The following is a 57330-nucleotide window of genomic DNA, read 5'->3' on the forward strand; positions in this document are numbered from 1 at the left end:
GATAAAAACCGAGACCACGGACGTCCCCGATCAACCCCCCACAAAACCGCACCACCCACAGCAGGGCCCCGCCGGATCCGGCGGGGCCCTGCTGTGCGTGGTGCGGAGGTCAGGACGAGGCCCGCTGCTTGGCCAGCAGGTCCTCGATCACCGTCGCCACGGTCTCCGGCGCGGGCAGCGCCGGATGCCGGCTGGCCGTTCCCGTCGTCGGGTCGAACCCGTCGTGCCACTCCGGCTCGTTGACGAGCCCGCCGTCCTCCCGGATCCGCGCGATGTTCCGCTGCACGGCCGCCTTGTGCCACATCCTGGCGCCCATCACCGGGAAGTGGACCACCGGGTAGTCCACCGACAGCGCGACCGTGAGCAGCCGGTTCGGCGCGGCGCCCGCGGCGGCGGAGGCGAGCGTGTGGGCGGTGGCCGGCAGCACCGCGAGGATGTCGTGGTCGGCGGCGAGCCGGGAGGGCTTGTCGGTCGGCCAGTCCGCCGGGGATTCCCCGCTCACCACTCTTTCGGCGAAGAGCGCGACGCTCTCCGGGGAAATGAACGAGGTCGCCGTGTGGGTCAGCAGAACGGTGAACGTGCTGCCTTCGATCTGCCGCCGCATCGCCTCGACATACGCCGGAAGTCCGGTCACCGCGATGGATCCGGTGGCACCGATGAGTATGCGTTTCCCGGTCGATTCCGGGGAGCTTCGAATTCCCATGAGCCGATGATGTCGCCGCCGTCCCGCCGCAGGTCAAGGGGCACGACAGGGCACACCAGAGCGGGTCCAGTGCCGGTCCAGCGGCGGTCCAGCGGCACCGAAATCCTTCGGTCGTCCCTACGGTCCCACCGTATTGAGACCGTTTACCCCCACTGCCTAACGTCGCTTCTCGCAAGGGAATTCGAAAGCCCGGCAGGGCGACCGACGACCCGGGCACGGCATCCGAAAGCCCGGCAGGGCATCCGAGGAAAAGGGACGGACGACGATGGAGGATCTCTTCGCAAGGCTGCGCGGCGGTGCCGGACACCCCCGCCTGGACGAGGACCGGCTCCTCGAACTCAAGCCGCGGCCGGAGCACCGGCACGACCCCTTCCCGCTGACCGACATCCAGCAGGCGTATCTGATCGGCCGCCACAAGGGTCTCGAACTGGGCGGCATCTCCAGCCAGTACTACCTGGAGTTCGACTGTCCCGCCCTCGACACCGACCGGCTCAGCGAGGCCCTGCGCACCGTGATCGCCCGCCACGAGGCCCTGCGCACGGTGGCGGGGACCGACCAGACCCAGCGCGTCGTCCCCGTGGCCGAGGTGGGCCCGTACGACATCCTGGTCACGGACCTCCGCGGCCGGCCCGAGTCGGAGCGGACGGCGGAGCTGGAGCGCGTACGCGCCGAACTGACCGGCCAGGTACTGCCCCTGGACCGGACGCCGCTCCTCGATGTCCGGGCCACCCGGCTCGACGACGACCGGCTGCGCCTCCATGTCGCCGTGGACCTGCTGTTCCTCGACATGCGCGGGCTGTACCGGCTCATGGACGAGTGGCGCCGATGTCACGACGACCCGGCATGGCGGCCCGAGCCGCCGGAGCTGTCGTTCCGCGACTACGTCCTCGCGCGGGAGGAGCTGCGCGGGGACGCCCTGGGCCGGGAGTCGGCCGCCTACTGGGCGGACCGCCTCGACACCCTGCCGGGCGCGCCCGAACTGCCCCTGGCCGCCGCGCCGGAGCAGCTCGGCACCCCCCGCTTCGTACGGCACCGGGCACAGCTCTCCCCCGAACGCTGGGCGGCGCTGCGGGCGGCGGCCGAGCGGCACGGCCTCACCGCGTCCGGTGTGCTGCTCGCCGCCTATGCGGAGGTCCTTCGCACCTGGTCGCGGCGGCAGGAGTTCACCCTCACCGTCACCCAGTTCCACCGGCTCGGCCTGCACCCGCGGATCGAGGACGTCATCGGGAACTTCCTCGACCCGAGCCTGCTCGCCGTCGGCGGCCGCCCCGAGGAGAGCTTCGCCCAGCGGGCCCGCGGCCTGGAGCAGCGTCTCCTGGAGGACCTGGCGCACCCGCACGGCGGCATCCGGGTGCTGCGCGACCTGGCCCGCCGCCGGGACGACGGCCGGGCGGCCCTGCCCGTGGTCTTCTCCAGCACCCTCGGGGCGGCGGGGACCGGCGGGAGCGGGGCGCCCGACGCCGGCCGCCTGGAGTCCTTCGGACCCCTGGTCCACGACCACAGCCGCACGCCGCAGGTGTGGCTGGAGAACCAGATCCTGGAGCTCGACGGCCGCCTCTCGGTCAACTGGAACGCCGTCGAGGGCCTGTTCCCCGCCGGCACCCTCGAGGCCATGTTCGCGGCGTACTCGACGCTGCTCGACCGCCTCGTCGACGAGCCGAAGCTCTGGGACGCCACCCGCGGCATCGTGCCGCTGCCGGCCGCGGAGGCCGAGGAACGCGCCCTGGCCAACGCCACCACCCAGGACATCCCGGCCGCGCTCCTGCACGAACTGGTCGCCGAGGCCGCCCTGCGCACCCCCGAAGCGCCCGCCGTGATCACGCCCGGCACGGAGACCACGTACCGGCAGCTGACGGAGTCCGCCCACCGGATCGCCCACCGGCTGCTCCGCACCCCCGGCGCGGCCCCGAACGAGATCGTGGCCGTGTCGATGCGGCCCGGCGCCGCCCAGTACGCCGCGCTGCTCGGCGTCCTGCACACCGGTGCCGCGTACGTGGCCATCGACCCCGAACTGCCCGAGGAGCGGCGCCTGAAGCTGCTCGCCCGCTGCTCGGTACGGGCCGTGGTGACCGACCCCGAACTGCGCGAGTCGCTTCCCTGGCCGGACGGCGTGACCGTGCTGACCCCCGAGGACGCGGAGACCCTGGCCTGCCCCGAGTGGTCGCCGGGGCGCCGGCAGGGACCCGACGACCTCGCGTACGTCATCTTCACCTCGGGCTCCACCGGTGAGCCCAAGGGCGTGATGATCACCCATCGCAGCGCCGCCAACACCGTCCAGGACATCAACCGCCGCTTCGGCGTCGGCCCGGACGACCGCACCATGGCGCTCGCCCCCGCGGGCTTCGACCTGTCCGTGTACGACCTCTTCGGCGTCCTCGGCGCCGGCGGCACCGTCGTCGTCCCCGACCCCGCCCGCGGCAACGACCTCGCCCACTGGTCCCAGCTCGTCGGCCGCTACGGGGTGACCATCTGGAACAGCGTGCCCGCACCCATGCGGATGTGGATCGACTCCCTGGGCGACGGCGCGGTGCCGCGCGGCTGCCGGCTCCGCCTCGCCCTGCTCAGCGGCGACTGGATCCCCGTCGACCTGCCGGCCCGGATCCGCGAGAAGCTCCCCGCGATGCGGGTGATCAGCCTCGGCGGCGCCACGGAGGGCTCCATCTGGTCGATCCACCACCCCGTCGAGACCGTCCGGCCCGAGTGGTCGAGCATCCCGTACGGCAAGCCGCTCGCCAACCAGACCATGCACGTCCTCAACCAGTGGCAGGAGCCGTCGCCCGTCGGGGTCACCGGCGAGATCCACATCGGCGGCGTCGGTGTGGCCCGGGGCTACCTCGGCGACCCCGAGCGCACCGCCGGACGCTTCCCGGTCCACCCGGTCACCGGGGAGCGGATCTACCGGACCGGCGACCTCGGCCGCTACCTGCCCGGCGGCGACATCGAGATCCTCGGCCGCGAGGACTTCCAGGTGAAGATCAACGGCTACCGCGTCGAGCTCGGCGAGATCGAGGCCGCGCTGTTGCGCCGGCCCGACGTGCGGACCGCCATGGTCACCGCGCCCGCCCACGCCCGTACCGGACAGCGGCAGATCGCGGCGTACGTGGTGCCCGAGGCGGGCGCCACCCCGGACCCGGCCGAACTGCGGGAGGCGCTCGCCGCCGTACTGCCCGGCTACATGGTGCCCAGCCGCTTCCTCACGCTGGAGACCCTGCCGCTGACCACCAACGGGAAGATCGACCACAAGGCGCTGCCCACGCCGTGGAACGACGACGCCGAGACCACCGGCACCCGGGTCGCCCCGCGCAGCCGGGTCGAGGAGCGGCTCTTCGCGCTCTGGTCCCAGCAGCTCGGCCACGGCGACTTCGGCGTCGAGGAGGGCTTCTTCGACATCGGAGGCGACTCGCTGCACGCGGTCGGTCTGCTCACGGTGCTGCGCGCGGAGTTCGGCATCGAGGCGGACATGGAGCAGGAGATGGTCGAGGGCCTCTTCATGAACGCGTCGATCTCGTCCTTCGCCGAACTGATCGCCCCGCTGACGGACTCGGAGCACGCCGGCGAGTCCGACCGGTCCGACCGGCCAGGCCCGTCCGACCGGTCCGACGAGCCCCGGGGCCTCACCGAGTCCGAGGGGTCCGCGGCATGACCACGACGCCTTCCGCGACCCCGGACCCCGGCGTGGCCGCATGGGACCACGTCGTCGTCGGCGGCGGCTCCGCCGGCGCGCTCGTCGCCGCACGGCTGGCCGCCCGCGGCTCCGGCACCGTCCTGCTCCTGGAGGCCGGTCCCGACCAGCCGGTCCCCCGCGACCGTGCCCACCCGCTGGCCGACGCCGGCCGGCTCGTCCTCGCCGGGTTCAACTGGGACTACCGGGCCAACCTCCGCAGCAGCGGCCGTCTGGAGGACCTGCTCAAGGGCGGTGACGGCACCGGGACCCCGGCCCGCGCCCTCTGGGAACGCTTCCCCTACCAGCTCGGCAAGGTCGTCGGCGGCGGCTCCGCCGTCAACGGCGCCATCGCCCTCCGCGGGCTTCCCCGTGACTTCGCCGCCTGGGCGGCGCAGGGCAACCCCGACTGGTCCTGGGAGAAGGTGCTGCCCTTCTACCGGGCCATCGAGAGCGACGCCGACCACCCCGGCCACCCCCAGCACGGCGACGGCGGCCCCCTCCCGATCCGACGGACCCCGCGCGAGCGCGTCCACCCCCTGGACGCCGCCTTCTGGGAGGAGTGCAACCGCCAGGGCGTCACCGACCTCCCCGACCTCAACTCCGGTGAGGAGGCCGGAATCGGCCCGATCCCCGGCAACACGGTCGACGGCGAGCGCATCGACGCCGCCACCGCCTTCCTCGCCGACGCCCGCGACCTGCCCCAGCTCCACGTCCGTCCCGGCGTACGGGTCACCCGGGTGCTGTTCGACCCGAAGGACCGGAGCCGTGCCGTCGGCGTGGAGACCGAACGGGACGGGCGGCTGGACACCGTGCGGGCCCGGCACGTGATCCTCGCCGCCGGGGCCGTCGGCACCCCCGTGATCCTCCAGCGGTCCGGCGTCGGCGACGCGGCCCTGCTCGGGGCCCTCGGCATCGACCCGGTCGCCGACCTGCCCGGCGTGGGCCGCGACCTGGTGGACCACCCGTCCGTCGTCATCTGGTCCCGTCCCGCCGACGGCGTGTGTACGCCGGGCCTGCCCTGGCGCCAGGTGGCGGCCCGCATGAGCAGCGGCTTCGACGACGACGTCGACGTCCAGATGGGGCTCCTCAACAACGTGGAGAGCCACACCATCCCCGGCTTCGTCGACCGGCTCGGCTGGCCCCTGGTCGTCGGCATGTCCGTGATGCTGCTGCGCCCCCGTTCCCGCGGCCGGGTCTTCCTCGACAGCGCCGACCCGCTCGCCTCCCCCGTCATCGAACTCGGCCTCGGGACCGACCCCGAGGACGTCGAGCGCCTCTGTCACGGCGTCCGCAGGGCGTGGGGACTCCTCCGTTCCCCGGGCCTGTCCGCACGGCTGACGCGTACCCAGTTCTGGAGCGACCGCATGGTCGCCAACGACGGCGTGCTGCGCAGCGGGGTCCGGCACATCATGAACCCCGGCTGGCACGCGGCCGGTTCGTGCCGGATGGGCCCGGACTCCGACCCGTACGCCGTCGCCGACCAGGAGGGCCGGGTGCACGGCACCGAGAACCTGCGGATCGCCGACGCCTCGCTCTTTCCCGTCATCCCCAGCGCCCCCACCAATCTGACCACCCTGATGCTGGCCGAGAAGCTGGCCCGGAGCATGAAGGAATGACCGTGCACCCTGTCACGAGCCCTCCGGTGCGGCTCTACTGTTTCCCGCACGCCGGGGCGACCTCGCAGGTCTACCGCGGCTGGCAGACGCTCGGCGAGCCGCAGCTGCGGATCCGGGGCGTCGACGCGCCCGGGCGCGGCCCGCGGCGCCAGGAGCGCAAGGCGGTCAACTACCACGGACTGGTACGGGCCATGGCCGAGCAGGTGGTGACCGATCTGCTCGCCGAGCGCGAACGGGCCCCCGGGCTGCGCTGGGCGACGTTCGGACACAGCTTCGGCGCCACGATGAGCCTCGCGGTGGCCGAGCACGTCGCCCGGCAGACCGGTCTGGCGCCGGTGCGATCGGTGCTCTCGGGGGCCGTGCCGCCGGCGCTCCAACGGCCGGGGGCGCTGCTCGCCGCCGTCCCCGACGACGAGCTCCTCGCCCGTACGGCGGCCGACGGCGGGACTCCGCCCGCGGTGCTCGCCGAACCGACGATGAGCCGGATCCTCCTGCGGATGCTCCGCGAGGACGACTGCGTACGGGCGGAGTTCGCCCGGGAGGCGGCGGGCCTGCGGGTGGACTTCCCGCTCACCCTGATCGCCGCCCGCGAGGACGTGCACGCCCCGCCGGAGCGGGTGTGGCCGTGGTCGGCGCACAGCTCCGCCCAGGTCCACCGGGTGGAGATCGAGGGCGGCCACTTCGCCGCGGTCCGGCGCCCCGAGGAGACGCTGGCGATCATCGGCGACCACACCGACCCCGGGAAGGGCTGAGCCATGGCGCGGAGCACGAGCGGCCCGCGGTCGCGATACGGGCCGGAGCACGAACAGTTCCGGGAGACCTGCCGGGAGTTCCTCAGCCGCGAGGTCGTCCCGCACCACGCCCGCTGGGAGCGGGAGGGCATCGTCGACCGCTCGGTGTGGCGGGCGGCGGGGCGGGCGGGGCTCCTCGGTATCGGCGTCGACCCGGCGTACGGCGGAGGCGGCGAGCCGGACTACCGCTATCCGGCGGTGTTCCAGCGGGAGATCATGTGGGCCCGGGCGACCGCGCCCGGTTTCGTGGCGCACAACGACGTCATCGCCACGTACCTCGCCGAACGGACCACCGAGGACCAGCGCAAACGCTGGCTGCCCGGACTGTGCGCGGGCGAGCTGATCGCGGCCATCGCGATGAGCGAGCCGGACGCCGGCTCCAACGTCGCCGACATCCGAACGACCGCGGTACGGGACGGGGACTCGTACGTCCTCAACGGGCAGAAGACCTTCATCACCAACGGCGAGAACGCCGACGTCGTCGTGGTCGCCGCGAAGACCGCCCCCGACCGCGGCGCCCAGGGCATCAGCCTGCTGGTGGTGGAGCGCGGCACACCCGGCCTCACCCGCGGCCGGCGCATGGAGAAGCTCGGCTGGCACGCCAGCGACACCTGCGAGCTGTTCTTCGACGACTGCCGGGTGCCGGCCGAGAACCTGATCGGCAAGGAGAACGCCGGCCTCGCCTACATGATGGCCGGACTGCCCCGGGAGCGGCTCAGCATCGCGACCGTGGCGGTGGGAGCGGCGGAACGGATGATCGCCGACACGCTGGAGTACGCGAAGACCCGCGAGGCCTTCGGTCGGCCGATCGGCAATTTCCAGCACACCCGCTTCCAACTGGCCACGATGGACACGGAACTGACGATCGCCCAGGTCTTCCTGGACCACTGCGTCACGGAACTCGACGCGGGCCGCCTGTCGGTGACGGACGCCGCGAAGGTGAAGTGGTGGACGACCGAGCTCCAGGTGGACATCGCCAACCGCTGCCTCCAGATCCACGGCGGTTTCGGCTACCTCAAGGAGAGCGCGATCTCCCGCGAGTGGGCCAACAGCCGGGTGCAGACCATCTACGGCGGGACGACGGAGGTGATGAAGGAACTGATCGGCCGCTCGCTGGGCCTCTGACGCGAGCCCTGAGGCGTAGGACGTCCTCCACAGGACCGCCCCGTTCCACCGCGCGCACCACCCCCGACGCGCGAGGGACGGGGCGTCCCCGTGTCGGCCCCGGGGGACGGCGTCCGAGTCGGCCCCGGGGGCGCGCCCGTGTCGCCCCCGGGGGACGGCGTCCGAAAACAGCACCTCTCTTTGCAAATTCCGGAACAAGTGCATGTAATGACGGCGTGGAGCAGCCCTCGTCCATCGCCCAGGCCCTGTCCGCCGTCGGTCCCCGACTGAAGCGCTTGCGCACCGCCCGCGGTGTCACCCTCGCCGCCCTGTCGGAGGTCACCGGAATCTCCAAGAGCACCCTCTCGCGCCTGGAGGCCGGCCAGCGCCGCCCCAGCCTGGAACTGCTCCTGCCCATCGCCCAGGCGCACCAGGTCCCGATCGACGAACTGGTCGGCGCCCCCGACGTGGGCGACCCGAGGGTCCGGCTCAAGCCGCACGCGGTGAACGGCAACACGGTGCTGCCGCTGACCCGGCAGCCGGGCCCGCTGCAGAGCTACAAGATGGTCCTCCCGGCGAGCCGCGACACCCCGGAACTGTGCACCCACGAGGGATACGAGTGGCTGTACGTGCTCTCCGGCCGGCTCCGGCTCGTCCTCGCCGACCACGACATCGTCCTGGACCCGGGCGAGGTGGCCGAGTTCGACACCCGGCTGCCGCACTGGTTCGGCAGCACGGGACAGGGCTCGGTCGAAGTGCTCAGCCTCTTCGGACGCCAGGGCGAGCGCATGCACATCCGCGCCAGGCCGACAGGCCGAACGCCCGCCTCCGGCGACTGAGCCGGAGACGGGCGAGGAGGGGGAGGCGGCGCGGGGACAGACGCCGGATGGCCGGAGGATCAGGCGGCGGGAACGGGCGCCTCGGCCTCGGGAGAACGGCCCCCGGCGGTGTCGACGGAGGCCCGGTGAGCCCGAAGGTCCCGCTGGATCTCCTCGTCCACCAGGTCATGGTTGAGCGCGAAAGCGGCCGCGGCTCCCATGCCGGCCGCGGTGACGGCCTGGGCACGCGAGTCCACCACGTTGCCGACGGCCCACAGACCGGGCCGACTGGTGCGCCCGGCGCGGTCGGTGACCAGCCAGCCCTGCTCGTCACGGTCGCAGCCGAGCCCGTCGAAGGCGGAGTCGTTGGGGCTCATCTTCGGGAAGAGGAAGACACCGGCGCAGTCGACGGTGCGCCCGTCGGTGAGCTCGACGGCGTGCAGCCGCCCGTCCTTGCTGAGCAGGGTGGCCACGGAACCGTCGACCACCTGAACCCCGCGGGCGTCCATGAGCTCGCGCTCGTCCTCGCTCAGAGGCCGGTCGTGGGAGACGTACACGACGTCGTGCGACCACTGCCGCAGCAACAGCGCCTGTCCGGCGGAGGCCGGATGCACCCCGAGCACGACGATCCGCTCGTCACGCACCTCGTAACCGTGGCAGTAGGGGCAGAAGTGCACGTCCCCGCCCCACAGCGCCTGCACACCGGGGATCTCGGGCAGCTGGTCGCGCAGCCCGGTGGCGAGCACGACGTGCCGCGCGTCGAGCGACGCACCCCCGTCGAGCCGCACGACGAAGCCCCCCTCGTCACGCGCCTCGACCTGGTCGACGCGCCCCTCGATCCGCACGGCCCCGTAGCGCGCGATCTCGGCCCGCCCGGTCTCGAGCACGGTCAGCGGCGACACTCCGTCACGCGAGAGGAAGCTGTGCATATGAGCCGAAGGAGCGTTGCGGGGCTCCCCGGCATCGACCACGGCGACACTGCGCCGCGCCCGCGCGAGCACGAGCGCGGCATTGAGCCCACCCGCCCCGCCGCCTATGACGATCACGTCGTACGAGATTCGGACACTGCTTTCCTTGTGGGCGCCGGTCATGGCGATCACCTCCGCCGCCAGGGTGCGGCTCCACCCGAAACCAGAACAATCTTTGTTGCCATTTCCGGGACGCCCGGCGAGCGGCCCACCCGTACGCCCCCGGTGGTCCGCCGACGGCCGCGCGCGGGCCGGGCGGCCCGGTCGAGCGCTGTGATTCCCGAGTAGCGGCGGCTCTCCAGCGTCCGTGCTCCCCGAACCTTCCCGGAGGAGCACTCCGATGCACCTGCCACGATCGCCCCTGCGCAGATCCGCCGCCTGGGCGGCGGCCGCTCTCGCCGCCGCCGCCGTACTGACCGGCCCACCCGCCGTGGCGGCCGACGGCGCGCCGACCGCCACCGTGGACTCCGCCCTGCTGAACGCCGTCGACGAGGGCGGTGAGGCACAGTCCTTCGTCGTACTCAAGGACCGGGCCGACCTGTCCGGCGCCAGGAAGCAGCAGACGCACGCGGCGGGAGCCGAGGCGGCCCGGCACGCCCTCGCAGCCGCGCGCAACGTGCCGGGGACCCGGGGGCAGGGGCTGCAGGCCCGGGCACCGGAGGGCACCCGGGAACTGACCCGCGCCGAGTCGTCGGCCGAGTCCCTCCCCTACCCGGCGGGCACCCGCCGAGCGGCGTGGGGCAGGGGCCTGCTGCCCGAACCCGAACACTGAAGTCCCCGGGCCGCCACGCGTGTCAGGGCGGACGGGAGTGCGCCGACAGGGCCTAGCGGATGCTCTGCAGCAGGCTCCCCGTGGCGGTGACCGTCCAGAAGATCCACCCGTTGCGGTTGGGGTTGACGTGCGGGTTGACGGCCCGCACCACAGCCACCGCCGCCCCGCTGGGCGACTCGTACTCGCCTCGGCCGGGACCGGAGTGAACCGTCACGATGCGGGACGAGGGATCGTAGAAGGCCCGGGCGCTCTGCCCCTCATAGACCGCGTGGACCTCGATGCCCTGCTCGGTCCTGAGCTCCTGAACCTGCGCTCGGAGGAGCGTGGGGGTGGCTCCGTCCTCTGCGATCACCGCCTCGTCGTCCGGCAGTTCGTCGGTGTCCTGGTGAGTTGTTCGCCCGGTGTGAGCGGGGAGCTCCAGCATTCTGTTGAGGACGTCGACGAGCAGAGCCCTGCGCTCGGCAAGGAAGTCGGGGAACCGATCGAGAGACCGCAGCTCCGGATCGTCGGGGATCCACTGTTCGGCCAGCCGTTCGGTGGCGATGTCCTGCATGTACGCGGCGGGGAGCCTGGACGAGATCATCTTGTTGGTCCGACCGGTGACGAAGGCCAGGTTGGCCAGGCTGTTCCACTCCTCCTTCGCATACACCGGCTGCACCCGCGCACGCGGGAACACGTGATGGAACTCGATCTTCGCGCCGGTGTTCATCGGCTGGTCGCTGATCGTGATGTTGGTCGCCCAGTCCCGCGCCCCGCCTCGCAGCGCGGCGATGTAGAGCAACCTGAAGAAGGGATGAGTGGAGTACTTCTGCTCCAGGTCCCTGGGGTGGAGGGAGCTGTCGGCGGAGCGGGGTCCGGAGGCCCGGCGGATGAGTTCGACGAACAGGTCGTCTCCGCCCCGTGCCCGGATGAGCCTGTACTCCGCTTCCAGCTTCCCCTCGACCTGCAGCGAGTAGTGGCTGAACGCCATCGCCGTATAGACCCACCGGCGCAGCGACTCCGCCTCGCCCGGGCGCAGTGTGCCACCCCGTTCGTGCAGCAGGAGCGCCGGCACGATGGTGAGGTTGGGAGAAGAGAGGATCTCGGACCGCGGAATCGAGCAGTCCGCCCGCAGAAAGTCGATGGCCAGACGCAACGCCCCTTCGGTGGCCTGCCAGGCTTCCTTCAGTGCGGCTTCGTCGATCTCCGCCCCGATGAGCTTGATGTGGTGTGCGCCAGTCCCCGCGAGAAGGCTCATGAGGCGAAGTACGGCCTCCCTGTTCAGCGCGAAGTCGCTGTCCTGGAGCTCCTGGTGGAAGGCGTCCATGGTGTCCAGGCCGTCGGACCACCGTGCCGCGATGGCGCTGTACACGAGATCGCCCTTGGACAGCCGGCGACCGCCCTTGTTCAGGCGAGCGAAGAGCTCCGCGACCTCCTCGTAGTCGTCGGACTCATGGGTGATGACAGCGATCTGGTGGTGCCGGATGTTGTTCACCTTCTGCAGCCGCCGCGTCCAGGCGTCGAAATCCGGACTCTCGAACGACACACCGGCGTCGCGCAGAACCTGGTAGAACTGCACGTTCTCCTGGAGCAGCAGCGACACGGGAAACAGCAGGGGGTCCTTGCGCTGAACCGCGCTCGGATTGACGAACTCCTCTGTACGTACGTCGAAGCGCAGGTCGATGAGACGGCCGTCGGCCTTCGACGCAGGTCGGTACACCCATGCCAGGGAAGTCAGCCGCTGCTGGCCGTCCAGCAGATAGAGGGGCTGATGCTGCGATGTGGCGGTCTGGACGACGGCAGCCGTCTTGAAGGGAACGGTCAGGTTCGTCTTCCAGAGCAGCAGGGCGCCGACGGGGTATCCCCGGTAGAGCGAGTCGAAGAGGTCTCGAACGTCCGGCCGCATCCATACGAAGTCACGCTGGATGGAGGGGATCACGACCCTGCCGGTCAGCAGGTCCTCCACCTGAGAGATGATCTTCTCGTTCGCCAGCCCCATGTTCCCCCCAGCTCGTCGTCGGCCATGGGCATGCTACCGACCGTCAGTGACACAGCGTCAGGAACGCGGAAAGCGAAGAGATCCGACCCGCGACCGCGCCTGCTTCCCGCCCGACGGACGCACGTCCGAACGGGCGCGCGCTCGCCGAACTGCGGGCACCGCCATCGCCGGAGGAGAGCGAAGCGCAGGACTCCACGCTGCGGGTGCCCTTCAATGAGGGTCATGAAGAGCACACCGGGCTTCGACGAGGGCGACCTGCGCCGGTTGGCGGGACCACGCTCGTTCGAGCGGAGTCAGGACCACCTGTCCTCCGTCTCCGCGCTGGAGATCTCGGAAAGGACGATCACCGCGACCGTCGACGGCAGCGACGTCTACGAAGTGCTTCCTGGGGCAGCTCGACACCCGGCCCTTCGCCTGCCACATCGCCCTGGGCACGCGGGACACGTTCACCGCCTACACGACCACCCTGCGCGCCGACGAGAGACGCAAGCGCAAGCTGATGACCCTGCTCGACCAGCACGGGCTGTGACGCCCGTGCCTTCCTGCATGGCTCGATCGGAAGGAGGCCGAGCAGACGACAGAACCCGGGAAGCCCCAGCTCACGCGTCCTTCTTCACCGGCTCGAGGATCGCCACGCACGCCACGTGGTGCGTCCTCACAAACATGTAGGGCTACAAACGGCGCCCCGGAGATCAACAGCGCCTGCCCGAGCAGGTCGGTCACGACCTGCGTGTTCACGCCATGGCGGCGGTGCTTGTGCGAAATGCCGGCCCGACCCTCGCCCAGGCGGTCGCGCCCGGTCAGGGTCCCGTCGAGCAGGACGCACTCCGGTTCATGCTCGCGCGCGGTGCCGACCGAGATGCCGAAGTCCGGCTGCCATCTGGGCCCGGGGGTCGCGCTTGCGCAGGTACACCAGAGCGACGGGAGCGCATTGTTGCGGCAGGAGCCTGCAGCGGCGTCACGCTCGCCGACGAGATGAGCATCGTCCCCCGCTCCACCAACGCAGGGGACAGGGCGAGTGCGGCGGGAGAGCGGCCCAACGAGGCACCTGAGCTGAAGAGTTGAGACTGCGAACGTCTCTCTCAACGGCACAGGTGCCTCGTGCATTGCGTCCTTGGCGGCGACCGTATCGGCGGCCACTCCGAAAAGGGTCAATAGACCCATCGCAGCGACGTCATGCAGCCATGTGGACGACTGCAGCCGCGGCCCCGCCGCGCCCCCACCTCCGCGACACGGTGGGTTCCAGAATCGAGTGCCTGCGCCCTGGCTGACGAGGACCCGCTGTCACCTCGTTCGCGGCGATGGGCGCTACCAGATCCTGATCTTCGTGATCTTGTGGATGGGCTCGCCGGGGACGTTGCCGAAATGCCACTTGTCCACGGTCGCGCTGGTCGCCGGCGCGCCCAGCCTCGGCACGTACTCCAGCGTGACCTTGTTGTCTCCGGTCCAGATCCGGTCCACGCCGTAGATCGCCACGCTCTGCACGCCAGCGTTGGCGAAGCAGAGGGAGCCGCCCGCGTTGTGAAGCGACAGGAGACCCAATCCGTTGCAGTCGGTGCGGTTGATGGCGTACGCCGACGAAGCCGGCAGCACGACGGCCATGGCTCCGGCCGCCGCGACTATCGCGAGGCGTGTGATGAAGCGCTTCACTGGTGAGTTGTTCCTTCCATGGTGATGTGGTGCCGCCGAGGGCTACAGCGCACGGCGGCACCGCGGGGACGCACGCGCGTCCCATCAGAGCAACGGGGGAAAAGGCGCTCCCGTTCACCACTTCAGTGCCTTGCTTCGGAGGCGGTCGCGATCTCCCTCCACGTCTGTTGGCCCCTCACCCTCAGGCGCGTCTCCACGCTCCCGGCGGAACGCCGGGGCCGGCGCGCCCCACCGACCGGATGCCGCCGAGCCACTCCGTCGCGAGGGCCAGGAGCGTCACGGAGGTCCAATTCGGCAAGCCGTTCACGCGCCCGGTTCATGCGGGCAAGGCCGGCCACCGCCCTCGGGAAGACATCGGACGGAAGCATCCCGGGCGTCGTCAGGGCGTCCCGCGGCCAGCAGGGCGCCACCGGGGAACTGGGTCGGCTGGTGTCAGCGTGCCGCACATGCCGAGACCTGTGGGGCACGTCTCCGCCCACCGAGCTCTCGGTCCCGGCCTCCAAGGCGGAGCCGCCGGCCGTCAGTCGGTGGAGTCCAGGACTTCGTAGACATGCCTGATGTAGTCATGGGTGCGCTCCGAGCCGAGGATCCCGTCGCCCAGCCGGTTCATCGTGTACGAGAACGTGACGCGCCGGTCCAGGTCCATCATGACGATCGAACCGCCCCGGCCGACCCAGAAGCAGACCCTTCCGGTGGGCATGTGCGGCACCGTCCTCGCATCGGCGAGCGCGAAGCCGATGCCCCAGCGCACGGGAACACCCAGGAACAGGTCGACCCCGTCCGCCTGTACGTCGAGGACCTTCTCCACCGTCTCCTCGGAGAGGAGGCGGTGGCCGTTCACCTGGCCGCGTCGTGAGATCGCCGAGAGGGCGCGGGCCATGCCTCGTGCGTTGCCGTGTCCGTTGACGGCGCCGAGTTCGGCGCGCCGCCACTGCGGGGTGTCGACATGCTCGTCCCTGGCGGGACTTCCGAGCAGGGTCTTGGTGAAGATCCCCTCGGGATCGAGGCCGGCGGGTATCCCGGAGAGCTGCGACGGGGCCACCAGCTCGGCGATGCGCGACCAGTCGGCCTGCCGCGCACCGATCTGGACGTCGGCCCGCGACGGCTTGGCGATCTCCGTGTCGACGAACTCGGTCAGGGTACGGCCGCTGACCCGCCGGACGAGCTCTCCCACAAGCTGCCCCTGAGTCTGCACGTGATAGCCCGAGGCGCTGCCCGGCTCCCACCAGGGCGCCTGCGCGGCCAGCCGGGCGCTCGCGGTCGGCCAGTCGTACAGATCGTCCATGGTGAAGGGCTGCTGCCAGCCGGAGAGCCCCGAGGTGTGCGCCAGGACATGCCGCACCTCGATGTCCTGCTTGCCCTGAGCAGCGAATTCGGGCCAGTAGTGCGCGACCGGGCGGTGGAGGTCCAGTGCCCCCCGGTCCACGAGGACGAGGGCCGCCAGACTGCTCAGGGTCTTGGTGGTCGACCACAGGTTGACCACCGTGTCCCGGCGCCACGGAACGGTCCGCGCCTCATCGGCGTGCCCACCCCACAGATCGACTTCCATGACGCCGTCGACATCGACGGCGATCGACGCCCCCACCTCCTCTCCGGACTCCAGGTGCGCTGCCAGCGCTGCTCGGACCGGTTCGAACCGGGTGGTGCTCGTTCCTTCGACCTTGACCATGTCTCTTCTCCACTTCTGACGACGACCGTCCGATCGGTCAACGGAACGAATGCCCCGCTGGTTCACGCGTCAGCGCAGGTGAGGGGCATGTGCCTGGTGGAGGCCCTTGCGGCAGGAGGTCACGTTCAAGACGCCGAGTGGCGTCCTGCTAGTGTCCTGTCCGGTATGCGGGAAGCGGACGACGGGGTCCTCGCCGCTCCGATCACCTCGCCCCCCTCTCGGCGGTCAGGTCACCGCGACGGGAGTCGCGCGGACTCGGTTGTCGCCACAGCGGCAGCGGGTCGTCCACCCTTCCGAGGGTCATGGTCGTGTGTGCTTCCGATGGTGGCGCCGTCGAGCGGAGTTCTGGGTGGGTACGGTGACAGCTTCAGGGCAGGATCTCGACTTCGGGCTGCTGGGGCCGCTGGTGGTACGGCGGGCGGGCTCGGTCCTCGATCCGGGCCGGCGCAGGCAGCGCCTGCTGCTGGTCCGCCTGCTGCTCGCCGACGGCCGGGCGGTCGCCCCGGAGACGCTGTGCGAGGAACTGTGGCCGTACCAGCCGGGACGGACGCCGGGCGGAGCGATGGCCTCCCTGCACGCCCACGTCAGCAAGGTACGCGCGGTCCTGGAACCCCGGCACCTGCGCCGAAAGGGCGTCTGCGAGGTACTGGTCACCGAACCCCTGGGCTATGCCCTGCGGGTGCCGCCCGAGAGCCGTGACACCGTGCGCTTCGAGCGGGCCCTTGCCCAGGCGCACCGGTTCATGGACCAGGGCCGGCCCGAACGCGTCGTGGAGGAGAGCCGAAAGGCCCTGGGGATGTGGCGCGGCACCGCGTTCGCCGACGCCGCGCACCATCTGTTCGCCGTCAACGAGACAGCACGCCTGGAAGAACTGCGGCGGACCACCCGCGAGATCCGTACCACTGCCCTGCTCCTGCAAGGACGGATCAGCGAGGCCCTGGACGAGGCCCAGGAGATGACCGCAGAGCATCCCCTGCGGGAGACCGGCTGGGCCCTGCTGCTGCGCGCCCTGTATCTGGCCGGCCGGCACCCCGAAGCGCTTCAGCGCTATGCCGACCTGCGCCGGCACCTCGCCGACGAGCTCGGCCTCGAACCCGGCCCATCCCTACGCGCACTGCACCACGGCATCCTCCACCACGATCTGCCAGCCCTTCGCTCAGTCGATGAGCTGAACAGGTTCGGCGCGGCATCCGTCTCCGGCGGGGGTACAGGACACGGACGCGCTCCGCTCGGGCCGGCCACGTCCGGGGCGCCTGAGCAGGTCGAGGCGACCGCCCCCCTCGGCCAGGCAGACGACGAACAGGCCGACGCCGCCGGTCGGTCCGACGCGAGTCGCGGCCTGGGCGCGGCTCTCGAGGAAGTCGCGTCGCCGCCCCGGACGCGTCCAGCACAACTGCCGCGCGGCCTGGCGGTGTTCGCGGGGCGTGAGACGGAGGGCTCGTGGCTGTCGGCCGTGAGCGGTGCACCGGGCCGACCTGGAGCAACCGCTGCCTCCGCCGTCGTCATCAGCGGTGCTCCCGGTGTCGGCAAGACCACCTTCGCCGTCCACCACGCCCACCAGATCACCTCCTCCTTCCCGGACGGACAGCTCTTCGTCAACCTGTGCGGGTTCCACCCCCACGCACCCGCCGTCGAACCCGGTGACGCCCTGCACGGCTTCCTCACCGCCCTCGGCGTCCCCGCCCAGGACATCCCCGAGGACACGCCCGGCCGCAGCACCCTCTTCCGCAGCCTCCTCGTCGACCGGCGGATCCTCCTCGTCCTGGACAACGCCCGCGACGAACAGCAGGTCCGTCCCCTGCTGCCCGCCGGCGACGGTTGCCTCACCCTGATCACCAGCCGCAACCAGCTTCCCGGCCTGATCGCGTCGGAAGGCGCCAAACCCCTCACCCTCGCACTGCCCTCACAGGCGGAGGCCCATCAAGCCCTCGAGCGACGCCTGGGCACCGGACGACTGGCCGCCGAGCCCACCGCCGCGGCCGACATCATCCGCCTGTGCGGACGGCTTCCCCTGGCCATGGCGGTGGTCGCCGCCCGCGCCGAACTCGATCCCTCCTTCCCCCTTCACTCCATCGTCGACGACCTGCGGCACACCCACGGCCTGGACGCGTTCGCCGGCTTCGACTCCACCACCGACGTACGCGCCGTCTTCTCCTGGTCCTACCAGTCCCTTGACGAGCCCGCGGCCCGGCTTCTCCGTCTCCTGGCTCTGCACCCCGGCCCGCAGATCACCGCGCCCGCCGCCGCCAGTCTCGCGGGCCTCCCCCTCCCCCAGACCCGCCGCGCACTCGCCGGTCTGGCCGGCTCCTGTCTCGTGGAACAACCGCTGCCCGGCCGCTACGGCCTGCACGACCTCCTGCGCGGCTACGCCGCCGAACTCACCCACACCCACGACGACACCGGCGAACGCCGCGCCGCCACCCTCCGGGTCCTGGACCACTACATGTTCACCGCCCACGAGGCCAACCAGTTCCTCAAGCAGGACACACCGCCCGACCTCGACCTCGGTGCACCCGCCCCAGGCGTCACTCCGGAGGTCCTCACCACCGTCAAGCAGGCGACCCGATGGCTCGCCGCCGAGCACCGGGTGCTGACCGGCCTGCTCCACACCGCCGTCGGCCAGAAGCTGGACCACCACACCACCGGCCTCGCCTGGTCACTCAAGGAACATCTCAACCGTCAGGAGTTCTGGCCCGAGGCCATCACCGCGCTGACCCCTGCCCTCGAAGTGGCCCGACGCCAGAACAACCTTCTCGAAGAAGGCCGTTGCCTGCGCCACCTCGGCCACATCCACGGCTACCTCGGCCACCAGGAGCAAGCCCTTCACCACCTGCAACGCGCCACCTCGATCTTCGAGGAGCTCGACGCAACCGGTGAGCAGGCACGAGCCCACTACGTCACGGCGTGTGCGCTGTTCCTGTTCGGCCGGACCGAGGAGGCCGTGACGTTCTCCGAACGGGGACTGGAGCTGTCCCGGGCGACGGGTGAGGAGTTGTGGTTGGCGGAGTGTCTCGTCGAGCTGGCCTGGTTCCACTCCAACCTGGGGCAGCTCGACAAGAGCCTTGTGTACAACGAGGAGGGCATCGCCTTGTTCCAGCGCCTCGGCGCGCCGTGGCAGCTGGCCCAGGCGTGGGACATCCTGGGCCACAACCTCCGCATGCTCGGCCGTTACGAGGAATCGATGGCCACCTACCAGCGGGCGACGCGGGCGTTCGAGGAACTGGGCGACCACAGGAACGCCATCGGCACGCTGATGCGGCTCGGCGACACCCGGCTGGCCCGGGGCGACCGGGAAGGCGCGCGGGCTGACTGGGTCCAAGCCCTCCGAAGCGCCGACGAGCGAGCGATGTCCCACAGCGCCCAGCAGGTCCGTGACCGGCTCACCGCCCTGGACATGGACACGGGCCCCACGCCCCCCTTCCCGGAGAGGGCGGAGGGGAGCCATCGGCTGCCGGTCCCGAGGAACGGGGACCCTGTGCGTCAGGACTCCGAGTGGGACGGTTCGGCGGATGGCCACTCGTCCGCCATCCGCTGAGTTCCTGCCGGCCCAGGAGGTTTCTTCTGCGGTCCCGGACGGTCCGGGACCGCATACGGCTCCACACCTGAGTGCCGGCCGGTACGGCGGTCCCCCGCGTCGGGATCACCTGAGCCCCGGCCTTCATCGTTGCCGTGCTGCCGGGACAGCGCCCCGTCACCGTGCGACGGTGACGGGGCGCCTGCGGGTCGCCATCCGGCCGGTGTGAGGCCGCGGACTCCGCTCCTACTTGGCGAGGAAGGCGAGGAGGGCGTCGGTGACCTCCTGGGCGTGGGTCCACAGCAGGCCGTGCGGGGCGCCCTCGACGACGACGTAGTCGGCCTGCGGGAGCGCCTTGCGGAAGAGCTCGCCGGTGGCCTCGATGGGCAGGATGCGGTCGGCGGTGCCGTGCAGGATCAGTGCCGGCACGTCGATCTTCCGGATGTCGGCGCGGAAGTCGGTGGTCCACGTGGAGACGCAGGCCAGCGAGGCGTACCAGGAGGCGCCGGCGGCCACGTTCCAGCTGTTGCGGACGGCCTCCTCGCTGATCCGGGTGCCGAGGTTCTCGTCCAGGTTGTAGAAGTCCTGGTAGAACGCGCTGAAGTAGGCGTACCGGTCGTCGGTGACGGCCTGCTTGATGCCCTCGAAGACGCTCCCGTCGACGCCTTCGGGGTTGTCGTCGGTCTTGAGCAGGAACGGTTCCAGCGAGGCGAGGAAGGCAGCCTTGGCGACCCGGGCGGAGCCGTGGGTGCCGAGGTAGCGGCCGACTTCGCCGGTGCCCATGGAGAACCCGACGAGAACGGCGTCCTGGAGGTCGAGGGTCTCCATGACGGTGTTCAGGTCGGCGGCGAAGGTGTCGTAGTCATAGCCGGTGGTGGGCTGGCTGGAGCGGCCGAATCCGCGCCGGTCGTAGGTGATGACCCGGTAACCGGCCTTCAGCAGGGCCGCGGCCTGCTTCTCCCAGGAGTGGCCGTCGAGCGGGTAGCCGTGGATCAGCACGACCGGCCGTCCGGTGCCGTGGTCCTCGTAGTAGAGGTCGATGGTGGTGGAGTTCTCCTGGCCGACGGTGATGAACGGCATGGTGGTTTCTGCCTCTCGATGTGGGTTGTGGTGCGAGGTGGTGGCTCGGGGCCGGTCGGCGGTCCATACAAGCCCCGACCTGGGGTGTCCGGTGTCGGCGCCTCGTCACCGGGGAAACGGTGACGGGGCGAGCGCGGTTCACCGTCTGGCCGAAAAGGGACTACTGACGCGGCCGGAGGGCAAGGGGGTTCGGTGACCTCAAGGGCGCGGATCCACAGCAGACCGTGCGTGGCGTGCTCGGCCCGGGGAGGCGCCCGTCGGGGCGGCTCCCCTGCCTGGATCGACAGGTCCCGGTCAGCGGACCGTACGGGCCGCCTTCTCCACGATGCGGGCGACGGCGTCGGGACGCGAGACGGTCACCGCGTGCGAGGCGTCGATCTCAGTCGTGCGGGCGTGTGCCCTGGCCGACATGAAGCGCTGGGCCGCCACGGGGATGTTCCGGTCCCCGGTGGTGACCAGCGACCAGGAGGGAATCGTCTTCCAGGCGGCACGGGTGGAGTTCTCCTCCAGCGCGGCGGCGGCGATCGGACGCTGTCCGGTGGCCATGAGCCTCGCCTTGTCCGCAGGGACGTCCGCGGCGAACTGCTGGTGGAACTTGTCCGGCTTGATGAAGACGTCAGCTCCCGAGGCTCCGTCGGGAAGCGTGTAGTTCACCGGGGCGATGACCTGGCCAAGGGTGCTGCCGGGGAACTTGTTCGTCAGCCCCAGCGAGCTCTCGCCCGTGTCGGGCAGGAACGCGGCGATGTAGACGAGAGCCTTGACCTTTTCCTCCAGGCCCGTGGCGGCCTGGCTGATGACGGTGCCTCCGTAGGAATGGCCGACCAGGACCACCGGGCCGTCGATGTGCTCGACGACGCTGCGCAGGTAGGCGGCGTCGACGGCCGGTCCGCGCAGCGGGTTGGCGGCGGCCACCACCGGGTAGCCGGCCCGCTGCAGCCGCTCGACGACTCCGTCCCAGCTGGAGGCGTCGGCGAACGCCCCGTGCTCCAGCACGATCGTCGGCCGGACCGGCTGGCGGGGCGTGGCGCCGGCCGTGCCGGGCAGGGCGAGGGCCGTGACGGAGAGGCCCACGGCCGCGACACCGAGCAGGGTGACCAGTCGGGCGGGTCTGGTCGGTCGGGTGATGCGCATCTTCGATGTCCTTCTGTATAAGGGCTGTCGCCGTGATGGGGCGGGGTCGGCAAGGCGAACCCGGCTCCGACGAGAAACACGGCACAGCGTTAAGCCGTAGTCGATTGAGTTGCGTGCAATTGAAGTTGGCGTGAAGGCCCGTCCTGCCTGATCGGACGGTGGCGGCCCCGGAGCCTGTACGGCCCTGCCGCCCCGCCTGCTGCCGGCACAACGGCCGACAGGGTTGACGTCCTGTCAGGGCTTTCGTGCGCCCGGACGCCACTGCTTCCTACGAGCAGTCCCGCCCTGCGGTTCACCGACGAGCGGGCTCCGTACCCGTCCCGCCGCAGAAGGGCGTCGGCAATCGCGCGGTGCCGGTGCCGACAGGCGGGGAAGACCGGTGTGTCCTCGCACGACTACCTGTTCTCGGCGGACGCGCAGGAAGTCATCGACGCCGAACTCGTCGGCTCGCGACGCGAACGCCCTGATCCGGTCGTTCCCGTCGGGTCCGGGGGTCCTACGCGCCGTCGGCGCCGCGGAGCTCCCCCTGGCGGACACGAGGACGTGCCGGGAGCGGGCGGCATGGGTCGGCAAGCGGCACGACAAGGAGACGACAAGGTTTGGCGAAGGGGTCCCGCCGAGTGTTGAGCCACTCACCCGCGCAAGTGGGGGAGCACGCCACGGAACACTCGAACAGAATCGAGCACCACCCATGAACGGGACCATGGAGGCGGGGGCGGCCACCCTCGCCTCGACTCGGGCACATGCCCGTCACGTCGCCTCGGACACCGACTGCGACGCCTTCATACGGGACATCTACGAGCAGTACGGTCCTCTGCTCGTCCGGTACGCCGCGCGGCTGCTGGACGGCGACTGGCACAGGGCTGAGGACATCCTCCAGGAGACCGCGGCGCGTGCCTGGAAGCACGCCCGGCTCTTGAGCACCCGCGGCGAACACATCCGGCCGTGGCTGTTCACCGTGACCAGGAACCTGGTCATCGACCACCACCGGGCCCGGCAGGTCAGGCCGCTGGATCTGATGGCGGTCGAGGATCTGGACGCCTCTTGGGACAGCACGGAGTCCACGATCACCTCCCACGCGGTGCTGGAGGCGCTGCGGGAGCTGAAGGAACAGCACAGGACCGTCATCCGCCTCATGTACTCCCTGGAATGCAGCGTGGCACAGGCCGCCGAGCACCTCGGCATCCCGCCCGGCACAGTCAAGAGCCGTGCCTTCTACGCCGTGCGGGCGCTGCGCAAGTCCCTCGAGAAGCAGGGCGTACTCGGCGTGTAGTCACGGCACGGACCGGACGATGCCGGCCCGACCATCCACAGTCCGCGTCGCCGCGGGACGGGTCCTGCCGTCACCGTCCCGTCCGGTGCCGCTCCCCGGGCGGTTCCGCTCGACCCAGGGGTGACATTCCGAACGAATCATTACGCCCAGGTCGTTCGAACGGCTCCGGACAGAAGCAGTGCCTGACGAGTTCAGAGAGCCGGCTGCGGCAGGAACGGCACCGGGACAAGCCGTGTCCCGGCCCCGGACCGACCCCTGCCGCCACCTCTCCATGCCGAGTGGATGCCGGCCCCGGCCTTTCACCGCCACCGAGCTCCGCCTCGTCCGGGAAGGACCGCTCGGCCTCTTGGCGACAGCTCCTCGGTCGCCGTTCTCATCCGGAAGCCGACCCGTCCCCTGCGGACACCGCACGCCTCCGGTGGCACAGCAGTCGGCGATCACCCCCTCCGACAGAACGAGTCCCACCTCGTCAGGCTCTGGTCTCCGCCTGGAACATCCAGCTCTGCTTCTCCAGTTCGGCCGTCAGCCCGATGAGGAGATCCTGGCTCACAGCGTCCACCGGACCCGTCTCCTCGATCCGCTCCCGCACCCTCCCGATGACCGCGGAGAAGGCGTGTACCAGGGCGTCGACAGCGTCGCCGTCCCTCGTCCAGCCTGCCGGGAAGGCAGGCAAGCCGCTGGTCCCCGCGATGGTGACCGCCCGTCCGTCCGGACTCGCTCCCAGCGCAGCCGCGCGTTCGGCCACCGTGTCCGCGTGGTCGCGTGCGATCGCGGCGACCTCGTCAAGCTGGACGTGGACTGATCGAAAGCGGGGACCGTACAGGTTCCAGTGGGCCTGCTTGGCCACCAGAGACAGATCGAGCAGGTCGGCCAAGGTCGCCTGGAGGGCCGCGCCGGCGATCTCGCGGTCACCCTCCGACAGCGGGCTGTTGATCATGGTCATAGGTCTACGGTCCTTAGGAAGTGGCGTCGGCATCACGACAAGGAGGCCGACAGATTGCCGTCTGGATGAACCCCGGCCATCACACGCACCCGCTTGGAAGCGCCGACGGCCTCGGCGCTATGTACGACCGCAGATACCCAGGGGTTCAGCTTCTCCGGCATACGGCTGTGCACGCCGCACGACGCCCGGCCATCTCGGATGACTTCGGACCGAGGCCTTGCCTGCAGGTCAGGACCGGAGCAAAGCCGAATCATGGATCGTCTGGGCGGCAGCACGCATGGAGCGCCTCGACCCGCTGAACACACCGCCCCGGCTACCGACGGCCTCAGGCCCCTTCTCGGGCGCTGGAGCTCCTACGGCCCCTGCCGCCGCATACACCGGGCACCCCGCCTGGCGTCACGGAACGTCACTACCGAGACGAAGCTGGGGCATTGGCGGCCAACAGCTCGGCAGCCGATGCCCCAGCCACTTCAGGGTGCCTCCGACCACACATTTGAGGACCCACCCGGCGGTCGTCGCCAATCACGCATGACGACCCATCAGACATCACACCGTCCGTGCGTCAAACGTGCGTCACGTGCGTCAGATATGCGTCAAGGTATCGCCCGTAACGCACGTAACGCCCATAATGCACACCCGGAGAAACAGCAGCTCAGGCGTCTTTCTTCACCGGCTCCAGAATCGCCACGCACTCCACGTGGTGAGTCATCGGGAACAGGTCGAAGGCGCGCAGCGTGCGGACCTTGTAGCCGCGGTCCGCGAAGTAGGCCAGGTCTCGGGCCAGGGCTGCCGGGTCGCAGGCCACGTAGGCGATGCGGCGGGCGCCGAGGCCGGCGAGGTGGTGGACCGTCTGCTTGCCGGCGCCGGCGCGCGGGGGGTCCAGGACGATGAGGTCGACCTCCGTGATGCCCGTGCGCGGGAGGACCGACTCGACCTTGCCTTGTTCGATGCGGACGCGCGGGAAGGCGGCCAGGTTGTGGCGGGCGTCCTCGACGGCGCGCTTGCCGGACTCGATGCCGAGGACCGCGCCCTGGTCGCCGACGCGGTCGGCGATGGCGCCGGCGAAGAGGCCGACGCCGCAGTAGAGGTCGAGGGCCGTCTCGCCCTTGCGGGGGGTGAGGCCCTGCATGACGGCGAGCATGAGGGTCTGGGCGGCCTTCGGGTGGACCTGCCAGAAGCCGCCGTTGCCGACGCGGTAGGTGCGCTCGTCGGCGCGCTCGCGGACGAAGGCGCGGCCGTGGACGCGGTGGACCCCGCCGTCCTTCTCGTCGACGCGGAGGACGGAGACCGGCTTGTCCAGTTCGACCAGGGGGAGCCGGCCGCCGGGCTTCGGGGTGAGGATGACCTGGCGGTCACCCGAACCGGAGGCGGCGATGGCCTCGACCGAGGCCATGTTCGGCCAGTCCTGCTTCTCGATGCCCAGTTCCGAGACGCCCGGCGCCGCGATCATGCAGTGGTCGATCACCTCGACCTCGTGCGAGCGGTGCTTGCGCAGGCCCGCGTTGCCGTCCGCGTCGATCGCGTACTGGACGCGGGTCCGCCACTGCGGGACCTCGCCCTGCGGGAGCTTGTCGCCCTCGGCGGGCATGACCGTGCCGTCCCAGCCGGCCTCCTCGGGGGTCAGGCCGGCGAGCCGCAGGAGCTGCTCGGCGATGACCTCGCCCTTGAGGCGGCGCTGGGCGCCGGGCTTGGCGTGCTGCCAGTCGCAGCCGCCGCACTTGCCCGGGCCCGCGAAGGGGCAGGGGGCCTCGACGCGGTCCTTGGAGGGGTCGAGGATCGTGATCGCGTCCGCGCGCAGGAAGCGGGAGGTCTCCTCGCCCTCGGTGACGCGGGCGACGACCCGCTCGCCGGGCAGCGCGTGGCGGACGAAGAGGACACGGCCCGCCTCGGTGCGGGCGATGCAGTGGCCGCCGTGCGCGACCGGTCCGACCTCGACCTCGTACTCTTCCCCGACCAACGACGAAACAGGGGTGTTCTGCATGGTGGGGAAGCTCCAAGGGGACGCGATGGTGGGCTGCCGTTTGGACGGCAGCCCACCAGTCTAGTTGTTCTTTCTGCGATGTTCCCGGCGCCCGGTGTTCCGGCGCTGCGGTGTTCCCGGCGCTGCGGTCTTCCCGGCGCTGCAGAGTTCCCAGCGCCCCCGCGTTCCCGGCCCCCGGCGTTCCCGGCGGTGCTAGTGGTTCTTCCCCGCCGGTTCCTTGTGGCCCTTCTCCACGGGGCCGCGGCGGACCGAGCCCGGCGCGTTCCACTCCTGGCGCTTCCTCGCCCGCTTCTTCGCGACCTCGGAGGACTGGAGCTGGTACGGGACCGAGGTGACCATGACGCCCGGGGTGAAGAGGAGGCGGCCCTTGAGGCGCAGGGCGCTCTGGTTGTGGAGCAGGTGCTCGTACCAGTGGCCGACGACGTACTCCGGGATGTAGACGGAGACGGCGTCGCGCGGGCTCTCGCGGCGGATGTTCTTGACGTACTCGATCACCGGGCGGGTGATCTCGCGGTACGGCGAGTCGAGGATCTTGAGCGGGACGTTGATGCCGCGTCGATCCCACTCCTCCCTGAGCGCCTTCGTCTCGACGGGGTCGACGTTGACGGTCAGCGCCTCCAGCTCGTTCGCGTGCATGAGCTTGGCGTAGGCCAGGGCGCGGAGGGTGGGCTTGTGGAGCTTGGAGACGAGGACGATGGAGCGGACCCGGGAGGGGCGTACGTACTCGTCGGGGCGTTCCTCGGCGGCGGCGATCTCGGCGGCGACCGAGTCGTAGTGGCGGCGGATCGCGGACATCGTCCCGTAGAAGATCACCATGCCGAGCAGGGCGACCCAGGCGCCGTGGGTGAACTTGGTGGCGAGGACGACGACGAGGACGAGGCCGGTGAAGAAGGCGCCGAAGGCGTTGATCGCGCGCGAGCGGATCATGTGGCGGCGCTTGGCGGGGTCCCGCTCGGTCTTCAGGTGCCGGTTCCAGTGCCGGACCATGCCGATCTGGCTGAGGGTGAAGGAGACGAAGACGCCGACGATGTACAGCTGGATCAGCCGGGTCGAGTCGGCTCCGTAGACCCAGACGAGGAGGGCGGCGGCGCCGGCGAGGAGCACGATGCCGTTGGAGAAGGTGAGGCGGTCGCCGCGGGTGTGCAGCTGGCGCGGCAGGTAGCGGTCCTGGGCGAGGATCGAGCCGAGGAGCGGGAAACCGTTGTACGCGGTGTTGGCGGCGAGGAAGAGGACGAGCGCGGTGGCCGCGGCGAGGAGCACGAAGAAGAACGTTCCGTCGCCGAAGACGGCGGCCGCGACCTGGGAGATCACCGGGTCCTGGACGTAGCCCTCGCCGACCGGGACGCCGTTGACCAGCAGGTCCTCGGCGGGCTTCTCGGCCATCCGGACGTCGGTGGCCATGGCGAGGAAGATGATGCCGCAGAACATGGTGACGGCCAGGCCGCCCATGAGGGCGAGCGTGGTGGCGGCGTTCTTCGACTTCGGCTTGCGGAAGGCGGGGACACCGTTGGAGATCGCCTCGACACCGGTGAGCGCGGCACAGCCGGAGGAGAACGCGCGCAGCAGCAGGAAGACGAGTGCGAAGCCGGCCAGGCCCTGGTGCTCCGGCTTGATCTCGTAGTCGGCGGTGGGCGCCTTCATGGTCTCGTCGAGAACGATTCCCTTGTACGCGCCCCAGGCGATCATGATGAAGACGCCGGCGACGAAGACGTACGTCGGGATCGCGAAGAGCGAGCCCGACTCCTTCACTCCGCGCAGGTTCATCACGGTGAGCAGCACGATCACGCCGACCGCGCAGGCCACCTTGTGCTCGACGACGAAGGGGATCGCCGAGCCGAGGTTCTCGATGCCCGAGGAGATCGACACGGCGACGGTCAGGACGTAGTCGACGAGCAGGGCGCTCGCGACGGTCAGTCCGGCCTTCGGCCCGAGGTTGGTGTTGGCGACCTCGTAGTCGCCGCCGCCGCTCGGGTACGCGTGGACGTTCTGCCGGTACGAGGCGACGACCGTGAACATCAGGACGACGACCGCGAGCGCGATCCACGGGCTGAAGTGGTAGGCCGACAGACCGGCCACGGAAAGAACGAGCAGCACCTCGCCCGGTGCGTACGCCACCGAGGACAGCGGGTCGGAGGCGAAGACGGGGAGCGCGATGCGCTTGGAGAGGAGAGTCTCTCCGAGCTTGTCGCTGCGCAGGGCCCGCCCGATCAGGATCCGTTTGGGAAGGTCGGTCAGTTTGGACACGGAGAGGATCGTAAGCGTTCGAAAACAGCCACGCGCACCGGCACCCCCGATCGGCACCGAATCTCCCTCAGTACCACCTCGGATGCGGTCCCCGCCAGCGTTGCCGCTTAAGCTCGGACCGGGTGACCCGGCAGGGTGTTGCCCGCCGCGACCCGGGCGCATCGGGTGAGGAAAGTTGTGAGCAGGGTGTTTTCGCAGGTCAGTAAGACGATCAGGAGTGCGGGGTAAGGGGACGTGCACATCGTCATCATGGGCTGCGGGCGAGTGGGAGCCGCTCTCGCGCAGACCCTGGAGCAGCAGGGGCACACCGTCGCGGTCGTGGACCAGGACCCGACGGCTTTCCGTCGTCTGGGGTCGGGTTTCGGCGGTCGGCGCGTCACGGGGGTGGGCTTCGACCAGGACACACTGCGTGAGGCCGGCATCGAGGACGCGGGGGCCTTCGCCGCGGTGAGCAGCGGCGACAACTCGAACATCATCGCGGCGCGGGTCGCCCGCGAGATGTTCGGCATCGAGAACGTGGCGGCGCGGATCTACGACCCGCGCCGCGCCGAGGTCTACCAGCGCCTCGGCATCCCGACGGTCGCGACGGTCCGCTGGACCGCCGACCAGATGCTGCGGCGGCTGCTGCCCTCGGGCGCGGAGCCGCTGTGGCGGGACCCGAGCGGGGGCGTCCAGCTCGCTGAGGTGCACACGTCCCCGGCCTGGATCGGCCACAAGGTGAGCCGGCTCCAGGAGGAGACCGGCGTGCGCGTCGCCTTCCTCACCCGGCTGGGCGAAGCGATTCTGCCGACCTCGCAGACGGTGCTCCAGGAAGGCGATCTGGTGCACGTGATGATGCGTACGGACGAGATCGCGAAGGTCGAGGAGGCCTTCGCCGAGGGTCCCGAGGAGGGCGGTCACTGATGCGTGTCGCTATTGCGGGCGCGGGTGCGGTGGGCCGTTCCATCGCGGGCGAGCTCCTGGAGAACGGTCACGAGGTCCTGCTCGTCGACAAGGCGCCGACCGCCATCTCGGTGGAGCGGGTGCCGCAGGCGGAGTGGCTGCTCGCCGACGCCTGTGAGATCACCTCGCTCGACGAGGCGGCGCTCCAGCGCTGCAACGTGGTGATCGCGGCCACCGGCGACGACAAGGTGAACCTGGTCGTCTCGCTGCTCGCCAAGACCGAGTACGGCGTGCCGCGGGTCGTCGCCCGGGTGAACAACCCGAAGAACGAGTGGCTGTTCAACGAGGCCTGGGGCGTGGACGTGGCCGTCTCGACCCCGCGTCTCATGTCGGCCCTGGTGGAGGAGGCGGTGAGCGTCGGCGACCTCGTCCGGCTGCTGCGCTTCAGCCACGGCGACGCGAACCTGGTCGAGCTGACGCTGCCGCCGGAGTCGGCGGTCGCCGGCACCGCGGTCGGGGACGTGGCCTGGCCGCAGGACACCTCGCTGGTGACGATCATCCGCGGTTCGCGGGTGCTCACGCCGAGCGCCGAGGAGACCCTGGAGGCCGGTGACGAGCTGCTGTTCGTGGCCGCGCAGGCCCGCGAGGAGCAGCTGGAGGACCTGCTGCAGGTCCGCCGCGAGCCGACGGAGTCCTGAGCACGGTCGTACGGGGCCTGAGTCCCGGTGGTCGTACGGGGCCTGAGCGCCGGTCGTACGAAGGCCTGAGTCCCGGTCGTACGGGAGCTTGAGCACCGGGTGTACGAGGAAGGGCCCCGGACCTGTTCGTCAGGTCCGGGGCCCTTCCTCGTGCCGTCTCAGGCCTCCGGGTGGCTCTGCGCAGCGGCGGCGGCCGCCTTGCGCTCCTTCTCGGCGAGCTCCTCGGCCTCCATCTCGGCGAAGACGTCGATCGGCGGCGGAGCCTTCGCGAGGAACACCCAGGTGAGGTAGACCGCGAGCAGGAACGGCGGGATCTTCAGCGCCACGAGCACCCAGCCGAACTTGGTGGTGTCGGCCCACCAGTACATCGGGAAGAGGATCGCGCACTTGCCGAGCAGGATCAGGCCCCAGGCCCAGCTCGCCTTCGTGTACGCCTTCTTCCGGCCCGGGTTACGGGTCCGCCAGGAGAGGTTCTCCTTGAAGACCGGGCCCAGGATGAGGCCGATCAACGGGACCCCGGCGATCGCGGTGATGATGTACGCGAGGGCGAGGCCCAGGGTGTACAGCATGCCCGGCAGGTAGAAGTCCTTGGCGTTGCCCGTCATCATCGCGAAGACGACACCGAAGGCGACGCCGAAGACGCCGCTGAACGCGTGCTTGACGGTGTCCCGCCGGATGAGCCGGACGGCGACCAGGACCAGCGAGACCGCGAGGGCGGCGATCGCCGAGATCTGCAGGTTCTTGTTGATCGTGAAGATCGTGACGAACAACAGGCCCGGCACGACCGTCTCGACCATGCCCCGAAGGCCGCCGAAGGCCTCGAACAGCGCGGCCTCGGTGACCTCCTTCGATGCCTGGGCGTCCTGGTCCGTGGTGGTCGGCTTGTCGAGGGACGTCACCGGCTACTCCTGTCCGAGCGGTCGGAGCTCGTATTTGGGGTTGAAGAGGACCCGCCGGCCGTGGCTCATGGAGATCCGGCCGGAGGCGATCAGCTTGCGGCCCGGCTCGATGCCCACGATGGAGCGCCGGCCGAGCCACACGACGTCGAGCGGTGCCGTGCCGTCGAAGAGCTCGGCCTCCAGCGCGGGGACACCGGCCCGGGGACGCAGCGTGACCGTGCGCAAGGTACCAGTCACCTTGACTATCTGGCGGTCGGAGCAGTCGCAGATACGCGTGCACCCCGACGCCTCGGCGTCCTCCTGGAGCTCCTCCGACTCCAGGTCCTCCGGGGAGGAGGAGAGCCGGTCGAGCATCCGGCGGAACCTACCGGCCGGCTTCTCTGTACGTGGTGCAGCACTCATACAGAAAGCGTACCGGCCACCGCCGTGGCCGGGACCTGCCTCCGAACGGCCGCTGGTTCAGCGTTCGAAGCGGTACCCCATGCCCGGTTCGGTGACGAAGTGCCGCGGGTGCGAGGGATCGCCCTCCAGCTTGCGGCGGAGCTGCGCCATGTAGACCCGGAGGTAGTTGGTCTCCGTGCCGTACGAGGGTCCCCAGACCTCCTGGAGCAGCTGCTTCTGGCTGACCAGGCGGCCGCTGTTGCGGACCAGGACTTCGAGCAGGTGCCACTCGGTGGGGGTGAGCCGGACGTCCCGGCCGTCGCGGTGGACCTTCTTCGCCGCGAGGTCGACGGTGAACCCCTCGGTCTCGACGACCACGACCCCGTCCTCGGCGCCGCCGACCGGTTCGGCGCGGCGGACGGCGGCGCGCAGCCGGGCGAGCAGCTCGTCCATGCCGAAGGGCTTGGTGACGTAGTCGTCGGCGCCCGCGTCGAGCGCCTCGACCTTCTCGTCGGAGGTCTGCCGGGCCGAGAGGACCAGGATCGGCACCCGGGTCCAGCCGCGCAGGCCCTTGATGACCTCGACGCCGTCCATGTCGGGGAGCCCGAGGTCGAGCACGACGACGTCGGGGTGGCGTTCGGCGGCGAGCCGGAGGGCGGTGGCACCGTCAGGCGCGGCGTCGACCTCGTACTTCCGCGCCTTGAGGTTGATCACCAGGGCGCGGACGATCTGCGGCTCGTCGTCGACCACGAGAACCCGGGTCATGGAGGGGGACCTTCCTTCTTCGGTCGCCCGTGCGGGCGGGAGCAAGACAGTACGGGAGCGGGAGGGGATGGCGCGCGGGGTACGGGACACGGGGCACCGGAACGGACGGGGCGCGCTGCGGGGCGGCCGGCTCAGGTCACGGCGTGCGCCGGGAGGTCGGGGGCGGGCGCCGGCGGTCCGCCCCGCGCGGCCTTGAGGGTGAGCACCATCGTCAGGCCGCCGCCCGGGGTGTCCTCGGCGCCGAGCGTCCCGCCCATGGCCTCGACGAAGCCGCGGGCGACCGCGAGGCCCAAGCCGACGCCGGAGCCGCGCGGGGCGTCGCCGAAGCGCTGGAAGGGCTCGAAGATGCCGTCCTTGGCCTCGTCGGGGACGCCGGGGCCGCGGTCCACGACCCGGAGCTCGACGCGGTCGCCGAGGGTGCTGGCGGCGACGGCCACGGGCATGCCCTCGGGGCTGTACTTGACGGCGTTCTCGACGATGTTGGCGACGGCCCGCTCCAGGAGGCCCTTGTCGACGTCGACCATGGGCAGCGTCTCGGGGATGTCGAGCTCGGCGCTGCCGTCGGGCACTCCCCCGAGGGCCATCGGAACGACCTCGTCGAGGTCGACCGTACGGATCAGCGGGGTGACGGTGCCGGTCTGGAGGCGCGACATGTCGAGGAGGTTGCCCACCAGGTGGTCGAGGCGGTCGGCGCCGGCCTCGATGCCCTCCAGGAGTTCGGCGCGGTCCTGCTCGGACCATTCGACGTCGTCGGAGCGGAGGGAGGAGACGGAGGCCTTGATGCCGGCGAGCGGGGTCCGCAGGTCGTGGCTGACGGCGGCGAGCAGGGAGGTGCGGATCTTGTTGCCCTCGGCCTGCTTGCGGGCCTCCTCCGCCTCGCCCACCAGCCGCTGGCGGTCGAGGACGACCGCGGCCTGGGCGGCGAAGGCACCGAGGACGCGCCGGTCCTCGGCGGGCAGCACCCGGCCGGACAGGGCGAGGGCCAGATGGTCGCCGACGGGCATGTCCACGTCCGCGTCCTCGGGCCGGGCCGCCGGGTGGGGACCGACGCTCGCGGCCCGGGTCCAGGGCTCGACGTCGTCCATCCGTTCCAGGAGGGCGACGGACTCCATGGAGAAGGTCTCGCGGACCCGTTCGAGGAGGGCGTCGAGGCTCGTCTCGCCGCGCAGGACGCTGCCGGCGAGGTAGGAGAGGACCTCGGACTCGGCGCGCAGCCGGGCGGCCTGGTGGGTGCGCCGGGCGGCCAGGTCGACCACGGAGGCGACCGACATGGCGACGCCGAGGAAGACGGCGATCGCCACGATGTTCTTGGGGTCGGCGACGGTGAGCCGGTGGACGGGCGGGGTGAAGAACCAGTTGAGGAGGAGGGAGCCGGCCGCGGCGGAGGCGAGCGCCGGCAGGAATCCGCCGAGCAGGGCCGCCGCGACGGTGAGGGCCAGGAAGAGCAGCATGTCGTTGGCGAGACCGAGGTCGGCGTCGACATGGGTGAGGAGCAGGGCGAGGAGGACGGGTCCGGCGACGCCGACCAGCCAGCCGCCGATGATCCGGGAGCGGCCGAGGCGGGCGCCGCGGGCGACCGGGAGGCCGCGGCCCTTGGCGACCTCGCCGTGGGTGACGATGTGGACGTCGAGGTCGGGCCCGGATTCACGGGCCACGGTCTGGCCGACGCCGGGTCCGAACACGTACTGCCAGGTGCGGCGGCGGCTAGATCCGAGGACGATCTGGGTGGCGTTGACCCCGCGGGCGAACTCCAGGAGCGCGGAGGGGATGTCGTCGCCGATGACGTGGTGGAACGTTCCGCCCAGGTCCTCGACGAGGGTTCGCTGGACGGCCAGCTCCTTGGGCGAGGCGGCGGTGAGGCCGTCGCTGCGGGCGATGTAGACGGCGAGGACCTCGCCTCCCGCGCCCTTCTCGGCAAGTCGGGTGGCGCGCCGTATGAGGGTGCGGCCCTCGGGACCGCCGGTCAGGCCGACGACGATGCGCTCTCGGGCCTGCCAGGTGGAGCGGATGTTGTGCTCGCCGCGGTACTGCTGGAGGTACTCGTCGACCCGGTCGGCCGTCCAGAGCAGGGCCAGCTCGCGCAGGGCGGTGAGGTTGCCGGGGCGGAAGTAGTTGGAGAGGGCCGCGTCGACCTTGTCCGAGGTGTAGACGTTGCCGTGGGCCATCCGTCGGCGCAGGGCCTCCGGGGACATGTCGACCAGCTCGATCTGGTCGGCCCGGCGTACCACCTCGTCGGGGACGGTCTCCCGCTGCCGTACGCCGGTGATCGCCTCGACCACGTCGCCCAGCGACTCCAGGTGCTGGATGTTGACGGTCGATATGACGTCGATGCCGGCCGCGAGCAGCTCGGCGACGTCCTGCCACCGCTTGGGGTTGCGGGAGCCCGGCACGTTCGTGTGGGCGAGCTCGTCGACGAGTGCGACCGCGGGACGCCGCTCCAGGACGGCGTCGATGTCCATCTCGGTGAAGGCGGTCCCCCGGTAGTCCAGGGTGCGGCGCGGCACCTGCTCCAGGCCGTGCAGCATGACCTCGGTGCGCGGCCGTCCGTGGTGTTCCACGAAGGCCACGACGCAGTCCGTGCCGCGCTCCACCCGCCGGTGCCCCTCGGAGAGCATCGCGTAGGTCTTGCCGACGCCCGGCGCAGCGCCGAGGTAGATCCGAAGCTTGCCGCGTCCCATGGGACGACCATACGTCCAGCCAATCGGACATTCCGTACGCGGAGAGCGGGGCCCCGCGGTCTTGACGTGTTTCTGATGTCGGGACCGCGGCCGCCTCCGCGGTGGGGACCGGCCGCGCCGCGTCAGTGCTCGACGATCTCGCCGTCGCCGAGTTCGAGAACCCGGTCGGCCAGGCCGAGGAGCTGCGGGTCGTGGGTGGCGACCAGGGCCGTGCAGCCCTCGCTGCGCACCACCGCGCGCAGCAGCTGCATGACGGCGAGGCCGGTCTCCTGGTCCAGCTGGCCCGTCGGCTCGTCGGCTATGAGCAGCGCCGGCTTGTTGGCGAGGGCGCGGGCGATGGCGACGCGCTGCTGCTGCCCGCCGGAGAGCTCGCCGGGCCGCTGGTTGGCGTGGTCGGCGAGGCCCACCAGGCCGAGGAGCAGGGCCACCCGCTCCTCGCGCTCCTTCGGGTCGGCCTTGCGCAGCCGCATGGGCACGCCGACGTTCTCGGCGGCGGAGAGGATCGGGAGGAGTCCGAAGGACTGGAAGATGAAGCCGATCCGGTCGCGGCGCAGCTCCAGGAGCCCGTTCTCACCGAGGGTGGCGAGGTCGACGCCGTCGATGACGATCGAGCCGCCGTCCGCGCTGTCGAGGCCGCCGACCAGGTTGAGCAGCGTCGTCTTGCCGGAGCCGGAGCGGCCCTTGAGCGCGACGAGCTCGCCGCGCGGGATGTCGAAGGAGACCCCGCGCAGGGCGTGGACGGCCGCTTCCCCGGTGCCGTACGAACGGCGCAGGTTCTCCACACGGACCATCGGCAGGCCGGCCGGGTCCTCGGCGACGGCCGTCGCGGACCGCGTGCTGCTCTCGCTCACCCTGTGCTCCCCCTCCTCGAACATGTGCCCGCCAGTATGGTCCGCGGCCGGGTCCCAGGGCCAGAGCCCGCGGGCGGAACCTGTGGAAAACGACCGATGGGCCGCTTCCCGTACGTGTCGTACGGAAAGCGGCCCATCGGCCCAGGCGCGTACACGGCGGCCCCGAAGGCCCACCGAACACCGGTCACCAGTCACCGAACCTCGGTCACCAGTCACCAGTCACCGAACCTCGGTCACCGGCCACCGGCCGCCGATCACGGGCCGCCGGCCACCGGTCCGAGCGCGGACTAGCGGATCTCGGAGATCTCCGGACCGCGCTGGAGCTGGCCCATGCCGCCGGAGAAGCGGGAGTTCTCCTGCTCCTCCTGCTGCACGCCGTCCGGCACCATCTGCGCGTCGTTCGGCAGCTTGAGGACGATCGGGTCGCGCGGGGCCATCGGGCCGTCGCCGCGGACGACCACGGTGTCCCGGACGATCTGCTCCAGGAGGCCGGCCGCCTCGGGCTGGACCGCACCCTGCCCGGAGATCACTCCGCGCAGGAACCAGCGGGGTCCGTCGACACCCACGAAGCGGACCAGCTGCACACCGCGGTTGCCGTCCGGCAGCTGTACGGGGACCTGCGCGCGCAGCTCCCAGCCCAGCGGGCCCTCGACCTCGTCGATGACCCCGCCCTGCTGGACGATGCCCGTGGCGATCTCGTCGCGGACCTCGCCCCAGATGCCCTCGTTCTTGGGGGCGGCGAAGGCCTGCAGCTGCACGGCGCTGTCGCGCAGGACGACGGTGGCCGCGACGATCGCGTCGCCCGCCACCTCCACCCGCAGCTCCATGCCCTCGACCCCGGGGACGAAGACGCCACCCAGGTCGACACGGCCGTCCTCGGGCTTGCCGACCTCGGAGATGTCCCAGGGTCCGTCGGGCCGGGGCGCCGGCGGAAGGTTCACACGGCGCGGGGCCGCGCCGTCCGCGTCCTCGCCGTCCACCGCGTCGACGACCTGCTCGGCCTCGCCCGCCGCGTCCTCTGCGGCACCGCTCTTCTTGCGACGTCCGAACACGTCACTGTCCTTCCCGGTCGGATACGACCGAAGCGTATCGATTCCCACCCGTTGTGCCGTCCACGGCGGCATGACCGCCGGTGGACCCGAAGCCCCCCTCGGCCCGCGCCGAGCCGGGAAGCTCCGCCACCTCGTGGAAGCGCACCTTCTCGACCTGTTGGACGACAAGTTGGGCAATCCGATCGAATCGTTCGAACCGCACGCTCTCGCGCGGGTCGAGATTGACCACGATCACCTTGATCTCTCCACGGTACCCGGCATCCACCGTCCCCGGGGCATTCACGAGCGCCACTCCGCAGCGGGCGGCCAGTCCGGAGCGCGGGTGCACGAAGGCCGCGTACCCGTCCGGGAGCGCGACGGAGATCCCGGTGGGCAGCACGGCGCGCTCCCCGGGGGCCAGCACGACGGCCTCGGTGGTGACCAGGTCCGCCCCGGCGTCACCGGGGTGGCCGTAGGCCGGGATCGGCACGTCCGGGTCCACGCGCCGGATCAGTACGTCGACAGGGTTGCTCATCAGGGGTTCACCTCGAAGGCGCGGGCGCGCCGGACCTGGTCGGGGTCGGACATGGCGGCCTGGATCTCCTCCGGGCGGCCGTTGTCGATGAAGTGGTCGACCTTGACCTCTATGAAGAGTGCCTCGGCGCGGACGGCGACGGGGCCCTCGGGCCCGCCGATCCGGCCGACGGCGGTCGAGAAGATCTTGCGGCCGTGCACGGCGGTGACCGCGGCCTCCAGGTGGAGCACGGTGCCCACCGGGACGGGCCGGACGAAGTCGGTCTCCAGCCGTCCGGTCACGGCGATGACCCGCAGCAGCCAGTTCAGGGAGCCGAGGGTCTCGTCGAGCGCGGTGGCGAGCACGCCGCCGTGCGCGAGGCCGGGGGCGCCCTGGTGGTCGGGGGTCACCGTGAACTCGGCGGTGACGGTCACGCCCTCGCCCGCGCGTGCCTCCAGGTGGAGGCCGTGGGGCTGCCCGCCGCCGCACCCGAAGCAGTACGCGTAGTGCGCACCGAGCAGCTCGCCGGGGGCCGGCGCGTCGGGGTGGCGTACCGGCGGTATGGCGTCGGCCGGCGGGGTGAGGGCGGCAGATGTTGCAGTCACAGCCGCAGACCTTACCCGCGCGGATGGGCGCAGGTCGCGCCGTGCCAAGCTTGGACGCATGCAGCCTTCCGCACCGTCCCCCGCCCCCTCCCCCGTGCCCGCCGCCGCACCGCTCTTCGACGAGCGGCTGACGGCTCCCCGCTCCTGGTGGTTCATCGCGGGTCTGCTCGGTCTCTCCGGCGGCCTGATCATGGTTCCGCTGGGTACGGTCCCGATGCTGGGCGGTCTGATCGTGGTGGCGGTGCTCGCCGGTGCGGCGGTCTCCTCGTACGGCTCCGCACGGATCCGGGTGGTGGCCGGTTCGCTCGTGGCGGGCGACGCGCGGATCCCGGTCTCGGCGCTGGGCGAGGCGGAGGTGCTCGACGCGGAGGAGGCGCGTGCGTGGCGCACGCACAAGGCCGATCCGCGCGCGTTCATGGTGATGCGCGGCTATGTGATCCGGGCGGTACGGATCGAGGTGACGGACCCGTCGGACCCGACGCCGTACGTGTACCTCTCCAGCCGTGAGCCGGAGGCGCTGGTGGCGGCCCTGGACGCCGTCCGTGCGGACGCCCAGGACTGAGCGGGCGGAGGGGGCGCCGGCCGCAGGACGGGTCGGCTAGAACCCGAGCTCCTTCGGGTTCTCCGGCTGGTCCAGCGGGGGCAGCTCCCGGAGGGAGTCCCAGGGGACCTGGCGGTTGCGCAGGTCCTTGCGGATGTGACCCGCGAGCTTCTTGGTGTCGCGGCGGTTCATGACCGCGCCGACCGCCGCGCCGACCATGAAGGGCGTGAGGTTCGGCAGGTTGCGCACCATGCGCTTCATGATCTGCTGGCGGAGTTCGCGCTTGAGCTGTCCGCCGAGCGCCGCGTTGACCGTGGTGGGCTTGGTGGGGTCGATGCCCCGCTCCTCGGCCCAGGAGGTCAGATAGGCCATCGATCGCTGGGTGAGGCGGCCTGGGGGCCGCAGCCCGTAGACCTCGTGCAGCTCGGCGATGAGTTTGAGTTCCACGGCGGCGACGCCGGTGATCTCTGCCGCGAGTTCCGCCGGCATGGCCGGGGGTACGGGCAGCATGGCCGCGGCACCGATGCTCGCGCCCACGGTCGAGCTCGCGTTCGCCGCACCCGCGACGAGCTTGTCGGCGAGCTCCTCGGGACCGAGCCCGGGAAACTGTCGGCGCAAGGTCGCCAGATCGCGGACGGGGATCCGCGGGGCGAGGTCGATCAACCGGTCGGCCAGATGACCGATGCCGGCCTTGGCACTGTCTCCGCCGCGCTTCACGCCCTGCCGGACGCCCTGCGCGACGCCGCGCCGGACGGCGTCGATCCGGTCCGAGTCGATCTTGATCTTGTCGAGCTGGGCGCGCGCGGGATTGGCGAGCCGCTTGACGGCGCCGAAGCGCCCGTCCCGCTGTATCCCGTCGTTCCCCGCTTCGTCCAGCACGTCGTTCCGCCCCGCTTCCCGCTCCGCCGGCAGCTGCACCGGGGTCGGCTCGGTGACGGCCTCGAGCGAGGCCGGGAGGCCCCGCTCGTCGTCACGTACGCCGAAGGAGGGCGGGGAGGCGGCGTGCTCGGCTTCGGAGGCCTCCTGGGCACCCTCTGCCGGGCCCGAGCCGCCCTTGTACGTCTTCGGGCTCCCAGGGAGCCTCAGACGCCGCTTCCGGGACGGTGTGTCGCCTGCCACGACCGAGGGTCTCAGTCGCAGTCGCGGCAGATGGGCTGGCCGTTCTTCTCCCTGGCCAGCTGGCTGCGGTGGTGCACGAGGAAGCAGCTCATGCAGGTGAACTCATCGGCCTGCTTGGGCAGGACCCGGACGGCCAGCTCCTCGTTCGAGAGGTCGGCGCCGGGAAGCTCCAGGCCTTCGGCGGCCTCGAACTCGTCGACGTCGACGGTCGAGGTCGACTTGTCGTTCCGGCGGGCCTTCAGTTCCTCAAGGCTGTCCGAATCGACGTCGTCATCGGTCTTGCGTGGGGTGTCGTAATCCGTTGCCATGTCGCTCTCCCCCTCTGGGTGGTTGCGGTGTCTCCAGCGCACGTAACGCGTGAGAGGTCGGACTTGTGCCCGACCTGAGGCGGAGATTTTGCCTCACATCAAGGTCTGTTACTCAATCGACACCCGTTCCGTCCTCTCGCGAGTGATCGGCTTCGGGTGGCGAACCGGACCGTACACGGTCCTACGGCCGCCCCTTGCAGGCGCCACCCCGTGTACTTCCCGTCAATCCGGGCCCGGGAAACCCGGACTTTTCCGGGTTTTCACGGGGATTTCTCCGTTACGGAGAGTGGATGTCCGGACACCCTCTCCTGTGATCGATCACACATGAGCGTCTCAGAATCGGGCCCACGGAATTCCGCGCAAAGCGAACGGAACCGGGTCGGCTCGTGCAGTGTGTCAGATCGGCAGAGTGACGCGCATCACGAGACCTCCGCCCTCGCGGGGCTCCGCGATGATACGGCCGCCGTGGGCGCGGGCCACGGACCGCGCGATCGACAGGCCGAGGCCGACTCCCTTGTCACTGCCGGTCCGCTCCTGCCGGAGCCTCCGGAACGGCTCGAAAAGGTTGTCGATCTCATATGCGGGGACCACGGGACCTGTGTTCGAGACGGTCAGGACCGCCTGACCGTGCTCGGTCGTGGTCGTCACCTCCACCCAGCCTCCTTCCGCCACGTTGTACCGGACGGCGTTCTGGACCAGGTTCAGCGCGATCCGTTCGAGCAGGACGCCGTTGCCCTGGACGACCGCGGGCTCGCGCTCGCCCCGGATCTCGACGCCCTTCGCCGCCGCCTCGGCGTGGACCTGGTCGACGCCCCGCGAGGCGACCTCGGCGAGGTCGACGGGTTTGCGCTCGACGATCTGGTTGTCGCTCCTGGCGAGCAGCAGCAGACCCTCGACGAGCTGTTCGCTGCGTTCGTTGGTGGCGAGCAGCGTCTTGCCGAGCTGCTGGAGTTCCACCGGCGCGCCCGGGTCCGAGAGGTGCACCTCCAAGAGGGTGCGGTTGATCGCGAGCGGGGTCCGCAGCTCGTGCGAGGCGTTCGCGACGAAGCGCTGCTGGGCGGTGAAGGCCCGCTCCAGGCGGTCCAGCATCTCGTCGAAGGTGTCGGCGAGCTCCTTGAGCTCGTCGTCGGGGCCGTCCAGCTCGATCCGCCGGGAGAGGTCGGAACCGGCCACCTGGCGGGCGGTCCGGGTGATCCGGCCGAGGGGCGAGAGCACCCGTCCCGCCATGGCGTAGCCGAAGGCGAAGGCGATGATGCTCAGCCCGAGCAGGGCGAAGAGCGAGCGGCGCAGGAGGTCGTCCAGGGCCTGGTCGCTCTGGTACCGGAGGCAGACGGAGACCGCTTGGTTGAGCTGCTCTCCGGTGCCCTGCGCGGGCAGCTCGCACCAGGAGGTGGTGGGCTGGACCTTGCCCTCGACGACCTTGAAGGGCAGCTCCGAGACGCTGTGGGTGAGCGCCTGCGCGGTGAAGAGGTAGATGATCGAGAGCAGCAGGATGCCCGCGATCAGGAACATCCCGCCGTACAGCAGCGTGAGACGTATCCGGATGGTCGGGCGCAGCAGCGGCCGGACCGGGTCCCTGGGGTCCCAGGACGGCTTCGGGGGCGCGTGGGGGTGGGGCGCTGAGGTGGCGGGCATCGGGTTCAGATCCGGTACCCGGAGCCGGGGACCGTCACGATGACGGGCGGCTCGCCGAGCTTGCGGCGCAGGGTCATGACGGTGACGCGGACGACGTTGGTGAACGGGTCGGTGTTCTCGTCCCAGGCCTTCTCCAGGAGCTGCTCGGCCGAGACGACGGCGCCCTCGCTGCGCATGAGGACCTCCAGGACGGCGAACTCCTTCGGCGCGAGCTGGACCTCCTTGCCCTCGCGGAAGACCTCGCGGCGGTTCGGGTCGAGCTTGATGCCGGCGCGCTCCAGGACGGGCGGGAGCGGCACGCTGGTCCGCCGGCCGAGGGCGCGCACCCGCGCGGTGAGCTCGGTGAAGGCGAAGGGCTTGGGGAGGTAGTCGTCCGCGCCGAGCTCGAGGCCCTCGACCCGGTCGCTGACGTCGCCGGACGCGGTGAGCATCAGGACGCGGGTGGGCATGCCCAGCTCCACGATCTTGCGGCAGACGTCGTCACCGTGGACGAGGGGAAGGTCGCGGTCGAGGACGACGACGTCGTAGTCGTTCACCCCGACGCGCTCCAGGGCCGCGGCGCCGTCGTACACGACGTCGACGGCCATGGCCTCCCGGCGCAGTCCGGTGGCCACCGCATCGGCGAGCAGCTGCTCGTCCTCGACGACGAGTACGCGCACGTCGTAATCCTTCCCATGGAGCTGCGGTCCTGAGGCGGACCGGCTGAAGACCTGAGCACTGACTGTGCGTGTCCATCCTGCCCCGTACGCGCGTAAACCGGCTGTAAGGCGGCGGTGCGGGGCCTGGGCGGGCTGCGGGTGGACGGGGCCGCGCGCCGGGGCGCGTGGCCCCGGGCGAAGAATTCACCGGATTCCCGGGCCAGTTGAGGTTTCTCTGAGGAAGGGGTTGGGGAGGACGACTGCACACCCCGCGATCACGCCCTGTATGTGGCGCGCCACCTACCGCTCTCTGTCCCCCAGAGACCGCAGTGCGTGATCCACCCACCCTCGGCACACCCCCGTGCCACCGGACCCATGACGAGGGGGCGCACGATGGACGCTTTCACCGCAGGCCTGCTGCACCGCATCAGGACCACGCAGACGGACCTCACGCGGGCTCGTGAGACGGGCGACGACTACCTGGCGGAGGTGGAGCAGGCGGAGCTCGAGGACCTGCACCGCCTGGCCGCCGAGCACGGCGTGGAGGTAGCCGCGCAGGCCGTCTGACCCGACCGACCCGCTGCCCGACCCGACCCGTTCCACCGATCCGACCCGAACACGTGTGAGGGCCCCGGCGCCGTTCCCGGCTCCGGGGCCCTCACGCGTCCGTCAGTCGTGCCAGGCGCCCAGCTCCTCCAGGATCTCCTGGAGGAGCTCGAAGAGGCCCGCAGGGGCCGCCAGGGCCAGTTCGCCGGACTCCGGCTCCCCCGGGCGTCCGCCGGTCAGGGCGCCCGCCTCGCGGGCGATCAGGGCGCCCGCCGCGAGGTCCCAGGGGTTGAGGCCCCGCTCGTAGTAGGCGTCCAGGCGGCCGGCGGCGACGTCGCAGAGGTCGATGGCGGCCGAGCCGCCGCGCCGGATGTCGCGGACGCGCGGGATCACCCGCTGGGCGATGTCGGCCTGGTGGGCCCGCCGGGCCTGGACGTATCCGAAGCCGGTGCCGAGGAGGGCCTGGTCGAGCGGGGGCGAGGGGCGGACGGCGAGGCGCCGCTCGTCCGACCGGGCGCCGCTCTCCGCGTACGCGCCGCCGCCGAGGACCGCCCGGTAGGTCTCGCCGCGCATCGGGGCCTCGACGACGCCGACGACGGTCTCGCCGTCCCGTTCGGCGGCGATCGACACGGCCCAGGTGGGCAGTCCGTAGAGGTAGTTCACGGTGCCGTCGAGGGGGTCGATCACCCAGCGGATCCCGCTGGTGCCGGGGCTGGACGCGCCCTCCTCGCCGAGGAAGCCGTCCTGCGGGCGGTGGTCGGCGAGGAAGCCGGTGATCAGCTTCTCGGCGGCGATGTCCATCTCGGTGACGACGTCGATGGGGCTGGACTTGGTCTTCGCCACGGCCAGGTCGTCCGGCCTGCCGTCGCGCAGCAGCGCTCCGGCCCGCCGTGCGGCCTCCAGGGCGAGGTCGAGCAGTTCGGTGAGCAGCGGGTCGGTCACGTCGGTCCGTTCGGTCACGTCGTCGGCCTTCTCGGTCACGGGGGTTCCTTACGCGTACGGGCTGTCGGCGCCGGCGGCCGCCGGGCGCTCCGCCCTGGCCGGGCAGCAACCGATCGGGCACAGGTCGTGGGAGGGGCCGAGGGCGCCGAGCGCGCACCGTTCGACGCGGGCTCCCCGCTCGTGTGCGGCCCGTTCCAGGAGGAGTTCGCGGACGGCGGCGGCGAAGCGCGGGTCGGCGCCGACGGTGGCCGAGCGCCGGACGGGCAGGCCGAGTTCGGCGGCCTTGGCGGTGGCCTCGGTGTCGAGGTCGTAGAGGACCTCCATGTGGTCGGAGACGAAGCCGATGGGGACCATGACGGCCGCGGGCGCCCCGGCGCCGTGCAGTGCCTCCAGGTGGTCGCAGATGTCGGGCTCCAGCCACGGGATGTGGGGGGCTCCGCTGCGGGACTGGTAGACGAGCTGCCAGGGGTGGTCGTTCCCGGTCCGCTCGCGGACGGCGTCGGCGATGACCTCGGCGACGTCGAGGTGCTGGCGGACGTAGGCCCCGCCGTCGCCGTGCTCGGTGACCGGTCCCGAGGAGTCGGCGGCGGAGTCGGGGATGGAGTGGGTGGTGAAGGCGAGGTGGGCGCCGGCGCGGACGGACGGGTCGAGTTCGGCGAGGGAGGCGAGGACGCCCTCGACCATGGGCTCGACGAAGCCGGGGTGGTTGAAGTAGTGCCGGAGCTTGTCGACGCGGGGCAGCGGAAGCCCCTCCGCCTCGAGGGTGGCGAGCGCGTCGGCGAGGTTCTCGCGGTACTGGCGGCAGCCGGAGTAGGAGGCGTACGCGCTGGTCGTGAGGACGGCGATGTGACGTCGGCCGTCGGTGATCATCTCGCGGAGGGTGTCGGTGAGGTACGGGGCCCAGTTCCGGTTTCCCCAGTGGACGGGGATCCCCAGGCCGGCGCCGGCGAAGTCCTTCCGCAGTGCGTCGAGGAGCGCGCGGTTCTGGTCGTTGATCGGGGAGACGCCGCCGAAGAGGAAGTAGTGCTGCCCCACTTCCTTGAGCCGTTCCTTCGGGATGCCTCGGCCGCGCGTCACGTTCTCCAGGAACGGGACCACGTCGTCCGGGCCCTCGGGGCCGCCGAACGAGAGCAGCAGCAGGGCGTCGTACGGGGCGGGATCGTGCTGATCGGACATGGCACCGATCCTGCCACCCGCGCCCGGCACCGGACGGCGCGGCCCGTCCGAGGGCGCCCGACCGGCGGTCCCGGCAGGCGTCCGCGCCGCCCGTCCGGGCGGCGCCCGTCCCGAGGTCGCGTTCCTCGGTCCCGTCCCGCACGCGTCCGGAAAAGGGGGATGACCCATCGACTTCAACACCGTAGGCTTTAGCTATTAATTACACGTGTTGAGTCGTCGTGCGGAGCCCGCTCCGAAGCACGGAGATCCGGAGAACCCCTTGCCCAGTCCCTACCGCGCGATCTTCAAGGCGCCCGGCACCGCGTCGTTCTCCGTCGCCGGCTTCTTCGGCCGGATGCCGCTGTCCATGATGGGCATCGGCATCGTGACCATGATTTCGCAGGTCACCGGCCGGTACGGGCTCGCCGGCGCCCTCTCGGCGACGCTCGCGATGTCCGCCGCCGTCCTCGGCCCCCTGGTCTCCCGCCTCGTCGACCGGCACGGGCAGCGCCGGGTGCTCCGCCCGGTGACCCTGGTCTCGCTCGTGGCCGCCGCCGGCCTCCTCCTCTGCGTGCAGCAGCAGGCCCCCGACTGGACGCTCTTCGTGTTCACGGCCGTGATCGGCTGCGTGCCGAGCGTCGGCGCGATGACCAGGGCCCGCTGGGCGGAGATCTACCGGGGCGACGAGCGGCGCCTGCACACGGCGTACTCCTGGGAGTCGATCGTCGACGAGGTGTGCTTCATCTTCGGCCCGATCATCTCGATCGGTCTGTCGACGGCCTGGTTCCCCGAGGCCGGCCCGCTGTTCGCCGGGGTGTTCCTGACCGTCGGCGTCTTCTGGCTGACCTCGCAGCGCGCCACCGAGCCCGTGCCGCATCCCCAGCACGGCGACAGCGGCGGTTCCGCGCTGCGCTCCCCCGGTCTCCAGGTCCTCGCCCTCGCGTTCGTCGCCACCGGCGCCATCTTCGGCTCGGTCGACGTGGTGACCGTGGCCTTCGCCGAGGAGCAGGGCCACAAGGCCGCCGCCAGTCTCGTACTGGCCGTCTACGCGCTGGGTTCCGGCCTGGCGGGCGCCGTGTTCGGACTGCTCCACCTCAAGGGCGAGCCGTCCCGTCGCTGGCTGCTGGGCATCTGCGCGATGGCCGTGAGTATGATCCCCCTCCTACTGGCCGGGAACCTGCCGTTGCTGGCCGTGGCGCTCTTTGTCGCGGGCCTGTCCATCGCACCGACGATGGTGACCACCATGGCCCTCGTCGAAGCGCACGTACCGCGCACCAAGCTGACCGAGGGCATGACCTGGACGGGTACCGGCCTCGCGATCGGCGTGGCGCTCGGCTCCGCAGCCGCCGGCTGGGTGGTCGACGCGTCGGGGGCCGAGGCGGGGTACGTGGTGCCCGTCGTCTCGGGCGCGCTCGCGGTCGCGGTGGGTCTCCTCGGACACCGCCGGCTGCGCAGGCCGGCGCCGAACCGGGAGGGGCAGCGTGAGCGGGACGACAACAGCGGGGCCGGGCAGCGCCAGGACGGCGGACAGCCCGTGGCGTAACTGGGCGGGGAACGTCACCTCCCGCCCCGTGCGGGAGGTGAGCCCGGCCTCGGCCGAGGAGCTCGCCGAGGCGGTGCGCCGGGCGGCCGAGGACGGGCTGCGGGTGAAGACGGTCGGCACCGGCCACTCCTTCACCTCGATCGCGGCCACCGACGGCGTCCTCATCCGGCCGGGTCTGCTGACCGGGATCCGGCGGATCGACCGCGAGTCGATGACCGTGACGGTCGAGTCGGGCACCCCGCTCAAGCGGCTCAACGTGGCACTGGCCCGGGAGGGCCTGTCGCTCACGAACATGGGCGACATCATGGAGCAGACCGTCGCCGGTGCCACCTCCACCGGGACGCACGGCACGGGCCGCGACTCGGCCTCGATAGCCGCGCAGATCCGCGAGCTGGAGCTGGTGACGGCCTCGGGCGAGCTGCTCACGTGCTCGGACAAGGAGAATCCGGAGGTCTTCGCGGCCGCCCGCATCGGGCTCGGCGCCCTCGGCGTGGTCACGGCGATCACCTTCGCGGTCGAGCCGGTCTTCCTGCTCACCGCGCGCGAGGAGCCCATGACCTTCGACCGGGTCACCTCGGAGTTCGACGCGCTGCACGCGGAGAACGAGCACTTCGAGTTCTACTGGTTCCCCCACACGGACAACTGCAACACCAAGCGCAACAACCGCAGCGCGGGCCCCGCCGCTCCCCCCGGCCGGGTCAGCGGCTGGGTCGAGGACGAGCTGCTCTCCAACGGGCTCTTCCAGGTGGCCTGCTCGCTGGGCCGCGCGGTGCCGCCGGCCATCCCCTCGATCGCCAGGCTCTCCAGCCGGGCGCTGTCGGCCCGTACGTACACCGACATCCCGTACAAGGTCTTCACCTCGCCGCGCCGGGTGCGCTTCCTGGAGATGGAGTACGCGCTTCCGCGAGAGGCGGCGGTGGCCGCGCTGCGCGAGCTCAAGGCGATGGTCGAGCGCTCGCCGCTCAAGGTGAGCTTCCCGGTGGAGGTGCGGACGGCCCCGGCGGACGACATCGCGCTGTCCACGGCCTCGGGCCGGGAGACCGCGTACATCGCCGTCCACCTCTACAAGGGCACGCCCCACCGCGCGTACTTCACGGCGGTGGAGCGCATCATGACGGCGCACGGGGGACGCCCCCACTGGGGCAAGGTCCACACCCGTGACGCCGCCTACTTCTCCGAGGTCTATCCGCGCTTCGCCGAGTTCACGGCGCTGCGGGACCGGCTCGACCCGGACCGGCTCTTCGCCAACGACTATCTGCGCCGGGTCCTGGGCGACTGACGGGGCGCCCGACGGTCACTCGGCGCCCGCACCGGCTCCGCCCCCGGCTCCGTCCGGGGTCGGGGCCGACGGGGTCTCCGGCGTGACCGTCCCGGGGGTCGGCTCCTGGGTCGGGACGGTGGGCTCCGTCGTCGGAGCCGTGGGCGTCGGGGTGGGCGTCGGCTCTCCGCCGGTCGAGTCGGAGGGCGTCGGCTCGGGCGACGGGGTCGCGGTGCCGTTCTCTCCCTCGCCCCGGTCGCCCGGGGTCGGGGTGGCGCCCGTCGAGGGGCTGCCGGCGCCGCCGTCCGGCCGCCCGGTGCCGTCGGCGGATCCGGAGGGCACGGTCGAGTGGTCCTCGTCCCCGGCCGGCGGCGCCTCCTGGCCCGAACCGCCGTCGCCCCGGACGACGGACCCGAACGTGGTGGTGCCCTGCTTGCCGCTGAAGTCCTGCCCCGAGACGAGTTCGTAGGCGGTGATGCCGCCCATGGTGACGCCGAAGACGAGCGCGGCGGCGATCGCCGGGCGCTTCCAGCCGCGGACGCGGGTGCCGTGGGTGGTCGCCGTGCCGAACTCCTCGTCGCGCTCCTCGCCGTACGGGGCCGGCGCCCTGACCGTGCCCAGCATGAGGGTGTGGTCGTCCCGCGGCCCCGGTGCGAGCGGCACCTGACGGGCCTTCGGCTTGGCGGCGACCGTCGCGTCGCGGACCTGCTCGCCGGTACGCCGGAAGAGGTGCTGGAAGAGCGGACCGCCGCAGGTGGCGATGACACTGATCACACCGGCGCCGAGGATCGTGCCGTACACGCCGAGGGTGGAGGCGAGTTTGGCGGCGATGACCGCGGCCAGGGCACTGCCCGAGACCTGAGCCACACTCAGGTCGATCCTTCTCCTCCCGCTCTCCGTCTCCTCCCGCTCGTCCGTGTCGGTGTCCGGCCTGTGAAGCATCTCCAACCCCTGATCCAGCCCCTGGCGGCTCATCCGTTCGCCTTGCACCCAGAAGGGACAAATGGGCGAAGGGAATAGTTCCGCTTCTGCTCTTTCTGTGAAGGACGACACGTGAGGGGGAAGATCGCGGACACTCAACTCCCGTACCGCCCGAGAAGTTGGGCGGCGCGCCGGTCCACCCAAGTGGCCCGAATGGAGTACATTGACGAACCCTGGGTCCGGACGCCTTCACGGGTGCCCGGGATCAAGGGGAGGGGGCCGGACACGGCACTCGACCGGCGGCGCCGCGGCAACGCACGGAGATCGACTGCACAGAGTGACCGCCTGTCACTCCGGGTAGCCAACAGGTCACCGTGTCATAACGGCGTTCCAGGGTCCACGCCCGACACGCCGGGCAACTCGGCAAGGTAGTGGCAGGCTGCACCCGGGCAGGCCACACTCGACTAGCGGAAGCAGCGACGCACGTGACGTCGGCAGGCACCACCCGGGAGGTCCCCATGCCCGAACTGCGTGTCGTGGCCGTCTCCAACGACGGCACACGACTGGTGCTGAAGGCTGCTGACAGCACGGAGTACACACTTCCGATCGACGAGCGGCTTCGCGCCGCCGTGCGCAACGACCGTGCGCGCCTCGGCCAGATCGAGATCGAGGTGGAGAGCCACCTCCGCCCCCGCGACATCCAGGCACGGATACGAGCCGGTGCCTCCGCGGAGGAGGTCGCCCAGATGGCCGGGATCCCCGTAGACCGTGTGCGCCGCTTCGAGGGCCCCGTGCTCGCCGAGCGCGCCTTCATGGCGGAGCGGGCCCGCAAGACCCCGGTCCGCCGGCCCGGCGAGAACAGCGGCCCCCAGCTCGGCGAGGCGGTGCAGGAGCGGCTGCTGCTGCGCGGCGCCGAGAAGGACACCGTGCAGTGGGACTCCTGGCGGCGCGACGACGGCACCTGGGAGGTGCTGCTCGTCTACCGCGTCGCCGGCGAGGTCCACACGGCCAGCTGGACGTACGACCCGCCCCGGCGGCTCGTCCAGGCCGTGGACGACGAGGCCCGTGCCCTGATCGGCGAGACGGACGACACGATCGCCGCCGCGCCGGAGCCGAGCTTCCCCTTCGTGCCGCGCATCGCCCGGCTGCCCCGGGACAGGCCGCTCGACCGCGCCCTGGACCGCCAGATCGACCGGTCCGACCGTCAGCTGGAGCGGGCGTCCGCGTCCGCCGAGGCGGAGGACGAGCGGGACTCGCTCACGAGCCTCCTGGAGGCCGTGCCGAGCTTCCGCGGCGACATGGTCGTACCCGAGCAGCCGGACTCGTCGGAGCCCTCGGAAGAGGCCGAGGCGGAGGAGCCGCCGGCTCCGGCCGCTTCGGCGGGTGCCGGTTCCGCGTACGCCGACGTCCTCATGCCCCGCGCGGTCTCCGGCCACCGGGACCGGCTCACCGGCACCACCGACCGGCAGGCCGAGGCGGACGGCGTCCGCCCGGGCCGCCGCGCGGCGGTGCCGAGCTGGGACGAGATCGTCTTCGGCACCCGCAGGAAGAAGCAGGACTGACGGCTGCGGCCGTACGAGGTGAGGGCCCGCGCCGGATCGGCGCGGGCCCTCACCCGTGCACGGAGACCTGCGCGGGGCCCGGGTACGGGGGACTCGTGCGGGCCCGCGTACGGAGGGCTACTGCGGGTCCGGGCCCGTGGCCACCGGACGGGCGGGGTCGGTGGACCACTCCGACCACGAGCCCGCGTAGAGCGCGGCCGGGATGCCCGCGATCTCCAGGGCGAGGACCTCGTGCGCGCCGGAGACGCCCGAGCCGCAGTAGACCGCGACCGGGGTCCCCTCGGCGGCACCGAGCGCGACGAAGCGGTCCCGCAGGGTGTCGGCGCCCAGGAAACGCCCCTCCGCGTCCACGTTCTCCGTCGTCGGCGCCGAGACCGCGCCCGGGATGTGCCCGCCGACCCGGTCGATCGGCTCCACGTCCCCGCGGTAGCGCTCGGCGGCCCGCGCGTCCAGGAGCAGCCCCGAGCGCGCGAGCGCCTCCGCCGCGTCGGCGTCGAGCAGCCCGAGCGCGCCCGGCTCCGGCCGGAAGTCGCCCGGCTCGGGCGTGGGCGCCTTCTCCGTGAGCTCCCCCGTCCAGGCCGCGAGACCGCCGTCCAGGACCCGGACGTCCGGGTGACCGGCCCAGCGGAGCAGCCACCAGGCGCGGGCCGCGGCCCAGCCGAGGCCGCCGTCGTAGACGACGACCGGGGTGGCCGCGGAGACACCCGCCCGACGCATCGCGGCCCCGAAGGCCTCCGGGTCGGGCAGCGGGTGGCGTCCGCCGCTGCCCGGCGGACCCGCGAGTTCCGTGTCCAGGTCGACGTAGACCGCGCCGGGCAGGTGTCCGGCCTCGTACGCCGGACGCCCGGGCGGGCCGCCCAGCGTCCAGCGGACGTCCAGGAGGACCGGCGGCCGGGCCCCGGCCGACTCGCTCAGCAGTTCGCTTACGGCGATGATGGGCTTCATGGGTGCCATCCTCGCGCAGCCCCACGGCCGCGGGGGACGAACCCGGCGTCCTTCCCGCGTCGTCGCAGCGGGATCGCGCCACTCTTTGGTGCGACCGGGGCGCGCCACGGCCCCGACGGTGACACCATCGGACGGGACACGGGCACGACGATGGTCCGAGGAGAGAGTCACGATGACCGAGGCGACTCGGCGCACACCCGGCACACCCTGCTGGGTGAGCTTGATGGTGCACGGGCTTGACGCCACGCAGGAGTTCTACAACGCACTCTTCGACTGGGAGTTCGAACCCGGTCCACAGCATCTCGGTCCGTACGTCCGCGCGCTGCTCGACGGCAAGGAGGTGGCGGGCATCGGCCAGCTGCCGCCCGACCGGCATCTGCCGATCGCCTGGACCCCCTATCTGGCCACCGTCGACGCCGACGAGACCGCCGAGAGCATCCGCTGCTGCGGCGGCACCGTGGCCGTGGGCCCGCTGGACGCGGGCGAGGCGGGCCGGATGGCGGTCTGCTCCGACCCGGTGGGCGCGGTCTTCGGCGTCTGGCAGGCGGAGGCACACCACGGCACGGCGACGGCGGGACCGCCCGGGACCCCCGTGTGGAACGAGCTCCTCACCTACGAGACGTCCTCGGTCGGCAAGTTCTACCGGACGGTCTTCGGCTTCGAGGTGGAGCCGGTCGTGTCCGCCGACCACGACTACGCCACGCTCCTGGTGGACGGCGTTCCGGTGGCCTCGCTGCACGGCGTCGGCAACGCGCTGCCCCGGGACCGGGGCCCGCACTGGATGACGTACTTCGAGGTCGCCGACACGGACGCGGCCGCCCGGCTCGTCCTGCAGCTCGGCGGTCATGTGCTGCGCCCGCCGCGCGATGCCACGGCGGGCAGGTCGGCCCTGGTGACGGACCCGGAGGGCGCGGTCTTCACCCTCGTCAGGTCCCCCGCCGTGTGACCCGGGGAGGCCGCCGCCCCGTACAGGTGACCCGGCGGCCGCCGGGTTGACGGACCGGGGCCCCGGGTTGCCGGATCGGCAGGGTCCAGCCCCGGCGGGGTCGGGGTCGGTCGGCGGGTCAGCCCCTCCGGGAGCGTGTTCGGCCGGGTCAGCCCCTCCGGGAGCGTGCGAGGCTCCGGCGGAGCCGCGACTGCATGCCGCCGCCCTGCGCCGGGGCCTCCGTGCCGCCCGGGAGACCGAGCTGCGTCAGCCGCTCGGCGTCGAAGTGGTGTGCGATCCCCGGGTCCGCGTGGTGCTCGGCCAGGAAGAGGGCGGCCTCCTCGCGCATCCCCGGGTGGCTCTTGTGCCGCATGCAGTAGCCGACGGCACGGACGAGCGGGGTGAGCGAGTCCGGCGCCGCTCCCGGGACCGCGGGCTCCTCGCCCTGCTCCAGGTCCGCGACGAGGTGGTCGGCGACGGTGAGCGGGATCCGGTTGCTGTTCTCGAAGGGGGTGAGCCGTTCGAGGACCTCGGCCGTGCCCACGCGCGCGATGGGGACGCCGTAGTGGACGGCGGCGGTGAACATCGCGGTCGAGAAGCAGCCGACGACGAGCCGGAGCCGGCAGCGCTCGTAGAACGTCTCGGCGAGCAGCGGTCCGTCGAGGACGGTCAGCCGTACCCCGGACCGTTCCGCCTCCTCCTGGAGCGCCGTGGAGTAGCCGGCGGGCGCGGACGGGTGCGGCTTGAAGACCACCGAGCGATGCCCGGCGGCCGTGACGCCGCGGAGCATCCGTACGTGCAGCTCCTCCTCCTCCTCGGCGGTGAGGAGGTGGAGGGCGGCCAGGTACTGGCCGAGCATCAGGGCCGTGGGCTCCGCGGCGACCGCCCGGACGATCTCGGGGTCGTCGGCCGCCTCCTCGGCGATCTCCGCGAGGACCGCGCGGAACGCGTCGTCGGGGACGAGCTCCGGCTCCACGCCGTACTCGCTCAGGAGCAGCGGACGCAGTCCCGGCACCAGGTCGAGATGGAGGACCCGCCGGATGCGGCAGGCGATGGACTGCGCGAGGTCGTTGCGGGTCGGCCCGTAGCTCATGAGGCCGTCCGCGTAGACGTGGACGGTGCTCTCGGGGAAGCTGCCGGCCAGTGCCTTGGCGGGGTTGACCTGGATGGATTCGACGATCAGCTCCACCGGGGCGGTGCCGAGCTCCCACGCGGTGCGCAGCACGCGCTGCCAGAGCGGGGCGTCCTCGGGGCGGGGGGCCCAGGTGGCGGGGTGGTACGGGTGGATCGTCTCGTTCCAGTCGAGGACGCCGTCGAAACGGGCCGCGATCCGCTCGTAGCCGGTCATGCTCTCCATGCGCAGCGCGGTCTCCGGGATCTCGGCGTTGCGCGAGATCAGCAGGAGCCGGCGGTGGTCCGCACGGGGGCCGAACTGGCCGGCGTCCAGCGAGGCCGCGAGGGTGGCGGCGCCGTACAGGGTGGAGACCTGGAAGATCTGGACCGGGCGGCCGTCGGTGGCCGGGTCGAGCACCGGGGCCTGATCGGCGGCGGGGGCGGGGGCCATGGGTCAGGCGGTCCTTACGGTGTCGCGCAGGCTCCGGAGGAGGGTGCTGCGGGGGGTGTCCATGGTGGAGAGGGTCTCTTCGAGGACCTGCTGCGGCATCCGGTGCAGCGCGTCGCGCACGTCGACGCGGAGCCGCTCGGCGACGGCGGGATCGTACGTGCCGACCTTGCCCATGTGGAAGGCGATCATCGCGCAGTAGGTGCGGACCGCCTTCGGGAGGAACCGGTCCGCCTCCGCGTCCCGGGAGACGTCGGCGAGCAGGGCGTCGTACGACGGAATGAAGTCCAGCTGCCGGTTGTCGGTGATCTGGGTGAGTGAGGTGGTGACGCCCCGGCGATAGAAGACACCGTGCAGGGAAAGCGCCGCGAAGGTGCGCGCCCTGAGGTGGAGGCGCCAGACCCAGAGGCGGTCCTCGGCCGTTCTCAGGGAGGTCTCGAAACGGGATTCGCCGTTCTGGAAGAGACGGGAGCTGTAAATGCCGAAGGGGACGAAGGGATAGTCCACCATCGTCACCATGCTGGCGGGTGAGATTCCGTCACGGGGGTCCATCACGGTGTCGCGGCGCTTGGCGGGGGCATAGCGGATGTTCCGCTTCCGGCCCTCCGAGAGGACGTGGTCGGTGCGGGCGAAGTCGCAGTCCAGGCGCTCGATGCCGGTCACCATGGCCTTCAGGTGCCCGGGCGCGTACCAGTCGTCGCCGTCGAGGAAGGTGATGTGGTCACCGCGCGCGGCGTCGATTCCCGTGTTGCGCGCCTGGGCGACACCGCTGTTCGTCTCGTGCCGGATGACGGTGGCGTTCGGCAGCCGGTCGCGCCAGCGGTCGAGGATCTCCGGGGTGTCGTCCGTCGAGCAGTCGTCGATCAGCAGGAACTCGAATTCCGGATCCGCGTTGTTCGCGAGACTGCGCAGGGTGTCGGGCGCATAGGCCCCGACATTGTGGAACGGTACGACGACGGACAGTTTCGGCACTCGGAATCCCCATACTGAATCGAACAGTTAAACGCCGCTACGGCGGGTACGGTAACGCTCCACTTTTCCGGGCGAACGATCCGCGCGTGCACTCCGGGTGAACTCTTGGCGTCTCCCGTGGAAAGTCCGTGCGGAAGCGGTCTCACGCGCCGGTCGGCCGTTCCGCACGCCGCCCGGCCCGGCGGTGCAGCACTCCCGTCGCGATCAGGGCGAGGAGCGCGGTCAGGCCGACGGCGCCACCGAGCCTGAGACCCGGCGGGCGGAAGGAGCAGGTGACCGTGTTCGCCCGGCCGTCGAGCGGGATCGCGACGAGGCCCCGGTACGCGCGCGCGGGGCGCGGCTCCGCGTCGCCGGCGGCGCAGCGCCAGCCGGAGATGCGGGGCGCGGCGAGCACCGCGGTCCCGGTGCTGCCCGGGGGCAGTTCGGCCGTGACGGTGTGTCCGGTGGCGCGCACCTCGGTGGCCCCTGTGGTGGTCAGCTGCCGCACGGCGGCGTCGAGCCGGGCCCGGACCAGGCAGCCGACCGGCTGACGGGGCAGCCGGACCGTGCGCTCGGGGCTCAGCTCGATCCGCACCTCGCCGGACCCGGGAACCGTACCGAGGGCCCGCATGGGGGCCCGGACGGCGGGCGGCTTGCCTTCGAAGTCCCTGCGCGGCTGTCCCGCGAGGGTCGCTCCGCCGCGGTACTCGGGGGCCCAGAACCAGACCTGGGTGCCCGCCGGGCAGCGGGCGCTGACGGTCCGTCCGTCGCGGGCGACGGGCGGGAGCTCGTACACGTCGGCGCCGAGGAGCCGTTCCTGCTCGGCGAACGCCGAGTCCCCGGGGTGCGTGGCCGGACGCCGCGTCGGACGCACGGTGACCAGCGGCGGTACGGGCGTGGTGGCGACGGTGACCGTGGCCCGGGGCAGCGCGTCCTGGCGTACCGGTGCGGTGGGGACCGAGCGGACCCGGGTGCCGATGGAGAACAGGGCGTCGGTCACCGGGTTGTCGAGGGTGACGGGGTGGCGGCCCTTGGCGTAGTGGCCGAAGCCCAGGGAGGCGAGGGTGCGGGAGGTCACCTCGGCGGTGAGGCTGCTGTAGTAGTCGGCGCCCTGCCCGCCGACGATCAGGACGTCGTTGCCGCCGGGGACCTCTCCGGGTTCCGTCCGGTACTTCGGCCAGGCGTCCGCGCGGGCCACCGCATCGGCCACGGCGCTGTGCCAGGGGCCGATCCGGGGGGACCAGGCGACCTCGTCGCGCTGCTGCTCCTCGATCCGCTTCCCGGTGACGGCCGCCTCTCCGGCCTGCGCGGCGACGAGAAGGACGACGGCCAGGACGGGCAGGACGCGCGCGGCGGTCAGGGCGCGCGCGGCGGTCAGGGCGCGCGCGGGAGAGACGGGTTCCGGTGCTGCGTCGGCCGATGTCCTGCGGCGGTGCAGGAGGGCGACCAGGGCGGCGGCGAGCGCGAGGGACGCGGCCACACCGAAGGCCGGATACGTCCAGCGGTCGACGTCGATGCTGCCGTGGGCCGCCCACGCCAGGAGCCCGAGCAGGGCACCGCCCGCGAGGAGCGCGGTCGGGCGCGGCACGCCGCGGGCGGCAGAGAACCAGCCGGCGACGATCAGCAGCCCGCACAGGACGAAGGTCTGCCGGTACGGGCCGCCGTTGGGCGAGGCGCCCGCGTGCCACAGCAGATGCGTCGGCCCCCACTGGAGGGAGAGCATCACCAGGACGACCGCGGCCGACCAGCCGACGCGGACGCGCGGGGCGACGGCCCCGTTGAAGGGCAGGGTGAGGGCGAGCGCGAGCGCGGGCGTACCGATGAAGAGGGCGGGGCTCGCGAGGCTCGCGGTGGCCGGCAGGAACCTGGCGAGGACCTCCACCCAGGCGGCGGGCACGAAGGTGGACTCGGGCGTGGGGTCCGCGACCTTGGTGCCGAGGAAGACGACCACGACGAGCGGCGCGGCGAGGCCGATGCCGATGAGCACGCTCCGCGCGGCACGCAGCATCCCTGCGAGGCGCTGCCGCGCGCCGGCCGTCTCCTCGGCGGTGAGGAACCGTACGAGCAGGACGACGGCTGCGCCGAGGGTGGCCATGTACGCCGTGTAGAAGTTGGCGGTCCAGGCCAGGGCCACCACGACGGGGCCGAGGACCGGGCGGCGCCCGGTGCGGGCCCACTCGCCGACCAGGCAGAGCAACGGGAAGGCGACGAGTCCGTCGAGCCACATCGGGACGGTGGCACCGAGGTTGAAGGTCCAGCCCGAGAGGGCGTACGCGCTGCCGAGCACGGCGGCGACCGGCCAGGGACCGGGGCGCATCCGCAGGAGCAGCAGCGCCATCGCCGCGCCGGCCGCGGTGATCTTGAGGGCGGTGACGACGTACAGGGCGAGTTCGATGCGGTCCGCCGGGAAGAGCACCACGAGCAGGTCGAAGGGGCTGCTCAGATAGGTGCCGACGTCACCGAGGAAGCCGGTGCCGAAGCCGGAGTTCCAGTTGAGGAAGACGTCTCCATGGGTCTCGCCGAGGAGGAACGAGCGCCAGTACGCGTGGAACGGCAGGTACTGCTGGCCCAGGTCGACGGTGTTCCTGGTCACCGGGCCGAAGGGGTAGCTGTGCGAGAGCCGGGTGGCGAGGGCGAGGAGCACGGCGGTGAGCAGGGCGGCCGAGAGCGGGCCGGCGACGGCCGGGGAGGACGGACGGCGCCACGTGGAGCCTGGCGGGAGCTTCGGGCCGCCCGTCCCCTCCTCGCCGTCGACCTCGTCGAGCACGGTCTCGGCGGCGGGGGGCACACGTCCTCCAGGGGGCGTACGGAACAGGAGCGCCCGGGTGATCCGTCACGGGCCGACCGCCATTACCGCCGAGTCGGACGACCCGTGACCGATCATCAGGCGGTGTTTCGGTACACCTCGGGTGAACTCCCGGTGTCGAGGGGCCGGGCGGGAGCGGGACGCGAGCGACCGGAGAGCCGAGCGGAGGGCCGAGCCGCGGACCCGTCGGAGGGCCGAGCCGCGGACCCGTCGGAGGGCCGAGCCGCGGACCCGTCGGAGGGCCGAGCCGTGGACCGGCCGGAGGGCCGCCGGACGGGGCGGCCCGCTTGTCGACCGGGAGAACCGGTTACGCGACGAGCTCGTCGACCGTGCGGGCCACCGAGCCGAAGAGGTCGGTGACCGTCGTCAGGCTCGCGGCCTGGAGCACCTCCGACGCCGTGACGGTGCCGTCGGGGGCCTTCAGGGGACGGGTCGCGGTGGCCTCGGCGACCACGGTCGGGCGGTAGCCGAGGTTGAAGGCGCCCTGAGCGGTGAAGAGGACGCACATGTGCGTCATGAACCCGGCGATGACCAGGTCTCCGGTGACGCCGAGGCTCTTCAGGGTGTCTTCGAGGCCGGTGGCGTGGAAGGCGTCGGGGAACTGCTTGACGACGACCTTCTCGCCCTCGATCGGGGCGACCTCGTCGCTGATCGCACCGATCTCGGCCCGGATGTCGTACGGAGTGCCCTCGCCGCCGTCGTTGACGACGTGTACGACGGGCGCGCCCGCGGCGCGGGCGGCGGCGAGCAGACGCGCGCCGGCGGCCACGG

General features: G+C 71.6%; 46 protein-coding genes and 1 pseudogene (1 of these 47 only partly in view). 16 read left to right on the forward strand and 31 right to left on the reverse strand.

What is annotated here, in order from left to right; all coding sequences use genetic code 11:
* Nucleotides 1–109 precede the first annotated feature (109 nt).
* The gene (locus tag ACZ4XX_RS02165; protein ID WP_468506098.1) at nucleotides 110–703 is read right to left on the reverse strand and encodes a flavoprotein; all 594 of its coding nucleotides are present in this window, start codon (nucleotides 701–703) and stop codon (nucleotides 110–112) included.
* 265 nt (nucleotides 704–968) lie between these two features.
* Here ACZ4XX_RS02165 and ACZ4XX_RS02170 point away from each other — a divergent pair, with 265 nt between their 5' ends.
* From ACZ4XX_RS02170 to ACZ4XX_RS02190, 5 genes are all read left to right on the forward strand, one after another.
* Nucleotides 969–4346 carry a non-ribosomal peptide synthetase gene (locus ACZ4XX_RS02170; protein WP_468506099.1) on the forward strand — a complete coding sequence of 1126 codons (3378 nt, stop codon included), beginning with the start codon at nucleotides 969–971 and terminating at the stop codon, nucleotides 4344–4346.
* Complete coding sequence (locus tag ACZ4XX_RS02175; RefSeq protein WP_468506100.1) at nucleotides 4343–5983, forward strand: GMC family oxidoreductase; 1641 nt, start codon at nucleotides 4343–4345, stop codon at nucleotides 5981–5983. Before ACZ4XX_RS02170 ends, ACZ4XX_RS02175 begins: the two co-directional genes overlap by 4 nt.
* Nucleotides 5980–6735, forward strand: coding sequence for a thioesterase II family protein (locus ACZ4XX_RS02180; protein WP_468506101.1), 756 nt, complete (start codon nucleotides 5980–5982; stop codon nucleotides 6733–6735). Before ACZ4XX_RS02175 ends, ACZ4XX_RS02180 begins: the two co-directional genes overlap by 4 nt.
* A 3-nt stretch (nucleotides 6736–6738) precedes the next feature.
* Nucleotides 6739–7899: an acyl-CoA dehydrogenase family protein gene (locus ACZ4XX_RS02185; protein WP_468506102.1), complete on the forward strand. Its 1161-nt coding sequence runs from the start codon at nucleotides 6739–6741 to the stop codon at nucleotides 7897–7899.
* Between the two features lie 215 nt (nucleotides 7900–8114).
* Nucleotides 8115–8717, forward strand: a complete 603-nt coding sequence (locus tag ACZ4XX_RS02190) for a helix-turn-helix domain-containing protein (RefSeq protein WP_055603314.1) — start codon at nucleotides 8115–8117, stop codon at nucleotides 8715–8717.
* Between the two features lie 59 nt (nucleotides 8718–8776).
* Here the strand turns inward: ACZ4XX_RS02190 and ACZ4XX_RS02195 are convergent, their stop codons facing one another.
* The gene (locus tag ACZ4XX_RS02195) at nucleotides 8777–9787 is read right to left on the reverse strand and encodes an NAD(P)/FAD-dependent oxidoreductase (RefSeq protein WP_468506103.1); all 1011 of its coding nucleotides are present in this window, start codon (nucleotides 9785–9787) and stop codon (nucleotides 8777–8779) included.
* A 217-nt stretch (nucleotides 9788–10004) separates the two neighbouring features.
* Here ACZ4XX_RS02195 and ACZ4XX_RS02200 point away from each other — a divergent pair, with 217 nt between their 5' ends.
* A complete protein-coding gene (locus ACZ4XX_RS02200) occupies nucleotides 10005–10436 on the forward strand; it encodes a hypothetical protein (RefSeq protein ID WP_468506104.1) in 432 nt (143 codons plus the stop codon).
* A 52-nt stretch (nucleotides 10437–10488) separates the two neighbouring features.
* Here the strand turns inward: ACZ4XX_RS02200 and ACZ4XX_RS02205 are convergent, their stop codons facing one another.
* The 4 genes and pseudogenes from ACZ4XX_RS02205 to ACZ4XX_RS02220 form a co-directional block, all read right to left on the reverse strand.
* Nucleotides 10489–12414 (reverse strand): GmrSD restriction endonuclease domain-containing protein, encoded by a 1926-nt coding sequence (locus tag ACZ4XX_RS02205; protein ID WP_468506105.1) that lies wholly within the window; start codon nucleotides 12412–12414, stop codon nucleotides 10489–10491.
* A gap of 681 nt (nucleotides 12415–13095) precedes the next feature.
* Nucleotides 13096–13397: pseudogene (locus ACZ4XX_RS02210) on the reverse strand (helix-turn-helix domain-containing protein); the annotation flags it as partial.
* Nucleotides 13398–13722: 325 nt separating this feature from the next.
* A complete protein-coding gene (locus tag ACZ4XX_RS02215; RefSeq protein WP_468506106.1) occupies nucleotides 13723–14064 on the reverse strand; it encodes a beta/gamma crystallin domain-containing protein in 342 nt (113 codons plus the stop codon).
* Nucleotides 14065–14584: 520 nt separating this feature from the next.
* Entirely contained in the window at nucleotides 14585–15733 is a 1149-nt protein-coding gene (locus ACZ4XX_RS02220; protein WP_468506107.1) for a serine hydrolase domain-containing protein, read from the reverse strand.
* A 358-nt stretch (nucleotides 15734–16091) separates the two neighbouring features.
* Here ACZ4XX_RS02220 and ACZ4XX_RS02225 point away from each other — a divergent pair, with 358 nt between their 5' ends.
* Nucleotides 16092–19268, forward strand: a complete 3177-nt coding sequence (locus tag ACZ4XX_RS02225; RefSeq protein ID WP_468506108.1) for an AfsR/SARP family transcriptional regulator — start codon at nucleotides 16092–16094, stop codon at nucleotides 19266–19268.
* 225 nt (nucleotides 19269–19493) lie between these two features.
* Here the strand turns inward: ACZ4XX_RS02225 and ACZ4XX_RS02230 are convergent, their stop codons facing one another.
* Both ACZ4XX_RS02230 and ACZ4XX_RS02235 read right to left on the reverse strand, forming a co-directional pair.
* On the reverse strand, nucleotides 19494–20327 hold the full coding sequence (locus ACZ4XX_RS02230; RefSeq protein ID WP_468506109.1) for an alpha/beta fold hydrolase: 834 nt from the start codon (nucleotides 20325–20327) through the stop codon (nucleotides 19494–19496).
* A 294-nt stretch (nucleotides 20328–20621) separates the two neighbouring features.
* Nucleotides 20622–21458 carry an alpha/beta fold hydrolase gene (locus tag ACZ4XX_RS02235; RefSeq protein ID WP_405871057.1) on the reverse strand — a complete coding sequence of 279 codons (837 nt, stop codon included), beginning with the start codon at nucleotides 21456–21458 and terminating at the stop codon, nucleotides 20622–20624.
* Between the two features lie 691 nt (nucleotides 21459–22149).
* On the opposite strand from ACZ4XX_RS02235, the gene ACZ4XX_RS02240 reads away from it, so the two are divergent.
* Nucleotides 22150–22731, forward strand: a complete 582-nt coding sequence (locus tag ACZ4XX_RS02240; RefSeq protein ID WP_405871059.1) for a sigma-70 family RNA polymerase sigma factor — start codon at nucleotides 22150–22152, stop codon at nucleotides 22729–22731.
* A 469-nt stretch (nucleotides 22732–23200) separates the two neighbouring features.
* Here ACZ4XX_RS02240 and ACZ4XX_RS02245 read toward each other — a convergent pair whose 3' ends face one another.
* From ACZ4XX_RS02245 to ACZ4XX_RS02255, 3 genes are all read right to left on the reverse strand, one after another.
* Nucleotides 23201–23674: a Dps family protein gene (locus ACZ4XX_RS02245; RefSeq protein ID WP_468506110.1), complete on the reverse strand. Its 474-nt coding sequence runs from the start codon at nucleotides 23672–23674 to the stop codon at nucleotides 23201–23203.
* A 652-nt stretch (nucleotides 23675–24326) separates the two neighbouring features.
* Nucleotides 24327–25655 carry a class I SAM-dependent RNA methyltransferase gene (locus ACZ4XX_RS02250; protein WP_468506111.1) on the reverse strand — a complete coding sequence of 443 codons (1329 nt, stop codon included), beginning with the start codon at nucleotides 25653–25655 and terminating at the stop codon, nucleotides 24327–24329.
* A gap of 192 nt (nucleotides 25656–25847) precedes the next feature.
* A complete protein-coding gene (locus tag ACZ4XX_RS02255; RefSeq protein ID WP_468506112.1) occupies nucleotides 25848–27899 on the reverse strand; it encodes an APC family permease in 2052 nt (683 codons plus the stop codon).
* 234 nt (nucleotides 27900–28133) lie between these two features.
* Between ACZ4XX_RS02255 and ACZ4XX_RS02260 the strand changes: the two genes are divergently transcribed.
* A complete protein-coding gene (locus ACZ4XX_RS02260; RefSeq protein WP_030321520.1) occupies nucleotides 28134–28802 on the forward strand; it encodes a potassium channel family protein in 669 nt (222 codons plus the stop codon).
* A complete protein-coding gene (locus ACZ4XX_RS02265; RefSeq protein ID WP_468506113.1) occupies nucleotides 28802–29479 on the forward strand; it encodes a potassium channel family protein in 678 nt (225 codons plus the stop codon). Before ACZ4XX_RS02260 ends, ACZ4XX_RS02265 begins: the two co-directional genes overlap by 1 nt.
* A gap of 158 nt (nucleotides 29480–29637) precedes the next feature.
* Here the strand turns inward: ACZ4XX_RS02265 and ACZ4XX_RS02270 are convergent, their stop codons facing one another.
* From ACZ4XX_RS02270 to ACZ4XX_RS02305, 8 genes are all read right to left on the reverse strand, one after another.
* Nucleotides 29638–30378, reverse strand: a complete 741-nt coding sequence (locus ACZ4XX_RS02270) for a DUF3159 domain-containing protein (RefSeq protein ID WP_468506114.1) — start codon at nucleotides 30376–30378, stop codon at nucleotides 29638–29640.
* Between the two features lie 3 nt (nucleotides 30379–30381).
* Nucleotides 30382–30780, reverse strand: a complete 399-nt coding sequence (locus ACZ4XX_RS02275; RefSeq protein WP_073906407.1) for an OB-fold nucleic acid binding domain-containing protein — start codon at nucleotides 30778–30780, stop codon at nucleotides 30382–30384.
* Nucleotides 30781–30837: 57 nt separating this feature from the next.
* The gene (locus ACZ4XX_RS02280; RefSeq protein WP_468506115.1) at nucleotides 30838–31524 is read right to left on the reverse strand and encodes a response regulator; all 687 of its coding nucleotides are present in this window, start codon (nucleotides 31522–31524) and stop codon (nucleotides 30838–30840) included.
* A 131-nt stretch (nucleotides 31525–31655) separates the two neighbouring features.
* The gene (locus ACZ4XX_RS02285; RefSeq protein WP_468506116.1) at nucleotides 31656–34202 is read right to left on the reverse strand and encodes a DUF4118 domain-containing protein; all 2547 of its coding nucleotides are present in this window, start codon (nucleotides 34200–34202) and stop codon (nucleotides 31656–31658) included.
* A 122-nt stretch (nucleotides 34203–34324) separates the two neighbouring features.
* Nucleotides 34325–34993, reverse strand: coding sequence for an ABC transporter ATP-binding protein (locus ACZ4XX_RS02290; RefSeq protein WP_389038038.1), 669 nt, complete (start codon nucleotides 34991–34993; stop codon nucleotides 34325–34327).
* A gap of 347 nt (nucleotides 34994–35340) precedes the next feature.
* Nucleotides 35341–36105: a DUF3710 domain-containing protein gene (locus ACZ4XX_RS02295; RefSeq protein ID WP_329283849.1), complete on the reverse strand. Its 765-nt coding sequence runs from the start codon at nucleotides 36103–36105 to the stop codon at nucleotides 35341–35343.
* Between the two features lies 1 nt (nucleotide 36106).
* Nucleotides 36107–36619, reverse strand: coding sequence for a dUTP diphosphatase (dut, locus tag ACZ4XX_RS02300; RefSeq protein ID WP_468506117.1), 513 nt, complete (start codon nucleotides 36617–36619; stop codon nucleotides 36107–36109).
* A complete protein-coding gene (locus ACZ4XX_RS02305; protein ID WP_468506118.1) occupies nucleotides 36619–37203 on the reverse strand; it encodes a PaaI family thioesterase in 585 nt (194 codons plus the stop codon). The genes dut and ACZ4XX_RS02305 overlap by 1 nt, the downstream gene beginning before the upstream one ends.
* Nucleotides 37204–37261: 58 nt before the next feature.
* On the opposite strand from ACZ4XX_RS02305, the gene ACZ4XX_RS02310 reads away from it, so the two are divergent.
* On the forward strand, nucleotides 37262–37765 hold the full coding sequence (locus ACZ4XX_RS02310) for a DUF3093 domain-containing protein (protein WP_468506119.1): 504 nt from the start codon (nucleotides 37262–37264) through the stop codon (nucleotides 37763–37765).
* Between the two features lie 36 nt (nucleotides 37766–37801).
* Here ACZ4XX_RS02310 and ACZ4XX_RS02315 read toward each other — a convergent pair whose 3' ends face one another.
* The 4 genes from ACZ4XX_RS02315 to ACZ4XX_RS02330 all read right to left on the reverse strand — a co-directional run bounded on the left by ACZ4XX_RS02315 (nucleotide 37802) and on the right by ACZ4XX_RS02330 (nucleotide 41465).
* Nucleotides 37802–38863 (reverse strand): hypothetical protein, encoded by a 1062-nt coding sequence (locus tag ACZ4XX_RS02315; RefSeq protein WP_468506120.1) that lies wholly within the window; start codon nucleotides 38861–38863, stop codon nucleotides 37802–37804.
* An 11-nt stretch (nucleotides 38864–38874) separates the two neighbouring features.
* Entirely contained in the window at nucleotides 38875–39171 is a 297-nt protein-coding gene (locus ACZ4XX_RS02320) for a DUF4193 domain-containing protein (protein WP_003955561.1), read from the reverse strand.
* 396 nt (nucleotides 39172–39567) lie between these two features.
* On the reverse strand, nucleotides 39568–40806 hold the full coding sequence (locus tag ACZ4XX_RS02325; protein ID WP_468506121.1) for a sensor histidine kinase: 1239 nt from the start codon (nucleotides 40804–40806) through the stop codon (nucleotides 39568–39570).
* Between the two features lie 5 nt (nucleotides 40807–40811).
* Nucleotides 40812–41465 (reverse strand): response regulator transcription factor, encoded by a 654-nt coding sequence (locus tag ACZ4XX_RS02330; RefSeq protein WP_030146958.1) that lies wholly within the window; start codon nucleotides 41463–41465, stop codon nucleotides 40812–40814.
* A 372-nt stretch (nucleotides 41466–41837) separates the two neighbouring features.
* Between ACZ4XX_RS02330 and ACZ4XX_RS02335 the strand changes: the two genes are divergently transcribed.
* Nucleotides 41838–42011, forward strand: a complete 174-nt coding sequence (locus ACZ4XX_RS02335; RefSeq protein WP_198955865.1) for a hypothetical protein — start codon at nucleotides 41838–41840, stop codon at nucleotides 42009–42011.
* A 102-nt stretch (nucleotides 42012–42113) separates the two neighbouring features.
* On the opposite strand, the gene ACZ4XX_RS02340 is transcribed toward ACZ4XX_RS02335, so the two are convergent.
* Nucleotides 42114–42932, reverse strand: a complete 819-nt coding sequence (locus ACZ4XX_RS02340) for an inositol monophosphatase family protein (RefSeq protein WP_468506149.1) — start codon at nucleotides 42930–42932, stop codon at nucleotides 42114–42116.
* Nucleotides 42933–42980: 48 nt separating this feature from the next.
* Entirely contained in the window at nucleotides 42981–44108 is a 1128-nt protein-coding gene (locus tag ACZ4XX_RS02345; protein WP_468506122.1) for a ferrochelatase, read from the reverse strand.
* Nucleotides 44109–44367: 259 nt separating this feature from the next.
* Between ACZ4XX_RS02345 and ACZ4XX_RS02350 the strand changes: the two genes are divergently transcribed.
* Both ACZ4XX_RS02350 and ACZ4XX_RS02355 read left to right on the forward strand, forming a co-directional pair.
* Nucleotides 44368–45630 (forward strand): MFS transporter, encoded by a 1263-nt coding sequence (locus tag ACZ4XX_RS02350; protein ID WP_468506123.1) that lies wholly within the window; start codon nucleotides 44368–44370, stop codon nucleotides 45628–45630.
* Nucleotides 45569–46909, forward strand: coding sequence for a D-arabinono-1,4-lactone oxidase (locus tag ACZ4XX_RS02355; RefSeq protein WP_468506124.1), 1341 nt, complete (start codon nucleotides 45569–45571; stop codon nucleotides 46907–46909). Before ACZ4XX_RS02350 ends, ACZ4XX_RS02355 begins: the two co-directional genes overlap by 62 nt.
* A gap of 15 nt (nucleotides 46910–46924) precedes the next feature.
* Here ACZ4XX_RS02355 and ACZ4XX_RS02360 read toward each other — a convergent pair whose 3' ends face one another.
* Entirely contained in the window at nucleotides 46925–47830 is a 906-nt protein-coding gene (locus ACZ4XX_RS02360) for a hypothetical protein (RefSeq protein ID WP_468506125.1), read from the reverse strand.
* A gap of 497 nt (nucleotides 47831–48327) precedes the next feature.
* Between ACZ4XX_RS02360 and sepH the strand changes: the two genes are divergently transcribed.
* On the forward strand, nucleotides 48328–49371 hold the full coding sequence (sepH, locus tag ACZ4XX_RS02365; RefSeq protein WP_467641804.1) for a septation protein SepH: 1044 nt from the start codon (nucleotides 48328–48330) through the stop codon (nucleotides 49369–49371).
* A 117-nt stretch (nucleotides 49372–49488) separates the two neighbouring features.
* Here sepH and ACZ4XX_RS02370 read toward each other — a convergent pair whose 3' ends face one another.
* Nucleotides 49489–50316, reverse strand: coding sequence for a sulfurtransferase (locus tag ACZ4XX_RS02370; protein ID WP_468506126.1), 828 nt, complete (start codon nucleotides 50314–50316; stop codon nucleotides 49489–49491).
* Between the two features lie 172 nt (nucleotides 50317–50488).
* Here ACZ4XX_RS02370 and ACZ4XX_RS02375 point away from each other — a divergent pair, with 172 nt between their 5' ends.
* Nucleotides 50489–51262, forward strand: coding sequence for a VOC family protein (locus tag ACZ4XX_RS02375; protein WP_468506127.1), 774 nt, complete (start codon nucleotides 50489–50491; stop codon nucleotides 51260–51262).
* Nucleotides 51263–51410: 148 nt separating this feature from the next.
* Here the strand turns inward: ACZ4XX_RS02375 and ACZ4XX_RS02380 are convergent, their stop codons facing one another.
* From ACZ4XX_RS02380 to ACZ4XX_RS02395, 4 genes are all read right to left on the reverse strand, one after another.
* On the reverse strand, nucleotides 51411–52805 hold the full coding sequence (locus tag ACZ4XX_RS02380) for a polysialyltransferase family glycosyltransferase (RefSeq protein ID WP_468506128.1): 1395 nt from the start codon (nucleotides 52803–52805) through the stop codon (nucleotides 51411–51413).
* A 3-nt stretch (nucleotides 52806–52808) separates the two neighbouring features.
* The gene (locus ACZ4XX_RS02385) at nucleotides 52809–53774 is read right to left on the reverse strand and encodes a glycosyltransferase family 2 protein (RefSeq protein ID WP_468506129.1); all 966 of its coding nucleotides are present in this window, start codon (nucleotides 53772–53774) and stop codon (nucleotides 52809–52811) included.
* A gap of 142 nt (nucleotides 53775–53916) precedes the next feature.
* The gene (locus ACZ4XX_RS02390) at nucleotides 53917–56541 is read right to left on the reverse strand and encodes a YfhO family protein (RefSeq protein ID WP_468506130.1); all 2625 of its coding nucleotides are present in this window, start codon (nucleotides 56539–56541) and stop codon (nucleotides 53917–53919) included.
* Between the two features lie 325 nt (nucleotides 56542–56866).
* Nucleotides 56867–57330: the 3' portion of an isochorismatase family protein gene (locus ACZ4XX_RS02395; protein ID WP_468506131.1), read on the reverse strand. 139 nt of this gene lie beyond the right edge of the window; 464 of the gene's 603 nt are visible here — the last part of the coding sequence; its start codon lies off the right edge, out of view — the gene reads right to left on this strand; its stop codon occupies nucleotides 56867–56869.

This window comes from Streptomyces sp. NPDC029956 (genome assembly GCF_055574655.1).

What these genes read in the sequence shown, in the direction of transcription:
- ACZ4XX_RS02360 (WP_468506125.1), bottom strand. Translation starts at nt 47,830, where the DNA reads ATGCTTCACAGGCCGGACACCGACACGGACGAGCGGGAGGAGACGGAG.
- ACZ4XX_RS02285 (WP_468506116.1), bottom strand. Translation starts at nt 34,202, where the DNA reads ATGGGACGCGGCAAGCTTCGGATCTACCTCGGCGCTGCGCCGGGCGTC.
- ACZ4XX_RS02245 (WP_468506110.1), bottom strand. Translation starts at nt 23,674, where the DNA reads ATGACCATGATCAACAGCCCGCTGTCGGAGGGTGACCGCGAGATCGCC.
- ACZ4XX_RS02375 (WP_468506127.1), top strand. Translation starts at nt 50,489, where the DNA reads ATGACCGAGGCGACTCGGCGCACACCCGGCACACCCTGCTGGGTGAGC.
- ACZ4XX_RS02185 (WP_468506102.1), top strand. Translation starts at nt 6,739, where the DNA reads ATGGCGCGGAGCACGAGCGGCCCGCGGTCGCGATACGGGCCGGAGCAC.
- ACZ4XX_RS02380 (WP_468506128.1), bottom strand. Translation starts at nt 52,805, where the DNA reads ATGGCCCCCGCCCCCGCCGCCGATCAGGCCCCGGTGCTCGACCCGGCC.
- ACZ4XX_RS02320 (WP_003955561.1), bottom strand. Translation starts at nt 39,171, where the DNA reads ATGGCAACGGATTACGACACCCCACGCAAGACCGATGACGACGTCGAT.
- ACZ4XX_RS02290 (WP_389038038.1), bottom strand. Translation starts at nt 34,993, where the DNA reads ATGGTCCGTGTGGAGAACCTGCGCCGTTCGTACGGCACCGGGGAAGCG.
- ACZ4XX_RS02230 (WP_468506109.1), bottom strand. Translation starts at nt 20,327, where the DNA reads ATGCCGTTCATCACCGTCGGCCAGGAGAACTCCACCACCATCGACCTC.
- dut (WP_468506117.1), bottom strand. Translation starts at nt 36,619, where the DNA reads ATGAGCAACCCTGTCGACGTACTGATCCGGCGCGTGGACCCGGACGTG.
- ACZ4XX_RS02165 (WP_468506098.1), bottom strand. Translation starts at nt 703, where the DNA reads ATGGGAATTCGAAGCTCCCCGGAATCGACCGGGAAACGCATACTCATC.
- ACZ4XX_RS02275 (WP_073906407.1), bottom strand. Translation starts at nt 30,780, where the DNA reads ATGAGTGCTGCACCACGTACAGAGAAGCCGGCCGGTAGGTTCCGCCGG.
- ACZ4XX_RS02200 (WP_468506104.1), top strand. Translation starts at nt 10,005, where the DNA reads ATGCACCTGCCACGATCGCCCCTGCGCAGATCCGCCGCCTGGGCGGCG.
- ACZ4XX_RS02180 (WP_468506101.1), top strand. Translation starts at nt 5,980, where the DNA reads ATGACCGTGCACCCTGTCACGAGCCCTCCGGTGCGGCTCTACTGTTTC.
- ACZ4XX_RS02195 (WP_468506103.1), bottom strand. Translation starts at nt 9,787, where the DNA reads ATGACCGGCGCCCACAAGGAAAGCAGTGTCCGAATCTCGTACGACGTG.
- ACZ4XX_RS02345 (WP_468506122.1), bottom strand. Translation starts at nt 44,108, where the DNA reads ATGTCCGATCAGCACGATCCCGCCCCGTACGACGCCCTGCTGCTGCTC.
- ACZ4XX_RS02310 (WP_468506119.1), top strand. Translation starts at nt 37,262, where the DNA reads ATGCAGCCTTCCGCACCGTCCCCCGCCCCCTCCCCCGTGCCCGCCGCC.
- sepH (WP_467641804.1), top strand. Translation starts at nt 48,328, where the DNA reads ATGCCCGAACTGCGTGTCGTGGCCGTCTCCAACGACGGCACACGACTG.
- ACZ4XX_RS02250 (WP_468506111.1), bottom strand. Translation starts at nt 25,655, where the DNA reads ATGCAGAACACCCCTGTTTCGTCGTTGGTCGGGGAAGAGTACGAGGTC.
- ACZ4XX_RS02265 (WP_468506113.1), top strand. Translation starts at nt 28,802, where the DNA reads ATGCGTGTCGCTATTGCGGGCGCGGGTGCGGTGGGCCGTTCCATCGCG.
- ACZ4XX_RS02325 (WP_468506121.1), bottom strand. Translation starts at nt 40,806, where the DNA reads ATGCCCGCCACCTCAGCGCCCCACCCCCACGCGCCCCCGAAGCCGTCC.
- ACZ4XX_RS02240 (WP_405871059.1), top strand. Translation starts at nt 22,150, where the DNA reads ATGAACGGGACCATGGAGGCGGGGGCGGCCACCCTCGCCTCGACTCGG.
- ACZ4XX_RS02370 (WP_468506126.1), bottom strand. Translation starts at nt 50,316, where the DNA reads ATGAAGCCCATCATCGCCGTAAGCGAACTGCTGAGCGAGTCGGCCGGG.
- ACZ4XX_RS02235 (WP_405871057.1), bottom strand. Translation starts at nt 21,458, where the DNA reads ATGCGCATCACCCGACCGACCAGACCCGCCCGACTGGTCACCCTGCTC.
- ACZ4XX_RS02175 (WP_468506100.1), top strand. Translation starts at nt 4,343, where the DNA reads ATGACCACGACGCCTTCCGCGACCCCGGACCCCGGCGTGGCCGCATGG.
- ACZ4XX_RS02205 (WP_468506105.1), bottom strand. Translation starts at nt 12,414, where the DNA reads ATGGGGCTGGCGAACGAGAAGATCATCTCTCAGGTGGAGGACCTGCTG.
- ACZ4XX_RS02280 (WP_468506115.1), bottom strand. Translation starts at nt 31,524, where the DNA reads ATGACCCGGGTTCTCGTGGTCGACGACGAGCCGCAGATCGTCCGCGCC.
- ACZ4XX_RS02170 (WP_468506099.1), top strand. Translation starts at nt 969, where the DNA reads ATGGAGGATCTCTTCGCAAGGCTGCGCGGCGGTGCCGGACACCCCCGC.
- ACZ4XX_RS02335 (WP_198955865.1), top strand. Translation starts at nt 41,838, where the DNA reads ATGGACGCTTTCACCGCAGGCCTGCTGCACCGCATCAGGACCACGCAG.
- ACZ4XX_RS02220 (WP_468506107.1), bottom strand. Translation starts at nt 15,733, where the DNA reads ATGGTCAAGGTCGAAGGAACGAGCACCACCCGGTTCGAACCGGTCCGA.